We start from the raw sequence: 57671 nt of genomic DNA, 5'->3' as shown, positions 1-57671 counted from the left end.
CCCGCGCGTCCCGTACCGTCGCTCCCCGTGCGTCTGGTCATCGCCCGCTGCTCGGTCGACTACATCGGGCGGCTCACCGCCCACCTGCCCATGGCGTCCCGGCTGCTGCTGGTCAAGGCCGACGGATCGGTGTCGGTGCACGCCGACGACCGCGCCTACAAGCCGCTGAACTGGATGAGCCCGCCGTGCTCGCTGCGCGAGGAGCTCGCCGACGGCGCCGGCACCTGGACGGTCACGAACAAGGCCGGGGAGCAGCTGGTCATCACCATCGAGTCGGTCGAGCACGACTCCTCCCACGAGCTGGGTGTCGACCCCGGGCTGCAGAAGGACGGCGTCGAGGCCGAGCTGCAGCGGCTGCTCGCCCTGCACGTCGAGACCTTCGGCGACGGGTGGACGCTGGTCCGCCGCGAGTTCCCGACGGCGATCGGCCCGGTCGACCTGCTGTGCCGCGACGCGAGCGGGACGACGGTCGCGGTCGAGATCAAGCGCCGTGGGGAGATCGACGGCGTCGAGCAGCTGACCCGGTACCTGGAGCTGCTCAACCGCGACCCGCTGCTCGCGCCGGTCCGCGGGGTGTTCGCCGCGCAGGAGATCAAGCCGCAGGCGAAGGTGCTCGCCCAGGACCGCGGCATCGACTGCGTGACCGTCGACTACGCCGTCCTCAAGGGGACCGACGACCCGTCCCAGCGGCTGTTCTAGGAGGAGGACCCCGCTGCCCCCCACCGCTCGTGCGCTCGCGGCGGGCCCTGCAGCGGCGCCGGCGAGCGGCCGGAAGAGGTTACTCACCGGTAACCCCGGCGCGCGGGCGGCCGGGGAGGGTGGGAGACTCCCGTCGATCAACGATCGGGAGGAGTTGGCAGCGTGGCCAGAGAACTGACCGAGGTCGGCGTCGTCGGCCTGGGGACCATGGGCGCCGGCATCAGCGAGGTGCTCGCCCGGGCGGGCCTGTCGGTGACGGCGGTGGACGTCGACGCCGACGCGGTCGAGCGCGGCCGCGGGCACATCGAGCAGTCCACCGAGCGCGCGGTGAGCCGCGGGAAGCTCGAGACCGCCGAGCGCGACGAGATCCTGGGCCGCATCCGGTTCAGCACCTCGCTGGAGGACCTCGCGCAGGCCGAGCTGGTCATCGAGGCCGTTCCCGAGCGGATGGAGCTCAAGACCGAGATCTTCGGCAAGCTCGACGCCATCTGCCCGCCCGACACGATCCTGGCGACCAACACCTCCAGCCTCTCGGTCACCGAGCTGTCGGTGGCCACCGGCCGGCCCAGCCGCGTCATCGGGATGCACTTCTTCAACCCGGCCCCGGTCATGAAGCTCGTGGAGGTCGTGCGGACCGTCGTCACGGAGCCCTCGGTGGTGGAGGACGTCGAGGCGCTGGCCGCCCGCCTGGACAAGGTCGACGTCACCATCGGCGACCGCGCCGGCTTCATCGCCAACGCGCTGCTGTTCGGCTACCTCAACCACGCGGTCTCGATGTTCGAGAACCGCTACGCCTCGCGCGAGGACATCGACGCCGCCATGCGGCTGGGCTGCGGCCTGCCGATGGGCCCGCTCGCGCTGATGGACCTCATCGGCATCGACACCGCCTACGAGATCCTCGACACGATGTACAAGCAGTCGCGCAACCGGCTGCACGCCCCCAGCCCGATCATCAAGCAGATGATGACCGCCGGGCTGCTGGGCCGGAAGTCCGGCCGCGGCTTCTACACCTACGCCCAGCGGGACTCCGCCGAGGTCGTCGCCGACGCGCTCACCCCCACGCCGGGTGGAGCCGCCGAGGGTGCCCGTCCGGTGCAGCTGGTCGGCGTCATCGGCTCGGGGACGATGGCCACCGGCATCATCGAGGTCGTCGCCAAGGGCGGCTACGACGTGCTGTTCCACGCCCGCTCGGCGGAGAAGGTCGACGCCGTCGTGAAGGCGCTGACCAAGTCGCTGGACAAGCAGGTGCAGCGCGGCCGCCTCGACGAGGCCGGTCGTGACGAGGCCCTCGGCCGGGTGCGGGGGACCACCGTCCTCGACGACATGGCCGACCGCGACCTGGTCATCGAGGCGGTCGTCGAGTCGCTGCCGGTCAAGGAGGCGCTGTTCGCCAACCTCGGCGAGATCGCCAAGCCCGGTGCCGTGCTCGCGACGACGACATCCAGCCTCCCGGTCATCGAGTGCGCCAAGGCCAGCGGCCGCCCGGCCGACGTCGTCGGCATGCACTTCTTCAACCCGGCCCAGGTCATGAAGCTGGTCGAGGTCGTCTCCACGATCTCCACGGCGCCCGACGTGGCGGCCACCGTGCACGCGGTCTCGGCGAAGCTGAAGAAGCACGCCGTGTCCTGCACCGACCGCGCGGGCTTCATCGTCAACGCGCTGCTGTTCCCCTACCTCAACGACGCGGTGAAGATGCTCGAGGCGCACTACGCGACCGCCGACGACATCGACGCCGCCATGAAGGTCGGCTGCGGCTACCCGATGGGCCCGTTCGAGCTGCTGGACGTCGTCGGTCTCGACGTCTCGCTGGCCATCGAGCGGGAGCTCTACACCGAGTTCCGCGAGCCCGGGTTCGCCCCGGCCCCGCTGCTCGAGCACCTGGTCACCGCGGGCTACCTCGGCCGCAAGACCGGGCGCGGCTTCCGCGACTACGCCAGCCGCTGACGCCGTGCCCCGACGGCGCGCACGGGCCGGGTCCCGTTCCTCGCGGACGGACCCGGCCCGGCGTGCCGAACGGGTGGAGGAGGCGAGCGACGGCGACTGGGTCGTCCGCTCCCTCACCGGGGCGGCGAGCACCAAGGGCTACCGCTGCCCGGGGTGCGACCAGGAGATCCGCCCGGCCACGCCGCACCTCGTGACCTGGCCTGCCTATCCGCGGGACTCCGACCTCGACCCGTGGGACACCGAGTCCGCCGCGGACGTCCGCCGGCACTGGCACACCGCGTGCTGGCGGGCCCGCGACCGCCGCCGCTAGGCCAACTCCGCGAAGACGACGACGTTGTCGCGGTAGCTGCGGGCGGCGCGGTCGAACTCGCCGCCGCAGGTGACCAGTCGCAGCTGCGCGTCCGGGGTGGGCCCGTAGACCGCGTCGGTGGGGAAGGCGTCCTTGGGGTGGCGCTCGACGCGGGTCACCGTGAACCGGGCCGCCGTCCCGTCCGCCCGGTCGACGAGCACCTCGTCGCCGGGCGCCAGGTCGCGGAGGCGCCAGAACACCGCCGGGCCGTCGGTGGAGTCGACGTGCCCGGCGAGCACCGCGGGCCCGACGTCCCCAGGTGCCGGCCCGCCCCGGTACCACCCGGCCACGTCGTAGTCGGCGGGGGTCTCCAGGGCTCCGGCGCCGTCGACGCCGAGCTGCTCCAGCGCGCTGTCCACCCCGATGCCGGGCACGCGGACGCGCACCGGCTCGGCGACCGCCCGCGGCGTGGCCGCCTGGAGGACGACGGGCGGGCCGGTGACGGGCGCGGCGGCGGCCGGCGTGCGGTCGGTCGTGGGGGCGGCGCCGGGAGCGAGGAGGGCCACGGCGCCCGCCACGACGGCGACCACGGCCAGGACCAGGCGCGCGACGACGAGCCCGCGCAGCCGCCGTCCCCGGTGCGACGGCGGCCGGCGGTGCCGGGCGGAGTCCGCCACCGCGCCGTCAGGAGCCGGTGGAGTGCCGGCCGGTGGCGACGCGCCGGCCGGTGCGGGCGGAGCGCGCGACCCAGCCCAGGGCGACCGTGAGGACGGCGGCCAGGGTCACGAGACCCGCGGTGGCCGCGACCGGCAGGCCGGTGCTCCCGGCGGCGCCCCCGGCACCGGCCTCCACGCCCCCGGCCGGGACGGCGGCGGCGCCCGCGGCGTCGAGCGCCGGCCGGACGGTCAGGCCGCCGCCGGGGGAGTCCAGCACGAGCACGCTGTAGACCGAGCCGCCGGCGACGTCGACCGGCAGGGACACCGGCTGCCCACCGGCCGGGGTCACCTGCAGGGTCGTGGCGCCGGCGGGCACCTGGACGTAGTCGCTGGTGTCGGAGAACGCCAGCCCGTCGGCCACCGAGGTGCCGTCGGCCAGCGCCACACCCAGCTGCTCGGCCGAGGCGGCCGCCGCGACGACGCGCACGCGGGCCGAGCCGGTCGACGGCGGGGTCAGGTCGTCGTCGAGGACCTCCAGGCCCAGGTCGGCGAACGCGCCGACGCCGGCCACGGTCCGCGCCTGGCCGGCTCCGACCTCGACGGTGGTGGAGAGCACCGGCGGGCTGTCCGGATCGGCGCCCGCCTGGCGCATGCTGATGGCGTAGGAGCCGGGCGGCACCTGCTGGTAGTCCGAGACGGTGCCGTAGCCGACGCCCGGGAAGGTCTGGCCGCTGTCCGGCGAGGCGACCGAGTCCACGTAGACGTCGACCGGCGGGGTGTCGGGCGAGAGGTGCGCGAGGCGCAGCAGTCCCTCGTCGGCGGCCGAGGCGCCGCTCAGCGGCAGCGCGGTGCACAGCGCCGCGAGCAGCGCGACGACGACGGCACGGGTGATCCGCACGGTGTGTTCCCCCTGGTGGTGGTCCGGGCCCCCGCGGCCGCAGCGGTGCGCCCGCTGCCCGTCCCTACGTCTACCCGCCCGGGAGTCGTCCCGCACCCCGGCGGTCAGGGGGACACCTCGCCCACGACGGCGTCGGGCCCGGGCAGGTAGGCGAAGGCGACGAGGACGCCCTCGCCGGTCACCTCGACGACGTCCGGGGCGAAGGGCGCCAGCTGCGCGTCGAGCCAGGCCACCAGGCGCTGGGTGGTCGCCCCGTCGGCCGGTATCGGCCGGCCGCCCAGGGAGTCCACGACGACCCGGCGGGCGGGGGCCGCCCCCGGCTCCTCGCCCGGCAGCAACGGGAACGACCACAGGCCGACGCCCTCGCGCGCGGTCAGCGCCGCGACGAGCGACAGCAGGCGGGCGTCGACGTCGGCGCTCTCCAGCACCGCCCGGGAGTCGCCCTCCACGGCGGTCGTCGGGTTGGCCAGGACCGCGGCGGCCAGGGCCTCCCGCCGCTCGCGCTCCTCGTCGGTCGGCTCGACCGGGGCGGGGTCGACGAGCAGCAGCGGTCCGGCTTCGCCGGGACGGTCGAAACGGGCCAGCACCCGGCCGGTCCCGGGCGGCGCGCCGGTGAGGACGAGCGCCGGGGCACCCGCGTCCCCGTCGGCGCCGGACTCGGGCAGGACGGCGGGGTCCACGCCTGCCTCGGTCAGCGCCGTCCGGAGCTCCGGCTCGGCCGTGACCGTGCCGCCGGCCGGCAGCTGGGTCCGGACCCAGTCGACGAGCGCGTCGGGGGCGAGGCGAGCGGCGGAGGACGCGGCCGGAGCGGGTGAGGTCGGGCCGCCGTCGTCCTCCCGGCCCGGTCCCACCACGAGCACGACGGCGACGGCGACCGCGAGGACGGCGGCGCCCGCCGCCAGCCACCGGCCCGGGTGCCGGCCGGAGCCGGGCTCGGGAGCGGCGTGCCGGGGACCGCCGCGGCGCGGTCGCCTCCGCCTCACCGGTGCCGCCGCAGCGGAGGGGTCGTGCACGGTTCCTCCGTAGCGCGGCCGGTCGGGTCGCGATGGGGCGAGCCGACCGGGGGGCGGTCGGCGGTGGGTCAGCGGCGAGCGGCGGGTGCGGTGGCCTCGTCCTCGGCGTCCTGGGGACGGCCCTCGGTCCGCTTCTGCGCGCCGTCGGCCGTCTTCTGCGCGTCGGCGGCGACGTCGGCGACCGAGACCGCCGGCTGCACCAGCGTCGGCGGGTCCGCCGGGCGCGAGCCGGGGGCGCCCTGCGGGCGGACGGCCGGCTGCGGGCCGCTGACCGGACGGATGACCTGGGTCTGCTGGGCCGGGGGAGCGCTCACCTGGTCACCGCCGACGGTCTGCATGGCGACCTGGGTGGTCGGGCCCTGCGGGGTCACCGCCGGCTGCGCGCCGGTCTGCGTGCGGTGCGCCCCGCCGCGCTGGACGGCGGGCTGGGTCGGCGGCGCCGGCGGACGGACGGGCTGGCGCGCGGCGACGGCCTCCCCGGCGCCGGGAGCCGGCTCGCGCTGTGGCTGCGTCGAACCCGTCGGCGGCTGGTTCTGGGCCTGCTGGTTCTGGGCGGGCTGGTTCTGGGCGGGCTGCCCGGGCGGACGGTCACCGAGGTCGGGGAGCGAGCCGAGCAGCCGGCGGGCCTCGAGCAGCCGACCGGTCAGCTCGTCACGGACGTTCCGGATGGCCTGCGCGGCGGCCTCCGCCTCGCTGACCAGCTGCGCGGCGTGCTTCTCCGCCGCAGCCACGCGCTGGCGAGCGGCCTCGGTCGAGGCGCGGTCGCGCTCCTCCTCGAGCCGCGCCGCCTCAGTGCGCCGCGCGCGCTGGGTGAGCTCGAAGTCCTCCTCGACCTTGGCGCGGCGGGCCTGCGACTCGGCGTCGAGCCGGGCGACCTTCTCCTGCGCCTTGGCGACGAGCTCGTCGGCGCGGATCTGCGCCTTGCTGGCGATCTGCTCGGCGTTCTGCCGTGCCTCGGCGAGCAGCCGCTCGACCTCGGCCTGCCCGGCCGCGTGCCGCTCGAGCATCGCCCGCTCCTCGGCCGCGGTCTGCTCGCGCAGGGCCTGGGCCTCCTGCTGGGCGGCCTGCCGGATCTCCGCGGCCTCCTCCTCGGCCAGCCGGAGCATGTGCGAGATCCGCTCGCTCATGTTCTCGAACGTCGTCGGACCGGCGCTGGCGGCCTTGCGGCGCAGCTGGTCGATCTCCGCGTGCATGGCCTGCAACTGGCCGGCGAGGTCGGTCGATCGGGCCATCGCGGCGTCGCGGTCGGCGAGGGCGACGCGGATGTCGGCCTCGAGCCGTTCGATCGTCTCCGCGACCTGGTGTCGGTCGAAGCCCCGCAGGACCACGTCGAACGAGTGCTGGGCCTCGCGCATCAGGTCGCGGCGGGGATCGGTCATGCGGTCATCCTCGCAGAGTCTCGGGGCTCGTCGGCGTGTCGGTCCGGGCCCGGCCCGGGAGCCGTGCCTCGACGATAGAACGCGGACCTGGCAGGGGAGGTGCCCCGCGGAGGGGCACCTCCCCGCGCAGGTGTCAGACGCCGCGGAAGCGGTTGATCGCCTCGATGTGCTTCTCGCGCTTCTCGGTGTCCTTGACGCCGAGACCCTCCTCGGGGGCGAGGGTGAGGACGCCGACCTTGCCCTGGTGGGCGTTGCGGTGGACGTCGAGGGCGGCCTGGCCGACCTCCTCCATCGGGTAAACCTTCGACAGCGTCGGGTGGATGAGGCCCTTGTCGATGAGCCGGTTGGCCTCCCACGCCTCCTTGTAGTTCGCGAAGTGGGAGCTGAGGATCTTCTTCAGGTTCATCCACAGGTACCGGTTGTCGTACTCGTGCAGGTAACCGGTGGTGGAGGCGCAGGTGATGATCGTGCCGCCCTTCTTGGCCACGTAGACACTGGCGCCGAAGGTCTCCCGGCCGGGGTGCTCGAAGACGATGTCGACGTCCTCACCACCGGTGAGCTCGCGGATCTTCTTGCCGAACCGCTGCCACTCCTTGGGGTCCTGGGTCTGCTCGTCCTTCCAGAACCTGTACTGCTCGGCGGAGCGGTCGATGACCAGCTCGGCGCCCATCTTGCGGACGATCTCGGCCTTCTCCGGGCTGCTGACCACGCAGACGGGGATGGCGCCGCCGTTGAGGGCCATCTGCGTGGCGTAGGAGCCCAGCCCGCCGGAGGCGCCCCAGATGAGGACGGTGTCGCCCTGCTTCATGTTGGCGCCGTTCTTGCTGACCAGCTGCCGGTAGGCGGTGGAGTTGACCAGCCCCGGGCTGGCGGCCTCCTCCCAGGACAGGTGCGCCGGCTTGGGCATCAGCTGGTTGCTCTTCACCAGCGCCAGCTCGGCCAGGCCGCCGAAGTTGGTCTCGAAGCCCCAGATCCGCTGCTGCGGGTCCATCATCGTGTCGTCGTGGCCCGCCGGGTCCTCGAGCTCGACCGAGAGGCAGTGGGCGACGACCTCGTCGCCGGCCTTCCACTTGTTCACCCCGGGGCCGACCTTCAGGACGACGCCGGCGAGGTCGGAGCCCACCACGTGGTAGGGCAGGTCGTGCCGCTTGGTCAGCTCGGAGACCCGGCCGTAGCGCTCGAGGAACCCGAAGGTGGAGACGGGCTCGAAGATCGAGGTCCACACGGTGTTGTAGTTCACCGAGGAGGCCATGACCGCGACGATCGCCTCGCCCGGGCCGAGCTCGGGGGTCGCGACCTCCTGCACGTGCAGCGACTTGCGCGGGTCCTTGTCCCGCGTGGCCATGCCCTCGAACATGTTCTGCTCGTCCTTGCGGACGACGACGGCGCGGTAGGACTCCGGTACCGGCAGCCCCCCGATGTCGCTCAGCTGGTCGGCGAGGATGGCGTCCCTGATCTGGTCCACGGTGTCTCCCGGGTCTTCGTCGGCTCGGAGGAGCGGGTGCGGTGGGGGCAGATGTTACTGACGAGTAGTGAGCGGGGCGAGGCGGGAACGGGCGACGTACGCCACTTCCCGGGAGGACCCGTTCCCTAGGCTGCGGTCGTGGACACGGCCGTGGTGAGCCCGGACCAGGTGGCGCAGTTCGCCCGCGACGGGGTGGTCTGCGTCCGCGGCGTGTTCGACCCCGCGGAGGTGGCCCGGGCGGAGGCGGCGATCGAGGCGGGCCTGCGCCGGCCGAGCGGACTGGCGCTGGTGGCCAGCGGGGACGACGACCCCGGCCGGTTCGTCGAGGACTTCTGCCGCTGGGGCGACGTCCCGGAGATCGCGGAGCTGGCGCGACACTCGCGGGTCCCCGGGATCGCCGCCGCGCTGCTGCGCAGCCCCGAGGTGCGGCTCTACCACGACCACGTGCTGGTCAAGGAGGGCGGAACGGCCCAGCGCACGCCCTGGCACCAGGACCAGCCCTACTACAACGTGGACGGCCGCGGCGTCAGCGCGTGGATCCCCGTCGACCCCGTCCCGGCCGCCGGCAGCCTCGAGCTCGTGGCAGGCACCCACGCCGGGCCCTGGCTGATGCCACGGACCTTCCTGACCGGCGAGGCGCGCTGGTTCCCCGAGGGGTCGCTGGCCGAGCTGCCCGACGTGGACGCCGACCGTGCGGCCTTCGACGTCCGCGCCTTCGAGCTGGAGCCCGGCGACGCGGTCTTCTTCGACTTCCTGACGGTGCACGGCGCTCCCGGTTTCCCGTTCCCCGGTCGCCGCCGGGTGCTGTCGCTGCGCTATCTCTCCGCCGACGCGCGGCACGCACCGCGACCGTGGCGGACGTCGCCGCCCTTCGAGGGGCTGGCCGACGAGCTGCCCGCCGGCGCGGAGCTGGACCACCCGCTGTTCCCGGTGGTCTGGCCTCGCTGACCCCTCGGGCGCGCGCTCAGTGCGCCGGGCTCGCGGCCGGCTGGACGAGCTCGACGAGCACGCCGCCGGCGTCCTTGGGGTGGACGAAGTTGACCCGGCTGTCCGACGTGCCGCGCTTGGGGGCGTCGTAGAGCAGGCGCAGCCCGCGCTCGCGCAGGGTCTGGCTCACCGCCTCGACGTCGTCCACGCGGAACGCCAGCTGCTGGAGCCCGGGGCCGGAGCGCCCGATGAACTTGGCGATCGTCGACTCGGGGGTCAGCGGCGCGAGCAGCTGGATGCGGGTGTCGCCGTCGCCGACGGCGAGCATGGCCTCCCGGACGCCCTGCTCCTCGTTGACCTCCTCGTGCACCGAGTGCACGTTGAAGTTCTTCGCGTAGAAGGCGAGGGCCTCGTCCAGGTCGGGGACGGCGATGCCCACGTGGTCGATCGTGGTGAACAGCTCCGCGGGCAGGCCGGTCTGGGTCTCGGTCACGGCGGCATCCTGCCGTAGGACGTCCCAGACGTCAGGTCGGGGGAGCGCGGCCGCCCGTACGGGTGTGGCGCAGGCGACAGTGGCCGTCCGCCCGGTCCCCTCGTTGCACCGGGCGTCCTATCCTTCGTCGCAGCCCACCCGGTTCTCGGCGGCACCCGCCGCTCCGCCGGCCCGCACTGACCCGGTCGCCAGCGTCGGCGCCCGGCGCACCTGGAGGCCCCGCATGAGCTCGTCCACCCAGCCCCGTTCGGTCATCGTCAGCGGCGCGCGCACCCCCATGGGCCGGCTGCTCGGCGGCCTCAAGGACTTCTCCGCCGCCGACCTCGGTGGCGTCGCCATCAAGGCCGCGCTGGAGCGGGCCGGCATCTCCGGCGACCAGGTGGAGTACGTGATCATGGGCCAGGTCATCCAGGCCGGTGCCGGCCAGAACCCGGCCCGCCCCGCCGCGGTCAAGGGCGGCATCCCGATGTCGGTGCCCTCGCTGACGATCAACAAGGTCTGCCTCTCGGGCCTGAGCGCCATCGCGATGGCCGACCAGCTCATCCGCGCCGGCGAGTACGACGTCGTCGTCGCCGGTGGCATGGAGTCGATGACCCAGGCCCCGCACCTGCTGGCCAACGGCCGGACGGGCACGAAGTTCGGTGACACCAAGCTGATCGACTCGATGGCCCACGACGGTCTGTCGGACACCTTCGACCAGGTGGCCATGGGCGAGCTGACCGAGAAGGCCAACTCCCGGTACGACCTGACCCGCGAGGAGCAGGACGAGTTCGCCGCGGCCAGCCACCAGAAGGCCGCTCGGTCGCACAAGGACGGCGTCTTCGCCGAGTCGATCACCCCGGTGCTCATCCCGCAGCGCAAGGGCGACCCGATCGAGTTCACCGAGGACGAGGGCATCCGTCCCGACACCACCGCGGCGAGCCTGGCCAAGCTGAAGCCCGCCTTCGCCAAGGACGGCACGATCACCGCCGGCACCGCGTCGCAGATCTCCGACGGCGCCTGCGCGGTCGTGGTCATGAGCGCGGCGAAGGCGGCCGAGCTGGGCATCGAGCCCATCGCCGAGATCGGTGCACACGGCGTCGTCGCCGGGCCGGACGCCACGCTGCAGTCGCAGCCGTCGCGGGCGATCCAGAAGGCCTGCGCGCGCGAGGGCATCGACCCCAAGGACCTCGATGTCGTCGAGCTCAACGAGGCCTTCGCCGCCGTCGCGATCGTCTCCACCCGCGAACTCGGCATCGACCCCGAGAAGGTGAACCCCAACGGTGGCGCGATCGCCCTGGGCCACCCGGTCGGCATGAGCGGCGCCCGCGTCGTGCTCGACGTCGCGCTGGAGCTGCGCCGCCGCGGTGGCACGGTCGGCGCCGCCGCGCTGTGCGGCGGCGGTGGCCAGGGCGACGCTCTCATCCTGCACGCGCCCGCGAAGGCGTGACGGAGTCTCTCGAGGGGACCGCAGTACAGACGCCCGGCCCCGCCACCCCGTCGGGGAGGCGGGGCCGGCGCGCTGTCGACGTCCCCGCGCTGGTCGAGGGTGCCCGTGCGGGTGACCCCCGGTCGGTGGCCCGGCTGATCTCCCTCGTGGAGGACGCGAGCCCGGCGCTGCGCGAGGTCGCCGCGGCGCTCGCGCCGCACACCGGCTCCGCCCGGGTGGTCGGGCTGACCGGGTCCCCGGGTGTCGGCAAGTCGACGACGACGACCGCGCTGGTCAAGGCGCTGCGGGCGCGCGACCTGCGGGTCGGGGTGCTCGCGGTCGACCCGTCGTCGCCGTTCTCCGGCGGTGCGCTGCTGGGCGACCGGGTGCGGATGCAGGACCACGCGGGCGACCGCGGCGTCTACATCCGCTCGATGGCCTCCCGCGGGCACCTGGGCGGGCTGTCGTGGGCGACCCCGCAGGCGCTGCGGGTGCTCGACGCCGCCGGGTGCGACGTCGTGCTGATCGAGACGGTCGGCGTCGGGCAGTCGGAGCTGGAGATCGCCTCGCTGGCCGACACCACGCTGGTGCTGGTCGCGCCCGGCATGGGGGACGGCATCCAGGCGGCCAAGGCCGGGATCCTCGAGATCGCCGACCTGTTCGTCGTCAACAAGGCCGACCGGGACGGCGCCGCGCAGACCGCCCGCGACCTGCGGGCGATGCAGTCCCTCGGCGGGCGGCACGACCAGCCGGGATGGTGGAAGCCGCCGATCTGCCGCACCGTCGCCAGCCGGGACGACGACAACGGCATCGACGAGGTGGTCGAGCAGCTCGACCGGCACGCCGAGTGGCTGGAGTCCTCCGGTGAGGGCCGACGCCGGCGCACCGAGCGGGCGGCCCGCGAGATCGAGGCGATCGCCGTGGCCGGGCTGCGCGAGCGGATGGGTGACGTCCGCGGCTCCGCGGCGCTGGACACGCTCGCGGCCGGCGTCGTGGCGGGCCGGACCGATCCCTTCCGCGCGGCCGACGAGTTGCTCGCGCAGCTCCACCCGACTCGGCGAGGATGACCGGATGAGTGACAAGCCGGACGCCGTCGTCGTCGGATCGGGACCCAACGGGCTGGCGGCCGCCCTGCGGCTGTCGGCCGCGGGCCTGCGGGTCCGGCTGGTCGAGGCGGCCGAGCGCCCGGGCGGCGGCATGCGCACCGAGGAGCTCATCACCTCCGGCGTCCGCCACGACGTCTGCTCGACGGTGCACCCGATGGCGGCGGTCTCGCCGTTCTTCCGCGAGTTCGACCTGCCCAGCCGCGGCGTCACGCTCGTGCACCCGGAGATCTGCTACGCCCATCCGCTCGACGGCGGACGGGCGGCGGTCTCCCGCCGGTCGCTGGACGAGACGGCGGCGGGGCTGGGCGCCGACGGCGACGCCTACCGCCGGCTGTTCGAGCCGCTGGTGGAGCACAAGGAGGACGTCGTCGACTTCTTCCTCACCAGCATGCTGCGCCGGCTGCCGCTGCACAGCCCGGTGCAGGTGGCGCGGTTCGGGCTGACCGGCCTGCCCAACGTGCGGTGGCTGGCCCGGCGGAACTTCGACACCGAGGAGGGGCAGGCGCTCCTGGCCGGGGCGGCCGCGCACGGGATGCTCGACCTGTCCCGCCCGCTGACCTCCGCGCTGGGCATGCTGCTCGGGATGCTCGCCCACCACGGCGGCTGGCCGCTGATCCAGGGTGGCTCGCAGGAGCTGGCCGACGCGATGGTCCGGGCCTTCGAGCAGCAGGGCGGCGAGCTCGTCACCGGGCACGAGGTGACCGACCTGCGCGAGTTCGAGGGCGTCCCCGCGGTGCTGCTGGACACCACCCCGCGGGCCTTCGTGCGGATGGCGGGGGACCGCGTCCACGACGGCTACCGGCGCTGGGTGTCGCGCTACAAGCACGGGCCGGGCGTCTTCAAGATCGACTGGATCCTCTCCGAGCCGGTGCCGTGGACCAACCCCGAGGTACGCCGGGCCGGGACCATCCACGTCGCCGGAAACCTCGCCGAGACCATCGCCGGCGAGGACGGTCCCGCCCACGGCCGGCCCGCGGAGAAGCCCTACGTCCTCGCCGTCCAGCCGACGGTCGTCGACCGCACCCGCGCGCCCGGCGGCGAGCACGTGTTCTGGGCCTACGTGCACGTGCCGCACGGCTCCGACGTCGACATGACCGAGGCCATCGAGGCGCAGATCGAGCGCTTCGCCCCCGGGTTCCGCGACACCATCGTGGCCCGCGCGACCAAGCACGCCGGCCAGATGGAGCAGTGGAACCCCAACCACGTGGGCGGGGACATCTCCAACGGCGAGGCGTCGCTGCGGCAGATGCTCGCCCGGCCGGTGCCGCGGTGGAACACCTACAAGACCCCGATCGAGGGCACCTACCTCGCCTCGGCGGCGACCCCGCCGGGGCCCGCGGTGCACGGGATGTGCGGCGACATCGCGGCCAAGCTGGCGCTGCGCGAGGTCTTCGGGCTGCGGCAGGCACCCGCGCTGCGCCCCGCCCCGGCCGCGTAGCGCGCGTCCGCCGCGGGGCACCCGCGGACCCGGCCGGAGCGGGAGTGGGATCATCGAGGTCATGCAGCCCACTCGCCCCGGACGCCCCGACCCGCGCGCGCAGGCCCAGCAGGCACAGCTGGCCGCCGCGATGTCCGGCGCCGTCGACCTCGCCGCCGTCAAGGCCCGGTCGGAGGCCGCCGCCCGCGCCCAGTCCGCGCCGCCGCCCAGCGCCGCCGCGCCGGCCGGTGCCCCGGGAGCCGCGGTCGTCGACGTCACCGAGGCGACGTTCCAGAGCGAGGTCCTCGACCGGTCCTTCCAGGTCCCGGTCGTGCTCGACCTGTGGGCCGAGTGGTGCGGCCCGTGCAAGCAGCTGTCCCCGGTGCTGGAGCGGCTGGCCGCCGAGGGCGGCGGCGCGTGGGTGCTGGCCAAGGTGGACGTCGACGCCAACCCGGCGCTGGCCCAGGGGCTGCGCGTGCAGGGCATCCCCGCGGTCAAGGCCGTGTGGCAGGGGCAGCTCGTCGCCGAGTTCACCGGCGCGATCCCCGAGGACCAGGCCCGCCAGTTCGTCACGGAGCTGGTGCGGGCGACCACCGGCGGCGCCGTGCCCGGCGAGGGCCCGGCCGAGCAGGAGCCCGAGGACCCGCGCCTGGACGCGGCCGAGGCGGCCCTCGAGCAGGGCGACCTGGCCGGTGCCGAGGCCGCCTACCAGGCGATCCTCGACGTCGAGCCCGACCACCCGGTCGCCGGTCTCGCGCTGCGACAGGTCCAGCTCTTCCAGCGCGCCGAGGCCGCCGGACCGGACGCGCTCGCGCTGGCCGACGCCGCCCCCGACGACGTCGCCGCGCAGACCCGGGCCGCGGACTTCCTCCTCGGCACCGGCGACGTCGAGGGCGCCTTCGCCCGCCTGGTCGACACCGTCCGGCGCACCGCCGGGGACGACCGCGACGCCGCCCGCCAGCACCTCGTGGAGCTGTTCGCCGTCGTCGGCGACGACGACCCCCGCGTGGCGACCGCCCGCCGTCAGCTGATGATCGCCCTCTACTAGAAGGACCCCCCCACCGCTCGCACGCTCGCGGCGGGCCCCTGCGAGGGGGCCTGCCGCTGGGCGCGCGCCACACCCGTCCTACTGGACGGTGCAGGCGGAGGCGCCCTCGAGGAAGCCGGCGCGGAACAGGTCGACCAGCTCGAAGCCGGAGATCTCCAGGCCGGGGAGGACGCTCTCGTCCCGGGCGCGGGTCAGCAGGAACTGCACGCTCTCGTCGACGTCGCCCGGCGAGATGCGGATGACGTCGGCGAGCAGACCGTCGGCGACGGCGGCGGCGAACCAGCCGGTCAGGCAGATCGCCGAGCGCCGGGCCTCGTCGTCGTCGGCGGAGAGCCCCAGCTGGTCGCGAGCCGCCAGCGCGTAGGGCACCGAGACGGCGGTCAGCACGGCGAAGTCGCCGATCTCGTCGTAGAGCGGGCGGGCCAGGTCGGTGTCGTCGTAGCCGACCAGGCCGTCGTCCGGGCAGGCGACCAGGTCGAGGTCCGGGTCGTCGGCGCAGGAGGGCGGATCGCCGTCGAAGGGCTCCAGCGACGGCGGCTCGAACTCGCCCCCGAGCACCTCGTCGAACGCCCGCGTCCAGAACTGCGGCAGCGAGTCGGCCACCAGCGTCTCGACCTCGGCGTAGGGCGCGTCCCCGCCGGTGGCGAGGTCCTCGTCGCGGGTGAACTCGGCCTGGGTGAAGGGGCGGTCGGGGCCGAACTCGTCCCGGCACGCCTCCGCGCCGGCGTCGAAGCCCTCCTGGAACGCCGAGACCCGGTCGAAGAAGGACCCGTGCGCCTGCTGCTCGAACTCCCCGGTACCCACCGGGTCGCGTAGCTGCAGGTACCCGCCGAGCACCTGGTCGAGCTCGGTCTCGCGGATGCGCGTGTACTCGCCCTCGCCGGCGGCCACCCACGCCGTCCAGGCGCCGGCCAGGCAGTCGGCCTGGGTCTCGGTGAGGATCGACGTCCTCGGATGGCCCACCCGCGCCTGCACCGCGTGGCCGAACTCGTGCGCCATGACCAGCGCGGGGAGGAACCGGCCGGAGTCGCCGGCGAGCTCGGCCAGGAAGGCACGGTCCCAGCTGATCGAGTCCGAGTTCGCCGCGCCGTCGGCCTGGCAGTAGAAGGCGTTGGACTCCAGCTCGCGGGGATCGGTGCCGCAGCCGACGCCCTGCGGGTAGACGCCGGGGTCGACGTCGTCGGGGTCGACGCTGAAGAAGCCGCCGGACAGCGGCTCGAAGGCGACGCCGAAGACGTCGGGGAGCTGCTCGTCCCAGAAGGACTGCAGGTCGGCGAGGGCGTTGGCGGCGAGCTGGTCGACCGGCCCGCCGTCGGTGCCCACGACCTCCACCTGCCCGGCCTCAACGTCGGCCCGCGATGGTTCGGCCACGCTGGGCAGGCCGCCGACGGACACCACGCACCCGGTCAGCAGCAGCGGCGGCAGCAGCGCGGCGACCGGTGCCCAGCGGCGATGGCGTCCCACGGGTGCGGGGGTGCCCCTCACCGGGGCGGGGCAACCCCGGTCAGCCGGCGATACCGCACTCGGGCGCCGCCGCCCCCTGGATGAAGCCGGCCCGGAAGGCCCCGACGAGCTCGAAGCCGGTGGCGGTGGTGTTGGGCAGCACGCTGTCGGTCTGCCCGTAGGTGAGCAGGAACAGGATCGCCTCGTCGACGTCGCCCGGGCTGAGCTGGACGCCCTCCCCATCGGGGTTGAAGTCCCCGTTGAAGAAGGCGGCCGTGTAGCTGCCGGTCAGGCAGACGCTGGACACCGTGGACTCGTCGTCGTCGGTGGACAGCCCCAGGTGCGCCCGCGCCGCCTCGGCGTACGGCAGGGAGATCGCCGTCGCGACGGCGAAGTCGCCGATCTCGCCGTACGCCGGCTCCAGCAGCTCCGCCTCGTCGACGTAGACGGTGTTGTCGTCGGCGCAGAAGCCCACGTCGCGGTCCTCGGCGCCCATGTCGCCGCAGCCCGGGGCGGTCCCGTCGAACAGCTCCACGGCGGGCTGGTCGAACCCGTCGAGCCAGTCGCCCTCGAAGAACACCGGCAGGGACTGGTCGATGATGTCGAAGATGACGTCGTAGTCGGCGTTGCCCTCGGTGTCGAGGTCCTGCTGGGAGAACTCGTCGACCGTGAAGACACGGTCTGGCCCGTAGTTGTCACGGCAGGAACCGACGCCGTCGGTGTAGCCCTCGTAGAAGCCCGACACCCGGTCGAACCCGGAACCGTGCGCACCCTCCACGTCGGTGTCGGTCTGGCCCACCGGGTCGCGCAGCTCGAGGAACCCGAGGACGACGTCGTCGAGGTCCTGCAGCCGCACGGTCGTGTGTGCGGCGTTGCCGTCGGCCACCCACCGGGTGAAGGCGCCGGCGAAGCAGTCGGCCTGCGTCTCGTCGCGGATGGTGACCTCGCTGAAGCCGAAGCGGCCCTGCATGGCGTGCCCGAACTCGTGCGCCATCACCGCCGGGCCGATGTACGGGCCGAACTGCTCGCTGAGCTCCCGCAGCAGCGCCGAGTCGTAGACGATCACGTCGCAGTCCTGCTGGTAGAACGCGTTGCCCTCCACCTCGGCCGGGTCGATCGGGATCTCGTCGCAGCCGACGCCGGTGTCGCTCGGGTAGAGGTCCTCGTCGATGTCCTCGGTGTCGACCGACCAGAACCCGCCCGCGAGCTGGGTGAAGTCGTCCTCGTAGAACTCTGGGAAGGCGTCGGACCAGAAGGTGGTCAGGTCGGCCAGGGCGTTGCGGGCGAGCCGGTCGACGTCGCTGTCGTTCGCGCCGGTGACCGGGAACTGGTCCGCCGAGACGTTGCTGACCGGGGGCGTCGAGGCCCCCTGGACGGTGGTGGTGCAGCCGGTGAGCAGCGCGCCGCCCAGGACTGCCGCGGTGACCGCGCGGCGCGAGAGGTGCCTCATGGTGCGGGGGTTCCTCGTCTGCTGGTGGCGCCGCCCGTGCGGCCGTCCGGAGCCGGCTCATGATGCCCCGACGTCGCCGGGCCGGGGAACCGGGTGGTGCGCGCCTCCATCCGGTCGGGGGAGGAGGCGCGCACCGACGTCACCCCTCGTGCAGGAGCCAGACCGTCCCGAGCGGCGGCGCGGAGAGGGTCACCGAGTAGGGCTGACCGTGCCACGGCTGCTCCTCGGCCACGACCGACCCGGAGTTGCCCACGCCCGAGCCGCCGTACCCCTCTGCGTCGGTGTTGAGGACCTCGCGCCAGGTGCCGCCGCGCGGCAGGCCGATCCGGTAGCCGTGGTGCGGCTCGCCGGCGAAGTTGGTGACGACGGCGAGGGCCTGGCCGGAGTCCGGTCCGGACGGGCCGTCCGTCCCTTCGGCGCCGTCCTGGGGCCGCGGCCGGCCGAAGCGCAGGAAGCTGAGCACGTTGCCCGACGCGTCGTTGGCGTCGATCCACCGGAAACCGGCCGGGTCGACGTCCAGCGACCACAGCGCCTCGAGCTCGCGGTAGCGGGCGTTGAGGTCGGTGACCAGCTGCAGGATCCCGCGGTGCGCCGGGTCGTCGAGGTGCCACCAGTCCAGCGACCGGCTCTCGGCCCACTCGGAGTCCTGCGCGAACTCCGAGCCCATGAACAGCAGCTGCTTGCCCGGGTGCGACCACATGAAGGCCAGGTAGGCGCGCAGGTTGGCCAGCTGCTGCCACCGGTCACCGGGCATCTTCCGCAGCAGCGAGCCCTTGCCGTAGACGACCTCGTCGTGGCTGATCGGCAGGACGTAGTTCTCGGAGTAGGCGTAGACCATCGAGAACGTCATCTGGCCGTGGTGGTAGCTGCGGTGCACCGGCTGCTTGCTCATGTACTCGAGCGAGTCGTGCATCCAGCCCATGTTCCACTTGAACCCGAAGCCCAGGCCGCCGAGGTAGGTGGGCCGGGTGACGCCCGGCCAGGCGGTCGACTCCTCGGCGATGGTGACGACGCCGGGCACCTCGCGGTAGACGGTCGCGTTCATCTCCTGCAGGAACGCCACCGCCTCCAGGTTCTCCCGCCCGCCGTGCACGTTCGGCGTCCACTGGCCCTCGGCGCGCGAGTAGTCCAGGTAGAGCATCGAGGCGACCGCGTCGACGCGGATCCCGTCGATGTGGAACTCCTTGCACCAGAAGAGCGCGTTGGCGACCAGGAAGTTGCGCACCTCGGTACGGCCGAAGTCGAAGACGTAGGTGCCCCAGTCCGGCTGCTCGCCGCGGCGCGGGTCGGGGTGCTCGTACAGGGGGGTGCCGTCGAAGCGGGCCAGCGCCCAGGCGTCCTTGGGGAAGTGCGCCGGGACCCAGTCGACGATGACGCCGATGCCGGCCTGGTGCGCCCGGTCGACCAGGTAGCGGAAGTCGTCGGGGCTGCCGAAGCGGGACGTCGGCGCGTAGTAGCTGGTGACCTGGTAGCCCCACGAGCCGCCGAAGGGGTGCTCGGCGACGGGCATGCACTCGATGTGCGTGAAGCCGGCGGCGGCGACGTAGTCCACCAGTTCGTCGGCCAGCTCGCGGTAGGACAGCCCCTGCCGCCAGGAGCCCAGGTGCACCTCGTAGACGCTCATCGGGCGCTCGTGCCAGTTGCCGGCCGCGCGGTCGGTCAGCCACGCCTCGTCGCCCCACTCGTGGGTGGACTCGGTGACGATCGAGGCGTTCAGCGGCGGCACCTCGGTGGCGAACGCCAGCGGGTCGGACTTCTCCCGCCACTCGCCGTCGGCCCCGAGCACGTGGTAGCGGTAGCGGGTGCCGGCCTGCACGCCGGGGATGTAGATCTCCCAGACGCCGGAGGAGCCGAGCGCGCGCATCGGGTAGGCGCGGGCCTCCCAGTAGTCGAAGTCGCCGGTGACCTTGACCCCGCGCGCGTTGGGCGCCCAGACGGCGAACGAGACGCCCTCGACCGGGCCGCGGGGCGTCTCGTAGCGGCGGACGTGCGCGCCGAGCACCTCCCACAGCCGCTCGTGCCGGCCCTCGCGGATGAGGTACTGGTCGAGCTCGCCCACCGTGGGCAGCCAGCGGTAGGGGTCGTCGACGACGAAGGCCTGCCCGGCGTCCGCACCGTCGGCGCGGTAGGAGACCTCGATCCGGTAGTCGCCGGGCTGCTGGGGCAGCAGCGCCTCGTAGATGCCGCCGCCGTGCAGCTGCCGCGCCTCGTACCGGCTGCCGTCCTCGTCCAGGACGGCGACGGAGACGGCGTCGGGACGCAGCGTGCGGACCACCCAGCCGGCCGCGGTCCGGTGCGTGCCGAGGACGGCGTGCGGGTCGTGCGACCAGCCCTCCACCACGGCCCGCAGGTCGTCGCCGCCGACCTCGCGCGCGGCGGTGTCCTCCGGCGCCGGTGCCGGGACGCCGCCGGCGGGTTCCGCGGAGGGCTCGGGGGCACTGTCCGTGGACGTCTCCGCGGGGGTACCGCCGGGAGCCTCTGCCGGGCTCTCGGTCGGGGCCTGCGGCTCGTCCGGCGCGGCCGGGTCGGGGTCCGGCGGCTCGGGCTGGCCGGCCGGCTCCCCGGACGGGGACCCCGGCTCGGCGATGGGGGCCGGCGCCACGACGGGGGTGGCGGTGCCGCCCTGCTCGGCGATGATCTCGGCCTGCGGCTCGTGCAGGTCCGTCGTTCCCGTCGCCGTCGTCTTCTTCCGCGGTGCGCGCTTGGCCGGGGCCTTCTTCGCGGGAGCCGCGTCGGCGTCCGGCGCGGCCGCGGTCTTCTTCGCGGCCTTGCGGGTGGTCTTCTTCGCCGGGGCGCCGTCGGTGGCGGCGGCCGCCTTCTTCACCGGTGCCTTCTTCGCCGCCGCGCGCTTGCGGACCGGCGCAGCGTTGATCACCGGCTCGGCCTCGGCTGCTCGCGCCTGCTCGGCCATCGCGTCGACCGCCTGCTCCAGCTGCTCGCGAGTCGCCGGGTGCTCCGGTGTCTCGGGGGTCGGGGGTCCGTCGGGGGAGCTCATCGCGTCGTCGTCCTCTTCGTCAGCGTCGGTTCTGGCTTCGGGGGCCGGGCCCTGATCAGCCCGCGGCCGCGAGCCGCGCCAGCGACTGCAGCGGGATCATGAGCCAGTGCGGGCGGTTGCGCGCCTCGTACAGGCACTCGTAGACGGCTTTGTCCGCCTCGAACGCGCGCAGGACGGGCGAGCCGCCGCAGGGGTCCAGCCCGCTCGCGGCGGAGTAGCCGGCGCAGAACGCGGTGCGGTTGCGCTCGGCCCACTCCTGCGCCCGGTAGGCGCGCTGGGTGTCCTCGGGCTGCTCCACGAGCATGTGCCGGGCGGCGTAGTCGAAGCTGCGGAGCATGCCGGCGACGTCGCGCATCGGGCTGTCCAGCTGGCGCCGGGCGGCCAGCGGCCGGGCCGGCTCGCCCTCGAAGTCGAGGATGATCCAGCCGGTGGCGGTGCGCAGCACCTGACCCAGGTGCAGGTCGCCGTGCACCCGCTGGCGGCGCACCGGCTCGGGAGCCTCGGCCAGCGCGGCGTACAGCCGGCGCAGCCCGTCGGCGTGCTCCTCCAGCTGCGCCACCACGGCCAGCGCCGCCTCGAGGCGACCGGTCATCTCCTCGGCCGCGGCGGCGTACCAGGCACGGTCGGCGTCCTCGGTCGGCAGGACCCGCGCGAGGTCGGTGTGCACCGACGCCGTCGCCGCGCCCAGCCGCTCGCTGTCGGCGGCGAAGTCGCCACCGACCTCGTCGGCGTGCAGGTCGCCCTCGGCGTACAGGTCGCGCACGCTCGCGGTGGCCAGCCGCCAGCCGTCGCTGGCGTTGGGCACGAACGTCTGCAGCATCGCCACGGTCGCCGGCTCGCGCGACGGATCAGGGTCGTTGATCTCCACGTGCCCGAGCAGCGGCGCGATGTGCTCGTTGCGGGCCTCGCTGAGCGCCGCGTGGATCTCCACGTCCGGGTTCAGTCCCGGCTCCAGCCGGCGGAACAGCTTGAGGATCGCCTCCTGGCCGTAGACCAGGGAGGTGTTGCTCTGCTCGGTGGAGACGATGTCGCCGGGCACGCCCTCGGGGATGGGGGCGACCCCGGCCGGGTGGAAGTGCATCGGCCCGACCGTGTCGGCCGCCACCAGGTGCACCAGCCACGGCGGGGTGGCGTCGCGGTCGCGCAGCGCGTCGTAGGCGTAGTTCTCCCGGTCGCCGCTGGAGACCGCGCCGACGAAGGCCGAGGAGAGCTCCTCGACCACGTGGTCACGCCACGACAGCGGCACCAGGTAGGTGTCGCTGCCACCGTCGGCGTAGCTGACCCGCACCCGGTGCACCGACAGCGCCGGGTCCGACCGGTCGAGGAAGAAGCCCTCCTCCGCGACCCCGGACCACTCCCGGCCCTTGCCGCCGAACCACCGCTGGTGCGGCATCCACTCGCGCAGGATGTCGGTGAGCGCGCTCATCGGTCCCCTCCCGGTGTCTGCTCGTCGTCGGTCTGGCCGACCACCCCGGCGGCGAGCAGCGAGTCCGCGACCGCGCTGCTCGGCTCCAGCTCCCCGGCCTCGGAGGGCTCGGTGTGCGGGACGCTCGGCTTGGACAGCTCGAACCAGTAGAAGCCGTGGCCCGGCAGCGTGAGCATGTACGGCAGGACGCCGATCTGCGGGAACTCGACCCGGCCGGTGAGCTCGATCGGCGTGTAGCCCTCGAACCGGCGCAGGTCCAGCTCCACCGGCTGCGGGAAGCGGGAGAGGTTGTTGACGCAGAGCACGATGTCGTCGCCGAACTCGCGGACGAACGACAGCACCGTCGGGTTGCGGGAGCCGATCTCGGCGTAGCTGCCCAGGCCGAACGTGGGGTGCTGGCCGCGGACGCGGAGCATCTCCCGGATCCAGTGCAGCAGCGAGTTCGTGTTGCGCAGTTGCGACTCGACGTTGGTGACCTGGTAGCCGTACACCGGGTCCTGGTTCAGCGGCAGGTACATCCGCTGCGGGTCGGCGGTGGAGAACCCGCCGTTGCGGTCCGGGGTCCACTGCATCGGGGTGCGGACGCCGTCGCGGTCACCCAGCCAGATGTTGTCGCCCATCCCGATCTCGTCCCCGTAGTAGAGGACCGGGGACCCGGGCAGGCTCAGCAGCAGCGCGTTGAACAGCTCGAGGGTGTCGATGTCGTTGTCCAGCAACGGCGCCAGTCGGCGGCGGATGCCGATGTTGGCCTTCATGCGGGGGTCCTTGGCGTACTCCGCCCACATGTAGTCGCGTTCCTCGTCGGTGACCATCTCGAGGGTCAGCTCGTCGTGGTTGCGCAGGAAGATGCCCCACTGGCAGTTGTCCGGGATGTCCGGCGTCTGGGCCATGATCTCCGAGATCGGGAAGCGCTGCTCCCGCCGGACGCCCATGAACAACCGCGGCATGACCGGGAAGTGGAAGGCCATCTGGCACTCGTCGCCGTCCTCGCCGAAGTACTCGACGACGTCGGCCGGCCACTGGTTGGCCTCGCAGAGCAGCACCCGGTCCGGGTAGTCGCGGTCGACCACCTTGCGCACCTGCTTGAGCAGCTCGTGGGTGCGCGGGAGGTTCTCGCAGTTGGTCCCCTCCTCCTCGAACAGGTAGGGGACGGCGTCCAGGCGGAACCCGTCGATGCCGAGGTCCAGCCAGAAGCGCAGCGCCTCGAGGACCGCCTCGACGACCTTCGGGTTCTCGAAGTTCAGGTCGGGCTGGTGGGAGAAGAAGCGGTGCCAGAAGTACTGCTTGCGGACCGGGTCGAACGTCCAGTTCGAGCTCTCGGTGTCGACGAAGATGATCCGGGCGTCGGCGTAGCCGGTGTCGTCGTCGGCCCACACGTAGAAGTCGCCGTACGGGCCCTCGGGGTCGCTGCGGCTGGCCTGGAACCAGGGGTGCTGGTCCGAGGTGTGGTTCATGACGAAGTCGATGATCAGCCGGATGCCGCGGGAGTGGGCCTCCTCGAGCAGCTCGCGGAAGTCCTCGATGTCGCCGAACTCGGGCAGCACCGCGGTGTAGTCGCTGACGTCGTACCCGCCGTCGCGCAGGGGAGAGGCGAAGAAGGGCGGCAGCCACAGGCAGTCGACGCCGAGCCACTGCAGGTAGTCCAACTTGTCGATCATGCCGCGCAGGTCGCCGACGCCGTCGGCGTTGCTGTCGGCGAAGCCGCGCACGAGGACCTCGTAGAAGACCGCGCGCTTGTACCACTCGGGGTCGGTGCCGGGCGGCGGCAGTGCGGAGCGGCGGGGGCTGTCGGGAACGGGAACCGTCATCGGGAGGAGTGCCCCTCGGGAGTGCTGAGCGGGTGGAGTGGGCGGCCCCCTCGCAGGGGCCCGCCCCGAGCGTGCGAGGGGTGGGGGGCGAGGGGGTCCTTCATCAGGGGACCGCCGGCGGCCAGGTGACCGGCCGGGGGAACGACAGCGAGAAGACGTGGGCCGGCTCGCGGTACGGGTCGAGCTCGACGTAGTTGAACTGGCCCCAGTCGTAGGTGGCGCCCGACAGCTCGTCGTGCACGGTGAACCGCTCGTGCCAGTCCAGCCCGAGGACGCTCAGGTCCAGCGCCGTCGTCCCGATCTGCCGGTTGTGGCTCTCCAGGGCGACCACCACGAGGACGGCGTCCTGCGAGCCGGGGTCGGTCTTGGAGAAACAGATCAGGTTCGGGTTGTCGACCGGGTGGAAGCGCAGCGTGCGCAGCTGGTGCAGCGCCGGGTGCGCGCGGCGGATCTCGTTGAGCCGCTTCAGGTACGGGGCGAGGCTCCGGCCCGACGCCTCGGCGGCGGCCCAGTCGCGCGGCCGCAGCTGGTACTTCTCGCTGTCGAGGTACTCCTCGCTGCCCGGCTTCACGGCCACGTGCTCGAAGAGCTCGTACCCCGAGTAGACGCCCCACGTCGGGCTCATCATCGAGGCCAGGACTGCGCGGATCTTGAACATCGGCGGGCCGCCGAACTGCAGCGACGCGTGCAGGATGTCCGGAGTGTTCACGAAGAAGTTGGGCCGCATGTAGTGCGCGCTCTCGGCGAGCTCGCGGCCGTAGTCCTCGATCTCGCGGCGCTCGGTGCGCCAGGTGAAGTACGTGTAGCTCTGCGTGTACCCGATGCGGGCCAGCTGGTGCATCATCGCCGGCCGGGTGAAGGCCTCGGCGAGGAACAGCACGTCGGGGTGGCTCTGCTTGACGTCCCAGATCAGCCAGTGCCAGAAGTTCAGCGGCTTGGTGTGCGGGTTGTCGACGCGGAAGATCTTCACCCCGGCGTCGATCCAGACCTGGATCACCCGGCGGCACTCGGCGTAGATGCCGGCCGGGTCGTTGTCGAAGTTGATCGGGTAGATGTCCTGGTACTTCTTCGGCGGGTTCTCCGCGTAGGCGATCGTGCCGTCGGGCTTGGTGGTGAACCACTCCGGGTGGCTCTGCACCCACGGGTGGTCCGGCGCCGCCTGCAGGGCGAAGTCCAGCGCCACCTCCATGCCGAGCGAGCGGGTGCGCTCGACGAAGGCGCGGAAGTCGTCCATGGTGCCCAGCCGCGGGTGGACGGCGTCGTGGCCGCCCTCGGCCGAGCCGATCGCCCACGGGGAGCCGACGTCGTCGGGGTCGGGGGTGAGCGTGTTGTTGCGGCCCTTGCGGTTCACCTCGCCGATCGGGTGGATGGGCGGGAGGTACACGACGTCGAAGCCCATGTCGGCCACCGCCGGGAGCCGGTCGGCCGCCGTCGTGAACGTGCCGTGCGTCGCGACGCCGCCGACGACCGGCCCGGTCGACCGGGGGAAGAACTCGTACCAGGACCCGTAGAGCGCGCGGGGCCGGTCGACCCACACCTCGTGGTCGGCCGACGGCGTCACCAGCTCGCGCACCGGGTGGTCGTGCAGGTAGTCCTGGACGGCGGGGGCCAGCGCCGGGGCCACCCGCTCGGGCAGGCCGCGACCGGTGTCGCGCAGGGCGGTGACGGCGTCGGTCAGGCGGGAGCGCCACTCGTCGTCGGCGTCGCTGGCGACCCGCTCGATCAGCCGGGCGCCCTCCTCGAGGTCGTTGGCGAGCTCCTCGGGGCCCTGTCCGGCCTCGATCTTCACCTCGACCGCGTGGTGCCACGTGGCCAGCGGATCGCTCCACGCCTCGACCCGGAACGTCCAGCGGCCCTCCCGGTCCGGCACGACCGTGGCGAGCCAGCGGTCGGGCTCCTCGCTGTAGGGCGCCATGCGGGTGAAGGCGCCGCGGGTGCCGTCGGGAGCGACCCAGACGACGTCCGCGGCGACGGCGTCGTGGCCCTCGCGGAACACGGTGGCGGTGATCGGCAGGTGCTCGCCGACCACGGCGCGGGCCGAGAAGGTCCCGCAGGACACGACGGGGGCGACATCGGTGATGCCGAGACGGAGGTCAGCGCGGCCAGTCATCGCGATCACGCTAGCGAGATCACCCTGGTCGGGCATGTCGGAGCGGGGACGGTCACACCCGCGGGTGCCTCCGGTGGCCCGGGTGCGGACCCCGTCGCGGGGGCGACGGCGGGGCGCTGCCGTCGCTAGTGTCGGCCTCGTGCGTGCTCTCCGACGGTTCACTGTCAGGGCGTCGCTCCCCGAGGAGCTGATGCCGCTCGCCCAACTCGTGATGAACCTCCGGTGGTCGTGGCACCCGGAGACGCGGGACCTCTTCGAGGCGCTCGACCCCGACCTGTGGCGGACCTGCGGGGGTGACCCCGTAAAGGTCCTCGGCGAGGTCTCGGCCGACCGGCTGGCCACCCTCGCCAAGGACCGGCGGTTCGTGCGCCGGATGCAGGACGTCGTGGAGGACCTCGACGACTACCTCTCCGCGCCGCACTGGTACCAGTCGCTGGGGGAGACCGCGCCGGCCTCCATCGCCTACTTCAGCGCCGAGTTCGGCATCACCGAGGTGCTGCCCCAGTACTCCGGCGGCCTCGGCATCCTCGCCGGCGACCACCTCAAGGCGGCCTCCGACCTCGGCGTCCCGCTGATCGGTGTGGGGCTGCTGTACCGCGCCGGCTACTTCGAGCAGGGCCTGTCGGCCGACGGCTGGCAGCTCGAGCACTACCCGGCGCTGGACCCGAACGGCCTGCCGGTCAAGCTGCTGCGCCAGTCCGACGGGACGGCGGTCGTCATCTCCGTGCCGCTGCCCGAGGGCCGCACGCTGTACGCCCACGTGTGGCGCGCCCAGGTGGGCCGGGTGTCGCTGCTGCTGCTCGACAGCGACATCGAGGAGAACGCCCCGGCCGAGCGCGGCGTCACCGACCGGCTCTACGGCGGGGACGAGGACCACCGGCTGCGCCAGGAGATGCTCCTGGGCATCGGCGGCGTGCGGGCGCTGCGGGCCTACTGCCAGCTCACCGGCACCCCGGCGCCGGAGGTCTTCCACGCCAACGAGGGCCACGCCGGCTTCCAGGGCGTCGAGCGGATCCGCGAGCTCACCGAGTCGCACGGGCTCTCGTTCCCCGAGGCGCTGCAGGCGGTGCGCGCCGGCACGGTGTTCACCACGCACACGCCGGTGCCGGCCGGCATCGACCGGTTCCCGCGGGCGCTGATCGAGCGGTACTTCGCCGGCTTCGGGGTGCCGCTGGAGCACCTGATCCCGCTGGGTGCCGAGGACGACCCGACGAAGTTCAACATGGCGCACATGGGCCTGCGGCTGGGCCAGCGCGCCAACGGCGTGAGCCAGCTGCACGGCCACGTCAGCCGCGGGATGTTCCGCGACCTGTGGCCCGGCTTCGACGAGGACGACGTCCCGATCTCGTCGATCACCAACGGCGTGCACGCGCCCACCTGGACCGCCCGGGAGCTGGTGGACCTCGGCACCCAGAGCTCGCGCACCGGTGACCCCTTCTCCGCCGAGCAGCCGGTCGCCTTCGACGGTGTGGACCGGATCAGCGCCGGCGAGCTGTGGAGCGTCCGGCGGATGCTGCGCGTCCGGCTGGTCGAGGAGGTGCGCCGCCGGCTGCGGGAGACCGCGCTGTCGCGGGGCGCGGCCGAGGCCGAGGTGGGGTGGACCGACACGGCGTTCGACCCCGACGTCCTCACCATCGGCTTCGCCCGGCGGGTGCCCAGCTACAAGCGGCTGACCCTGATGCTGCGCGACCCCGAGCGGCTGCGGGCGCTGCTGCTGGACCCCGACCGGCCCGTCCAGCTGGTCATCGCCGGCAAGAGCCACCCCGCCGACGACGGCGGCAAGCAGCTCATCCAGCAGATGGTGAAGTTCGCCGACGACCCGGCCGTCCGCCACCGCATCGCCTTCCTCCCCGGCTACGACATCGGCATGGCCCGGTACCTCTACTGGGGCTGCGACGTCTGGCTGAACAACCCGCTGCGGCCGCTGGAGGCCTGCGGCACCTCGGGCATGAAGGCGGCGCTGAACGGCGGGCTGAACCTCTCCATCCGCGACGGCTGGTGGGACGAGTGGTTCGACGGCCAGAACGGCTGGGCGATCCCGACCGCCGACGGCGTCGTCGACCCCGACCGCCGCGACGACGTCGAGGCCCGGGCGATCTACGACCTGCTGGGCACCCAGGTCATCCCGCGCTTCTACGAGACCGACCGCGACGGCATCCCGAGCCGGTGGGTGGAGATGGTGCGGCACACGCTGCGCGAGACCGGGCCCCGGGTGCTGGCGACGCGGATGGTCCGTGACTACGTGCAGCGGCTCTACGTGCCGGCCGCCGGCTCGGCCCGGAGCATGGCCGAGGGCGGCTACGCCCCCGCGCGGGAGGAGTCGGCCTGGCGGGCCCGGCTGCAGGAGCGCTGGAGCAGCATCCGGGTCGCGCACGTGGAGGCGACCGGTGCCGGTGACACCCCGGAGATCGGCAGCACCCTCGCCCTGCGCGCGGAGGTGGAGCTGCCGGGGCTGGCGCCCGGCGACGTCGAGGTGCAGGCGGCCTACGGCCGGGTCGACGACGCCGACGGGCTGCACGACGTCACGACGGTGCCCATGACCCACGAGCAGACCGACGGCTCCCGGCACTGGTTCACCGCGACGCTCCCGCTGGAGCGGACGGGCGCCTTCGGCTACACGGTGCGCGTGCTGCCGCAGTCGGCGCACCTGGCCGACCCGGCGGAGCTCGGGCTCGTCGCCACGGCCTGAGGCGCGGTCCGTTCACCACCCGTCACGCCGGGCTCACGCTTCCCTGCAGGTCAGGGGGCACCCGGCGTGGCGGGGTGGACGGACCCGCCGAGTTCCGTTCGCGGTCACTAGGCTGGCGGGCATGCCCGACCGCTGTGAAGTCCTGCCCGGAGACTCCGTCGTCGCCCGTCGCGGCGGCGGTCTGCTGTGGGTGGACGCTCCCGGTTCCCCCGCCCTGGCGGCCGCCCTGCACGCCTGCCTCGGCGTCTCCGGCCCGGGCGCCGACCGGGTCCTCGCCGCGGTCGCCGGTCAGGTCGCCGCGCTGGGCGGCAGCTCGGCCTCCTTCGCCCTCGTCCTGGTCGACACCGCGGGCGGCTCGGGCACCGGCGTCGCGCTGTGGGCCGGCAAGGGCCAGCCCGCGGTGGACGGCGTCCCGGTCGCCGGCCTGCAGGTGGAGGGCGGCTGCACGCTGGCCGCCGGGTTCCAGCTGGGCGCCAACCTCTACGTCGGGCCCGGCCAGCCGGTGCCGACCATGCCCCCGGGCGTCGCCTACGACCTCGTCGAGGGCACCGTCCCCGGCAGCGGCGCGATGCTGCAGCTCGCCGCGGTGGCGCACCCCTCCGCCGCGGTGGTGCCCGAGGCCACGCAGGCCCCGTCGTCCTTCTCGGCCGGCTCGGACGCCGGCTTCGGTGCGCCCAGCGGTGGCTACGCCTCCGCCGGCGCCGTGCAGGGCCCCGGTACCGACGGCGGGGAGGCGACCGCGTTCTGGAAGCCGGACTCGCCCGCGGCGCCGATCCTCCGCTTCGACGACGGCCTGGTCGTCACGGTCGACGAGGACCTGGTCCTCGGCCGCCGTCCCGACAGCCACGAACTGGTGGCCGCCGGGAACGCCCGCCCCGTGCCGATCGCCGACACCCAGAACGTGCTCTCCTCGGCCCACGCCGCCGTCCAGCGCCAGGGCCGCGAGGTCTCGCTGGTCGACCTCGGCTCGCTGAACGGCACCCACGTCGCCGGCCCCGAGGCCACCGAGTGGACCCAGCTCGAGCCCGGCGTCGCGCATCCGCTCTCCGACGGCGACCGCCTGCTGCTGGGCTGGACCGTCATCACCTTCGAGCAGCCGCAGGACTGACCTCCCGCACCGCCTTGCCCCGTGGCCCGGAACCGCATCGGTTCCGGGCCACGGGCGTTCAGAGCTGCGGCCGCCGTCAGGGCTTGCGGAGCACCCGCAGCAGCCAGACCGTGCGGGACGGGAGCTCGATCGGGCCCGGGGCGACGACCGTCGGCCGGGGCGGGGCGCCGGTCGGGTACTCGGTGGAGACGACGAACTCGTAGCCGTCGCTCCACGGCGCTCCCGGCAGCGTCACCTCGACCGCGTCCGGGCCGGCGTTCAGCCACACCAGGTAGGACTCGTCGTGCACCGGGTGGCCGAACTCGTCGCGATGCCGGATGCCGCGCCCGTCGAGGTACATGCCGATGGTCTGCAGGTCGGTGTCGAACCACTCGGCGGTGGTGAGCTGGCCGCCACCGGGAGCGAACCAGGCGAGGTCGCGGGTGCCGCCCGTGCCGGGGATCTCGTGCCCGTCGAAGAAGGCGACCTGGCGCAGCACGGGGGAGTCGCGCCGGATGCGGACCAGGCGGGCCACGAACGCCATCAGGTCGCCGTCCACGTCGTCCCAGTCGATCCAGGAGATGTCGTTGTCCTGGCAGTAGGCGTTGTTGTTGCCGCCCTGCGTCCGGCCGAGCTCGTCGCCGGCGGTCAGCATCGGCACGCCGGTCGACAGCAGCAGCGTCGCCAGCATGTTGCGCACCTGCCGGGCGCGGAGCTCGATGACCGCCGGGTCGTCGGTGGGCCCCTCGACGCCGCAGTTCCAGTTCCGGTTGTGGCTCTCGCCGTCCCGGTTGTCCTCCCCGTTGGCCTCGTTGCGCTTGTGCTCGTAGGTGACCAGGTCCCGCATCGGGAAGCCGTCGTGCGCGGTGACGAAGTTGACGCTGGCGAACGGGCGCCGGCCGTCGGACCGGTAGAGGTCCGAGGAGCCGGTGAGCCGGTAGGCGAGGTCGCGGACGCCGACGTGCGCGCCGGACCAGACATCGCGCACCGTGTCGCGGTAGAGCCCGTTCCACTCGGTCCACAGCGGCGGGAAGTTGCCGACCTGGTAGCCGCCCTCGCCGACGTCCCACGGCTCGGCGATGAGCTTCACCTGGCTGACCACCGGGTCCTGGTGGATCACGTCGAAGAACGCCGACAGCCGGTCGACGTCGTGGAACGACCGGGCCAGCGCCGCGGCGAGGTCGAACCGGAACCCGTCGACGTGCATCTCGGTCACCCAGTACCGCAGCGAGTCCATGAGCAGGGCCAGCACCTGCGGACGCCGGACGTCGAGGGTGTTCCCGCAGCCGGTGTAGTCGGTGTAGCGGGCGGGGTTGGCGCCGTCCAGCCGGTAGTAGCCGCGGTTGTCGATGCCCTTGAACGACAGCGTCGGCCCGGCGTGGTCGCCCTCGGCGGTGTGGTTGTAGACGACGTCGAGGACCACCTCGATGCCGGCCGCGTGCAGCGCCTTGACCATCGCCTTGAACTCGGTGACCTGCCGGCCGCCGGAGCCCGACGCGCTGTAGGCCGCGTGCGGGGCGAAGTAGCCCAGGGTGTTGTAGCCCCAGTAGTTGGTCAGGCCGCGCCGGAGCAGGTGCGGCTCGCTGACGAAGTGGTGCACCGGCAGCAGCTCCATCGCGGTGACGCCGAGCGACTGCAGGTGCTCGACGAAGGCGGGGTGGGCCAGGCCCGCGTAGGTGCCGCGCAGCGCCGGGGGGACGTCGGGATGGCGCATCGTGGCCCCGCGCACGTGCACCTCGTAGATCACGGTGTCCGTCCACGGGATGCGCGGCGCGGTGTCGCCGTCCCACGGGAACGGGTCGTGGACCACGACCCCGCGCGGTACGTACGGCGCCGAGTCGCTGGTCTCGGGAGTGCCCGAGTCGACCGCGTCGCCCGGGTGGCCGAACAGCGAGGGGTGCAGCGTCAGGTCGCCGTCGACGGCGCGGGTGTAGGGGTCCACCAGCAGCTTCGCCGGGTTGTAGCGCAGCCCCGAGCCGGGGTCGTAGCCGCCGTGCACCCGGTAGCCGTAGCGCTGGCCGGGGCCGATGCCGCTCACCCGGCCGTGCCAGACCTGGTGGGTGTTCTCCTGCAGCCGGTGGCGGTGCTCGGTGCCGTCGTGGTCGAACAGGCACAGGTCGACCGCCTGCGCCCCGGCCGACCAGAGGGCGAAGTTGGTGCCGGTGCCGTCCCAGTGCGCACCCAGCGGTGCGGGGGAGCCCGGCCAGACCTCGAGGTCGTTCGCGGCGCGCATCTCCCGATCCTGCCAACCCCGACCGCCGGGCGGGTTGGTTGGATGAGGTCGTGTCGAGCGCCGCGTTGTCCGAGCCCGTCGTCGAGCTCCGCGGGGTGGACGTCGTCCGCGGTCAGAACTCCCTGCTGAGCGGCGTCGACTGGACCGTCCGGGCCGAGGAGCGCTGGGTCCTGCTCGGTCCCAACGGCGCGGGGAAGACGACGCTGCTGCAGCTGGTGTCGGCGCACATGCACCCCACCCGCGGCGAGGTGCGGCTGCTGGGGGAGACCCTCGGCGCGGTCGACGTCTTCGAGCTGCGGCCCCGGATCGGGCTCACCAGCGCCGCGCTCGCCCAGCGGATCGGCCCGGCCGAGCGCACCGGCGACGTCGTCGTCTCCGCCGGGTACGCCGTCGTCGGCCGCTGGCGGGAGCGGTACGACATCGCCGACCTGACCCGCGCCGCGATGCTCATGCGGCAGTGGGGCGTCGAGGGCTTCGCCCACCGCCCGTTCGGCACGCTCAGCGAGGGCGAGCGCAAGCGGGTGCAGATCGCCCGCGCGCTGATGCCGGACCCGGAGCTGCTGCTGCTCGACGAGCCCGGCGCCGGGCTGGACCTCGCCGGCCGCGAGGACCTCGTCGCCCGCCTGTCCGACCTCGCCGGCTACCTCTACGCGCCGGCGCAGGTGCTGGTCACCCACCACGTCGAGGAGATCCCGCCCGGCTACACGCACGCGCTGCTGCTGCGCGAGGGCCGGGTGGTCGACGCCGGTCCGCTCGAGCGGGTCGTGACCGCCGAGGGGCTGTCGGAGACCTTCGGGCTGCCGCTGCGCCTGGACCGTGCCGACGGCCGCTTCTCCGCCCGTCGCGCCCGCTGAGCGGCCCCGCCGTCCTGGGCATGGGTACCGATACCTGTGCCCGGAGCCCCGGCGACGCGGGTATGGGTACCCATGCCCCGGGGTTAGGGTCCCGGACATGTCAGCCGCGCACGAGTTCGTGACCCTGCAGGTCGAGGACGGGGTGGGCACGATCCGCCTCGACCGTCCCAAGATGAACGCGATCAACGACCAGCTGCACCGCGAGGTCCGCGCCGTCTCGATGGAGGCCGGTGCTCGCGAGGACGTGCGCGCGGTCGTGATCTACGGCGGCGAGCGGGTGTTCGCCGCCGGCGCCGACATCAAGGCGATGGCCCAGCTCGACGCCCGCGGCATGGCCGCCTGGGGCCGAGAGCTGCAGGAGTCCTTCATCGCCGTGCAGCGCATCCCCAGGCCGGTCATCGCCGCGATCACCGGCTACGCCCTCGGCGGCGGCTACGAGCTCGCGCTCTGCGCCGACTTCCGCGTGATGGGCGCCGGCGCCAAGGTCGGCCAGCCCGAGATCCAGCTCGGCGTCATCCCGGGTGCGGGCGGCACCCAGCGCCTGGCCCGCCTGGTCGGCCCGGCCAAGGCCAAGGACCTCGTGTTCACCGGCCGCCACGTCGGCGCGGAGGAGGCGCTGGAGATGGGGCTGGCCGACGCCGTCGTCCCCGACGACGAGGTGTACTCCACCGCCATGGCCATGGCGCGGCGGTTCGCCCAGGGCCCGACGGCCGCCCTGGCCGCGGCCAAGCAGGCGATCGAGGACGGCCTGGACATGACGCTGTCGCAGGGCCTGGCCCTGGAGACCCGGCTGTTCTCCGGTCTCTTCGGCACCGAGGACCAGCAGCACGGGATGCAGTCGTTCATCGAGAACGGCCCGGGGAAGGCCACCTTCACCGGTCGCTGACTCGCCCGTTCGCGGACTGTTCGCCCGCCGGTCGCCGTTCGGGCCGCCCTGACGCCGTTCCGTCTGTCACCATCCCGGAGGCCCCCCGAGCTCTCGCCCCGGGGCGGAACGGACACCAGGAGGAACCTCGTGCGACGCAGCACCTCGACGACCGTGGCCCTGTTCACGGCCGCGCTCACCCTCGCCGCCTGCGGAGGCAGCGACGACGGCGGAGGTGGCGGTGGCGGCGGTGCCGGCGGCGACGCGGCCGAGGCGACCTCGCTGTCGGACTTCGGCTCGATGGACGACCTGATCGAGGCCGCGCAGGAGGAGGGCGAGCTCAACGTCATCGCCCTGCCGCCGGACTGGGCGAACTACGGCGAGATCATCTCCACCTTCGAGGAGAAGTACGACATCACGGTCAACAGCGCCTCGCCCGACGGCTCCAGCCAGGACGAGCTGAACGCCGTCGAGAGCCAGCGCGGCCAGGACCGGGCGCCCGACGTGCTGGACCTCGGCACCGCGTTCGCCCGCCAGGCCCAGGCGCAGGACCTGCTCGCGCCCTACCAGGTGCAGACCTGGGACGAGATCCCCGAGGGCCAGAAGGACCCGGAGGGCCACTGGTACAACGACTACGGCGGCTACATCTCGATCGGCTGCAACGCCACGATCGTGACCGAGTGCCCGCAGACCATGCAGGACCTGCTCGACCCGCAGTACCGCGGCCAGGTGGCGCTCAACGGCAACCCGACCCAGGCCGCGGCGGCCTTCGGCGGGGTCTGGGCGGCGGCGCTGGCCAACGGCGGTGACCTCGACGACATCGGCCCGGGCATCGACTTCTTCGTCCAGCTCAAGGACGCCGGGAACTTCAACCCGGTGGAGAGCACCCCGGCCACCATCGAGAGCGGCGAGACGCCGATCGTCCTCGACTGGGACTACCTGAACGCCGCCTACGACGAGGGGCTGGCCGAGGTCGGCACCGAGTGGGAGGTCGTGGTCCCCAGCGACGGGCTCTTCGGCGGCTTCTACAGCCAGGCGATCAGCGCCTACGCGCCGCACCCGGCGGCCGCCCGCCTGTGGCAGGAGTTCCTCTACAGCGACGAGGGCCAGAACCTGTGGCTGGCCGGCGGTGCCCGCCCGGTGCGCCTGCCCGCGATGGAGGAGGCCGGCACCGCCGACGCCGAGGCACTCGCCGCACTGCCGCCGGTCGAGGCCGAGGTCGAGTTCCCGACCGAGGAGCAGGAGAGTGCTGCCAAGGAGGTCGTGACGGCCCGCTGGAACGAGGAGATGTCCGGCTGAGCACCACCCTCCCGGACGCCCCCGGCGCGCACCGCGCCACCCTCGCGGCCGTGCTCGGCACGGTCCCGTTCTTCGTCTACCTCGCGGTCTTCCTGCTGCTGCCCTTCGGCGTGCTCGCGGTGGAGGCCTTCCGGGTCACCGATCCGGTCACGTTCGACGAGGGGTGGTCGACCGACAACATCGGCCGGATCACCGAGGGCGCCTACGGACGGTCCTACATGGGCAGCCTGGAGCTGTCGGCGATCACGGCCGTCCTGAGCGCCGCCCTCGGCCTGGCCCTGTCGATCGCGATCCTGCGGTCCCGTCGCGGGCAGACGCTGCGCCGGCTGGTGCTCACCGCCTCCGGCGTCCTGGCCAACTTCGGCGGGATCCCGCTCGCCTTCGCCTTCCTCGCGACGATCGGCAACGCCGGGGTCGCGACCTCGCTGATCACCGACCTGCTGGGCTTCGACGACTTCTCGCTGACCTCGATGGCCGGCCTGGCGCTGGTCTACCTGTACTTCCTGATCCCGCTGATGGTCCTCACCATCACCCCCGCCCTGGAGGCCCTGCGGCCGCAGTGGCGGGAGGCGGCGGACAACCTCGGCGCGAGCGGCTGGCAGTACTGGCGGCACGTCGGCGGCCCGGTGCTCGCCCCGCCGGTGCTCGGCGCGACGATGCTCCTCTTCGCCTCCGCGTTCTCCGCCTACGCGACCGCGCGGGCGCTGGTCGGCAGCAGCGTCCCGCTGGTCACCCTGCAGATCGCCGACTCGCTGTCGAGCAACGTCGTCGTCGGCGCGGAGAACCTGGGCAAGGCCCTCGCTCTGGGCATGGTCGTCCTGATCGGGCTGGTGATGGTCTTCTACGCCTGGGTCCAGCGGCGCGCGCAGCGGTGGCTGGCATGACGGCGATGACCACCGGGGTGACCGGCGCCGGCAGCGTCGCCCCGGAGACGCCGGTCCGGCCCGGCCGCCGCGGCACCGGGTGGTGGCGCTGGGTCGTGTTCGCCGTCCTCGGCGCCTACTTCCTCATCCCGCTCGGCGCCTCGATCTGGTACTCGGTCGACGACCGCCGCGGGGGCGGGATCACCGTCGAGCCCTACACCCGGATCCCGGGCGCCGAGGGGTTCGCCGAGGCGTTCGGCCGTTCGCTGCTGCTGGCACTGCTGACCGTCCTGATCGTCCTCGCGCTGCTGCTGCCGGTCGTCGTCCTGGTGGAGCTGCGGCTGCCCCGGCTGCGGACGACGGTGGAGATCCTCACGCTGCTGCCCCTGGTGCTACCGCCGATCGCGCTCGTCGTCGGCGTCCGCAGCGTGCTCGCCTGGGCGCCGGACTACTTCCTCGGCACCCCGGTCGCCGAGTTCATGTTCGCCCTCCAGGAGCCCGAGCTGCCCTGGATCCTGGTGCTGGTCTACGTGGTGCTGGCGATGCCGTTCGTCTACCGCGCCCTGGACGCCGGCGTCCGCGGCGCCGGGCTGCGCACCCTCACCGAGGCTGCCCGCAACCTGGGGGCGTCCTGGCCCCGGGTCATGCTCTCGGTCGTCCTCCCGGTGCTCCGCACGTCGGTGCTCAACGCCGCCTTCCTGGCCGTCGCGCTGGTGCTGGGGGAGTTCACCGTCGCCAACATCCTGGGCTTCGAGACGTTCCCCACCTGGATCGTGAAGGCGGCCGCCGCCGAGCCGCAGCTGTCGGTGGCGGTGTCGGTGCTCTCGCTGCTGCTCACCTGGGGGCTGCTGCTGCTGATCTCCGCGCTGGACCGCCAGCGCAAGGGGGAGGACTCCGCATGACCGCCGTCCCGTCGACCACGTCGACCACCGCACCGCAGGACAACACCGCCGCGGCCGAGCTGCGCAGCCGCCCGGGCGTGGGCGTCCGGCTGGAGGGGCTCACCCGGCGGTACGGCTCCGTGCTCGCCCTCGACGGCCTCGATCTCGACGTCGCCGGCGGGGAGTTCCTCGCGCTGCTCGGGCCGTCGGGGTGCGGGAAGACGACGGCGCTGCGGGCGATCGCCGGCTTCGAGCGCCCCGACTCCGGCCGGGTGCTGCTCGACGGCGAGGACGTCACCGGCGTCCCGGCCAACAAGCGGGACATGGGCATGGTCTTCCAGGCCTACAGCCTCTTCCCGAACCTGACCGTGGCCGACAACGTGGCCTTCGGGCTGACCGTGCGCCGCCGGGGCGGCAAGGCCGAGCGTCGCGCCCGCGCCGCGGAGCTGCTGGAGCTCGTCGGGCTCGCCGACCGGGCCGGCCGCTACCCGCACCAGCTGTCCGGTGGCCAGCAGCAGCGGGTGGCCCTGGCACGGGCGCTCGCCGTCGAGCCCCGTGTCCTGCTGCTGGACGAGCCGCTGTCGGCGCTCGACGCCCAGGTCCGCGTGCAGCTGCGCGAGGAGATCCGCCGCCTGCAGCTGGAGCTGGGCATCACGACCGTCTTCGTCACCCACGACCAGGCCGAGGCGCTGTCGGTGGCCGACCGCGTCGGGGTCATGCGCGCCGGACGGCTCGAGCAGGTCGCCTCGCCCGACGAGCTCTACGAGCGACCGGCGACGGCGTTCGTCGCCCAGTTCGTCGGCACGATGAACCGCATCCCGGCGGTCCTCGGCGACGGCGACGTCGAGTTCCTCGGCGTCCGCCGCGAGGTCCTCGGCACCACCCCGCCGCCCGGTCCGGCCGTGGCCCTGGTCCGCCCCGAGGGGCTCCTGGTCACCGCCGACGACCGCGGCCCGGGTCGGGTGGTCACCCGGACGTTCTCCGGCGCCGTCACCCGGATCGCGGTCGCGCTGCCGGACGGTCTCGAGGTGCTCGTCGACGTCCCCAGCGTCGAGAGCCAGGACCTCACGCCGGGGACGGCGGTGACGGTGACCCCGGCCGAGCGACCGGCGCTGGTCGCCGCCGCCGAGCCGGAGCGGGAGGCGTGAGCGCGCCGGACGTCGTCGACCACTCCGACCCGGCGGGGCGCGCCTGGGTGGACCGCGCGGTCGCCTCCGTCGAGGCCGACGCGCACCGCAGCGCCGACACCCACCTGCTCACCTACCCGCTGCCGCCCGAGTGGGGCATCGACCTGTACCTCAAGGACGAGTCGACGCACCCGACCGGCAGCCTCAAGCACCGGCTCGCCCGCTCGCTGTTCCTGTACGGGCTCTGCTCCGGCCAGATCACCGAAGGCACTCCCGTGGTCGAGGCCTCCAGCGGGTCCACCGCGGTGAGCGAGGCCTACTTCGCGCGGATGCTCGGGCTGCCCTTCATCGCGGTCATGCCCGCCTCGACCAGCGCCGAGAAGGTCGCGCTCATCGAGTTCCACGGCGGCCGCTGCCACTTCGTCCAGGACCCGCCCGCCATGTACGAGGAGGCCCGGCGGCTGGCCGCCGAGTGCGGCGGGCACTACCTCGACCAGTTCACCTACGCCGAGCGGGCCACCGACTGGCGCGGCAACAACAACATCGCCGAGTCGGTCTTCGAGCAGATGGCGCTGGAGCGCCACCCGGTCCCGGAGTGGGTCGTCGTCGGCGCGGGCACCGGCGGGACGAGCGCCACCATCGGCCGGTACATCCGCTACCGGCGGTTCCCCACCCGGCTGGCCGTCGTCGACCCGGAGAACTCGGCGTTCCTCCCCGGCTACGCCGCCGGGGACCCGGCGTGCACGACCGGGACGCCGTCCCGGATCGAGGGCATCGGCCGGCCGCGGGTGGAGCCCTCCTTCGTCCCGACGATCGTCGACCGCATGATCGGCGTCCCGGACGCGGCGTCGCTGGCCGCGATGCGCCACCTGGCCGAGGCCACCGGCCGCCGGGCCGGCGGCTCGACCGGCACCAACCTGTGGGGCGCGTTCTCGCTCGTGGCCGGGATGCTGCGGGACGGCGTGCGGGGCAGCGTCGTCACCCTGCTGTGCGACGGCGGCGAGCGCTACGCCCACACGTACTACTCCGACGAGTGGGTCGCCGCGGCCGGGCTGGACCTGGCGCCGCACGCCCGCACGCTGCGCCGCTTCACCGAGACGGGGGAGTGGGCGCCCGTCGGGTGACCGGGCTCACCGGCCTCCGACATCCCCGGCATCTTTACCTGGAAGTAACCTCCATGATCGGAGCCAGGCGGGCCGTCGGGCTCGCGTCCCCCTGACCGTCTCGGAGGTAGGTCTGGCGATGAACATCGTCGTTCTGGTCAAGCAGGTCCCGGACTCGGGAACCCAGCGTTCCCTGGACCCGTCGGACAACACCGTCGCCCGTGCCGGCGCGGACAACGTCGTGAACGAGATCGACGAGTACGCCATCGAGGAGGCGCTCACCGTCAAGGAGGCGCAGGGCGGCGAGGTCACCGTGCTGACCGTCGGCCCGGCCAGCGCCACCGACGCGATCCGCAAGGCGCTGTCCATGGGCGCCGACAAGGCCGTCCACGTCGTCGACGACGCCATCCACGGCTCGTGCGCCATCCAGACCTCGGCCATCCTCGCCGCGGCGCTGCAGCAGATGGAGTACGACCTCGTCCTCACCGGCGCCACCTCCACCGACGGCCAGGTGGCGGTCATGCCGGCCCTGCTCGCCGAGCGCCTCGGGATCCCGCAGGTGTCGGGCGCCCAGAAGCTCACCGTCGAGGGCTCGACGGTCAAGGTGAACCGGCAGACCGACGGCGGCTACTGGGCCCTCGAGGCCCCGCTCCCGGCGATCGTCTCCACCTGGGACACGATCAACGAGCCGCGCTACCCCTCCTTCAAGGGGATCATGGCCGCCAAGAAGAAGCCGGTGGAGACCAAGTCCCTGGCCGACCTGGGCATCGACCCCTCGACCGTGGGCCTGGCCAGCGCCACCAGCTCGGTGCTGGACTTCGCCGGCCGCCCGCCGAAGGGCGAGGGCGTCAAGGTCAACGACGAGGGCGACGGCGCGCAGAAGTTCGTCGAGTACCTCGCCAGCCAGAAGATCGTCTGAGCCCGGACACAGGTAGAGGAGACAAACAGTCATGGCAGAGGTCCTGGTCCTGGCCGAGGTCAACGCCACCGGTGACGGTGTGCGCAAGACGACGCTGGAGGCGCTGACCGCCGCCCGCGCCCTCGGCGACGTGTCCGCGGTCGCCATCGGTGCCCCCGGTGTCGCGGCCGTGCTGCGCGACAAGCTGGCCGAGTACGGCGCGGCGACGATCTACGTCGCCGAGAGCCCCGAGGTCGACGAGTTCCTCGTCGCCCCCAAGGCCGAGGTGCTCGCGCAGCTGGTGGGCGAGAAGTCGCCGGCCGCCGTGGTCATCCCGTCCTCCCCGGAGGGCAAGGAGATCGCCGCCCGCGTCGCCCTCAAGACCGGCAGCGGCTTCCTGACCGACGTCACCGAGATCGCCGCCGACGGCACCGCGACCCAGCTGGCGTTCGCCGGCCAGGTCATCGTGCACTCGAAGGTGAACGTCGGGACGCCGATCTACACGCTGCGCGGCAACTCGGTCGCTCCCGAGCCGGCCCCGGCCGCGGGCGCCGAGCAGCAGGTGAGCGTCTCGATCTCCGACGCCGCCAAGGCCACCCGCGTGGTCGACCGCGTCGTCGAGCAGAAGTCCTCGCGGCCGGAGCTCACCGAGGCGGCGATCGTCGTCTCCGGTGGTCGCGGCGTCGCCTCGGCGGAGAACTTCTCCATCATCGAGGGGCTGGCCGACTCCCTCGGCGCGGCCGTCGGCGCCTCCCGCGCCGCGGTCGACTCCGGCTTCTACCCGCACAGCTTCCAGGTCGGGCAGACCGGCAAGACGGTCTCCCCGCAGCTGTACGTCGCGGTCGGCATCTCCGGCGCCATCCAGCACCGGGCCGGCATGCAGACCTCGAAGAACATCGTGGCCATCAACAAGGACCCCGAGGCCCCGATCTTCGAGCTGGCCGACTTCGGCGTGGTCGGCGACCTCAACGTCGTCGTCCCGCAGGCCACCGAGCTGATCACCGCGCGGAAGTAACCCCAGCAGGTCCTGATCGGGCGCCGGTCTCCTCCCGAGGAGGCCGGCGCCCGATCGCGTCCGGAGACGGTGAGCGGGAGAGGAGACGAGGTGGCCGACGACGGCATCTTCGGTCCGCGGCTGCGGCTGCGGACCGCCGGTCTGCTGCTGCTGGTCACCCTCGTCGCGTTCGAGTCGATGGCCGTGGGGACGGCGATGCCGACCGCGGTCACCGAGCTCGACGGCCTGGCCTGGTACGGCTGGCCGTTCTCCGCCTACCTCGTCGCCTCGGTGGTCGGGATGGTCGTCGGCGGCGACGTGGGCGACCGCCGCGGCCCGCGGACGGCGCTGCTGGCCGGGGTGTCGGTCTTCGCGCTGGGCCTGCTCGCCGCGGGCGTCGCCGGGTCCATGGCCGCGCTGGTCGCCGGTCGCGCCGTGCAGGGCCTGGGCGGCGGGCTGGTCGCCGTCTCCCTCTACGTCGTCGCCGGCCAGGCCTACCCGGCGTCGCTGCGACCGGCGCTGTTCGGGGCGTTCTCCACCGCGTGGGTGGTGCCCTCCCTCGTCGGGCCGGTGGTCTCCGGCCTGGTGACCGAGCACGCCAGCTGGCGGATGGTCTTCCTCGGCCTGCTCCCGCTCGTGGTGCTGGGCCTGCTCCTGATGCTGCCCGCGGTGCGGCAGCTGCCCGTGCCGGACGGCACGGCGGCGCGGGCGCCCGGCCAGAAGTGGTGGGCCGGGCTGGCCGGGCTCGGCATCGCCGCCCTCCAGTACGCGGGGCAGCGGCTCGACGGGCCCGCCGTCCTCCTGGCGGTCGCCGGGCTGGCCGCGCTGGTCCTGGGGTTGCGCCCGCTCCTCCCGCCGGGCACCGCCCGCGCCCGCCGGGGCCTGCCCACGGTCGTCGCCTCGCGCGGTCTCCTGGCCGGGGCGTTCTTCGGCGTCGACGCGCTCCTGCCGCTGAGCCTCACCCACCTGCACGGCTACTCGCCGGTCGCCGCCGGCATCCCGCTGACCGCCGGCTCGCTGGGCTGGGCGCTGGCGTCGTTCTCGCAGGGCCGCCGTCCCGGGCTCTCGCGGGCGCGGCTGCTGCGCGCCGGTTTCGTGCTCCTGACCCTCGGCGTCGCCGGCACGGCCCTGATCACCGTGCCGGGTCTCGGTGGGTGGCCGGCGTACGTCACCTGGGCCGTCGCCGGCCTCGGCATGGGGCTGGGCATGCCGAGCGTGGGCGTGCTGCTGTTCGAGCACTCGCCCGAGCACCGCCGGGGCGCGGACTCCGCGTCGCTGCAGATCGCCGACGTCACGACCGCGGCGCTGTGCGTCGGCGTGGTCGGCGTCCTCGTGGGAGCCGCGACCCAGGGCTCCCTGCCCCTCTCCGGTGCGGTGCTCGCCGCCGTGGGTCTGCTGACCGCCGTGGCCGCCACGGGTGCCCTCGTGGCCCCGCGTGCGGCCGGTCCGACGGCCGGACCGGCCCCTGGGTCGCCCACGACTACATTGGGGGCGGTGACCGGGGAGCCGTCCCGGGGGCCGGCATGACGGTCACGTGGCCGACGAGCGCCAGCGAGGAGGGCCAGTGACGTACCTGGACCACGCGGCGACGACGCCGGTGCTGCCCGAGGTCCTCGCGGCGATGACCGAGCAGCTGGGCCGGGTGGGCAACGCCTCCTCCCTGCACGCCAGCGGCCGGGCCGCCCGCCGCACCGCCGAGCAGGCCCGCGAGCGGCTCGCCGCGGCGCTGGGCGCCCGCCCGTCGGAGGTGCTGTTCACCGGGGGCGGCACCGAGAGCGACAACCTCGCGGTCAAGGGGATCTCCTGGGCCCGCCGGGAGGCCGACCCGCAGCGGCGCCGGATCGTCACCAGCCCGATCGAGCACCACGCCGTCCTCGACAGCGTCGAGTGGCTGGCCAAGCACGACGGCGCCGAGGTGACCTGGCTGCCCGTCGAGCCGACCGGCCGGGTGACCCCCGAGGCACTGCGCGCGGCCCTCGGCGACGGCTCCGACGTGGCTCTGGTCAGCGTCATGTGGGCCAACAACGAGATCGGCACCGTCAGCGACCTCGCCGCGCTGGCCGCCGTCGCGCACGAGGTCGGCGTCCCGCTGCACACCGACGCGGTGCAGGCCGTGGGCCAGGTGCCGGTGGACTTCGCCGCGAGCGGCGTGGACGCGCTCACCCTGACCGGCCACAAGTTGGGCGGCCCCATGGGCGCCGGCGCGCTGCTGCTGCGCCGCGACGCCGCGTGCATGCCGCTGCTGCACGGTGGCGGGCAGGAGCGCGACGTGCGGTCGGGCACCCTCGACGTCGCCGCGATCGTCGGGCTCGCGGTCGCCGCCGACGTCGCCGTCGCCGGCCGGGAGGACCGCGCCGCCCGCCTGGCCGGGTTGCGCGACCGGCTCGTGGCCGGGGTGGTGGCCCAGGTGCCGGACGCCCAGCTCAACGGCGCTCCGCTGGACGACGAGCTCGCCGGGGGCCCGGGCCGGCTGCCGGGCAACGCCCACCTGTCGTTCCCCGGCGCCGAGGGCGACGCGCTGCTGATGCTGCTCGACGCCCGCGAGGTCGAGTGCTCCACCGGCTCGGCGTGCAGCGCCGGGGTCGCCCGGCCCAGCCACGTGCTGCTCGGGGTGGGTGCCGACCCCGACCGGGCACGCAGCTCGCTGCGGTTCTCGCTCGGCTCCACCTCCACCGAGGCCGACGTCGACGCGGTGCTCGACGTGATCGCGCCGGTGGTCGAGCGGGCGCGCCGGGCGGGGATGAGCCGGGCGTGAGGCGACAGGGAGTGAGCATCGCAGCGAGGTCGGCGAGCGAGGAGCGGAGCGACCGCGGAGCCGAACCGGAGGCGGCGTGAGGGTCCTCGCCGCGATGAGCGGCGGGGTGGACTCCGCGGTCGCCGCAGCCCTCGCCGTCGAGGCCGGTCACGACGTGACCGGCGTGCACCTGGCGCTGTCCCCGGACCGGCAGACGCTGCGCAGCGGTGCCCGGGGCTGCTGCAGCGTCGAGGACGCCCACGACGCCCGCCGTGTCGCCGACGAGCTGGGCATCCCGTTCTACGTCTGGGACCTCGCCGAGCGGTTCGCCGCCGACGTCGTCGAGGACTTCGTGGCCGAGTACGCGGCCGGTCGCACGCCCAACCCGTGCCTGCGCTGCAACGAGAAGATCAAGTTCAGCGCCGTGCTCGACCGCGCCCGGGCACTGGGCTTCGACGCCGTCGTGACCGGTCACCACGCCCGGCTGGCCGACGGCGAGCTGCGCCGCTCGGTCGACGCCGGCAAGGACCAGTCCTACGTGCTGGCGGTGCTCACCGCCGAGCAGCTGGCCGGTGCCGTCTTCCCGCTCGGGTCGATGACCAAGGAGCGGGTGCGCGAGCTCGCCGCCGAGCGCGGGTTCGCCGTCGCCACCAAGGCCGACTCGCACGACATCTGCTTCATCCCCGACGGCGACACCCGCGGCTTCCTCGCGCGGAAGCTGGGGGAGCAGCCGGGGCCCCTGGTCGACGCGGCCACCGGAGCGACCGTGGGCGAGCACTCGGGGACCTACGGGTTCACCGTCGGCCAGCGCCGCGGGCTGGGAGTGAGCGTCGGTGACCAGCGCCCGCGGTACGTGCTGGGCATCGAACCGGCGACGCGCACGGTCACCATCGGCACGGCCGACCTGGCCGGCGTCCGCGAGGTCCGCACCGGCGCCCCGACCTGGACCGGCCCGGCGCCGTCGCTGCCGCTGCGCGCCGCAGTGCAGCTGCGGGCCCACGCCGCCGCGGTGCCGTGCTCGGTCGAGGCCTCCCCGGAGGGGCTGGTCATCGCGCTCGACCAGGTGCAGCGCGGCGTGGCCCCCGGGCAGTCGGCGGTGCTGTACGCCCCCGACGCGGAGCGGGGTGACCTGGTGCTCGGGCAGGGCGCCGTCTTGCGCGCCGGTTAACACCGGGCAACGTCTCCGACCCGCTCTGGGACACCTCCTCGACGGGAGCTACCTTCTCGGAGGCGTACCGGTCCGTCACGGACGGTCGCCTCCCGAGAAGCTCGTGGGCCGCACGCCCGCCGCACCACCTCTCCCCGGGTGGTCACCGTCCTGGAGGACCTCCCTTGCGCAGAACGCGCCTGTCCGTGGCCGCCGTCCTCGCGGCCGCCGGCACCACCACCGCCCTCGTCGGGCTCCCCGGGACGGCCTCGGCCGCCGCCGGCGACCAGGTGCAGATCATCGCGATGAACGACTTCCACGGGCGGATCAGCCCGCAGGAGGGCGGCGACGGCACGCTGATCACCTCGCCCGGTCCCGACGGCGTGTACGGCGACCCCGCACCGACCGACGACGTGTCCGAGGCCGTCGGCGGGGCGGCCCACATCGCCACGACGCTGGCCCAGCTGCGGTCGTCGTTCGGCAACGCCGGCGACTCGGTCTTCGTCGGCGCCGGGGACCTGGTCAGCGCCTCGCCGTTCAACTCCAGCGTCTTCCGCGACGAGCCCACCATCGAGGTACTCAACGCCCTCGGCCTGGACTACAGCGCGGTGGGCAACCACGAGTTCGACCGCGGCCAGGAGGAGCTCTACCGGATCTCCGCGGCCACCGACGGCGAGGGCTCGGACGACGTCACCGCCTGCGAGGGGATCACCCCCGGGGTGGACGGCTGCTTCGGCGACGCCGGGCACGAGTTCGAGGGGGCGGACTTCCCCTACCTCGCGGCCAACGTCGTGGACACCGCGACCGGGGAGCCGATCCTCCCGCCGTACGAGGTCTTCACCGACACCCGCGGCAACCGGGTCGGCCTCATCGGCGTGGTCACCGACGACACCCCGAACATCGTCAGCCCGGGGGGCATCGCCGGCCTGACCTTCGGCGACGAGGCCACCGCGATCGACCAGTACGCCACCGTCCTGCAGGGCATGGGCGTGGAGGCGATCGTCGCGATGGTCCACGAGGGCGGCACGCAGACCGCCAACAGCGGCTACGACACCTGCCAGGGCGCCCTGGCGAACACCCCGATCGCGGCGATCAACGCCGCCGTCGCGCCCTCGGTCGACGTGCTCGTCAGCGCGCACACCCACGTCCCGTACGACTGCACGCTGGTCGACCCCGCGGGCGCGCCGCGGCTGGTGACCCAGGCCGGCTTCTACGGCAAGGCGCTGACCGACATCCGGCTCACGCTGACCGCCACCGGCGACGTGGACCGCGCCGCCAGCACGGCCACCAACGTGCCGGTCCGCCGGGCCGCGCCCGACCCCGCCGTCCAGGCGATCGTCGCGTACTGGGAGGCGCGCGCCGCCGAGGCCGGTGCCGAGGTGGTCGGTACGCAGACCGGCGACCTCGACCGCGCGTACCTGGCCGGCGCGCCCGTGCGGGACAGGGAGTCCTCGCTCGGCAACCTCGTGGCCGACGCCCAGCGCGCGGCCTGGCCGGGCGCCGATGTCGCCTTCATGAACCCGGGCGGACTGCGGGCCGACATCGACTGCGCCGCGGGCACCCCGGCCGGGAGCATCACCTACGCCGAGACCTTCGGGGTCCAGCCGTTCAGCAACACGGTCAACGAGGTGACGCTGACGGGGGCGGGCATCGAGCAGGTGCTGGAGCAGCAGTGGGCCACCCGCAGCGGCGCGGCGAGCTTCCTGCAGCTGTCGGTGTCCGGCCTCACCTACTCGTTCGACCCGAACCGACCGGCCGGGAACCGCGTCGACCCGGCCTCGATCCGCATCGGCGGCCAGCCTCTCGACCTCGCGGCGCAGTACTCCGTGGTGGCCAACTCCTTCCTCGTCGAGGGTGGCGACAGCTTCACCGCCTTCCGCAGCGGGCGCCCCGCCGGGGAGACCGCGACCACCGGGCCCAACGACGTCGACGTGTTCAACGCCTACATCGGTGCCGCGTCGCCGATCAGCCCGCCGGCACTCGACCGTGCGGTGTCGCTCGACCCGGCCCAGCCGTTCGACGACGACCGCAGCGGCGCCGGCCCGTGCGAGCTGACCACGACCCCGCCCATCCCGCCGACCACCCCGCCCGCGACGCCGCCGGTGGTCACCCCGCCGATCGCCGGGGGCGGCACGGTCCCCGGTGGGACGGCGCCCGTGGCGACCCGTCCGGCTGCCGGCGGCGGGCGCACCCCGGCCGACGGGGGACGACCGGTCGCCGCCGACGGCCGGACGACCGAGGACGACCTCGCCTACACCGGGGCCGACGTGGTGCCGCTCGCCGTCACCGGGGGGCTGCTCCTGCTGGTCGGGGCTGCGCTCTCCGTCGCGGGCTACCGTCGGCGCCGTGGCCTCGCCGACCGACCCAGCGTCTGACCCGACCGATCCCGGACCCGACCGGGGGCCGGCCCCGGCAGCGTGGGGGCCGGCCACCGGCGTGGGGTCGCTGCCCGGCACCGACCCGGTCGAGGCACTGCGGGTGGTGCTCGGCGAGCTGCCCGACCTCCCGCACCTGCCGGAGCTCCCCGGTCGCGGGGCGGGGGCCGACCTGCTCGGGCGCAGCGCCGCGCTGCTGGTCGACCTCGCCGTCGACCTGACGCCCGCCGGCTGGCGGCTGGTCCCGCGCGGCGGGGTCGACCAGCGCCGGGCACGGGAGTTCCTCGCCCGGGACCTCGACGCGCTGCACGACCTGGCCGCGGGCTACACCGGGACCCTCAAGGTGCAGGCGGCCGGGCCGTGGACCCTCGCCGCCGGCCTGGAGCGGATGCGCGGCGACCGGGCGGTCGTCGATCCCGGCGCCCGTCGGGACCTGGGCCAGTCGCTGGCCGAGGGCATCGCCGCGCACGTCGCCGAGGTCTCCGCGCGGGTGCCGGGCGCACGCGTGGTGGTGCAGCTGGACGAGCCGAGCGTGCCCGCCGTCCTGCAGGGCGGTCTGCCGACCGCGAGCGGCTTCGGCAAGCTGCCGGCGGTCGAGGCGAGCGCGGTGCAGCAGGAGCTGGCGGCGGTGGTCGAGGCGGTGCCGGGGCCGGTGGTCGTGCACTGCTGCGCCAACCGGGCACCGCTGGAGCTGTTCCGCGCATCGGGCGCGGCCGCGGTCTCCTTCGACCACGGCCTGGTGCAGGACCAGGACGCCGTCGGCACGGCCGTCGACGCCGGCCTGCACCTCGTGCTCGGCGTCGTGCCGGGCACCGACGCCACCCTGCCGGCGCCGAAGGCCACCGCCTCCCGGCTCCGGGCGTGGTGGAACGAGCTCGGCTTCGCCGCCGACGAGCTCGCCGGGGCGGTCACCCTGTCGCCGGCGTGCGGCCTGGCCGGCGCCTCGCCGGCGTACGCCCGGCAGGCGCTGACCCACGTCCGCGAGGCGGCGAGGTACCTGCTCCCCGAGTGACCACGACCGGGTGATCGCCGCGGGTGGACCGTCGTACCCGGCAGTTACCGTTCGACCGTGAGCACGGACGCCGACGCCCTCCAGGACGCCGCCCCGCAGGTCGCCGCCCCCGTCGAGCGGGAGGACCTCACGGAGGTCCCCGACGAGGTCCGCACGCGCCACCGCGACCTCTCGGAGGAGCTCGACCGGTACGCCTTCGCCTACTACGTGCAGGACGCGCCGCTGGTCAGCGACGGCCAGTACGACGAGCTGATGACCGAGCTCAAGCAGCTCGAGGCCGCGCACCCGGCGCTGGTCACCCCCAACTCGCCCAGCCAGAAGGTCAACGGCGGCTTCACCGCGACGTTCGCGCCGGTCCAGCACCTGGAGCGGATGCAGAGCCTGGACAACGTCTTCAGCAGCGACGAGCTGTCCGCGTGGGCGGCCCGCGTCGAGCGCGACGCCGGCAGCGGCGTCAGCTGGCTGTGCGAGCTCAAGATCGACGGCCTCGCGGTGGCGCTGCTCTACGAGCGTGGCCGGCTCGTCCGCGCCGCCACCCGCGGCGACGGGACGACGGGGGAGGACGTCACCGCCAACGTCCGGACCATGGCCGACGTCCCGCCGCAGCTCACCGGCTCCGACCTCCCCGAGCGACTCGAGGTCCGCGGCGAGATCTACTTCCCGGTCGCCGGGTTCGCCGAGGTCAACGCCGGCCTGGTCGAGGCCGGCAAGGCGCCCTTCGCCAACCCCCGCAACGCCGCCGCCGGCTCCCTGCGGCAGAAGGACCCGCGGGTCACCGCGTCGCGCCCGCTGCGGCTGATCGTGCACGGGCTCGGCGCCCACGAGGGCTGGCAGCCCGAGCGGCAGTCGCAGGCCTACGACCGGCTGCGCGAGCTCGGCCTGCCGGTGAGCGACCGGTACGAGGTGGTCGACGACCTCGAGGGCGTGTGGGCCTACATCGAGCGCTACCGCGAGCAGCGGCACTCGGTCGAGCACGAGATCGACGGCGTCGTGGTGAAGGTCGACCAGGTCTCCCTGCAGCGCCGGCTCGGCTCGACGTCGCGGGCGCCGCGGTGGGCGATCGCGTTCAAGTACCCGCCGGAGGAGGCCACGACCAAGCTCCTCGACATCCGCGTCAACGTCGGGCGGACCGGCCGGGTGACGCCCTTCGCCTACATGGAGCCGGTGAAGGTCGCCGGGTCGACCGTCCAGCTGGCGACGCTGCACAACGCCTCCGAGGTCGTGCGCAAGGGCGTGCTCATCGGCGACACCGTCGTCATCCGCAAGGCCGGGGACGTCATCCCCGAGGTGCTCGGCCCGGTCGTCGCGGCCCGGACCGGCGACGAGCGCGAGTTCGTCATGCCCACCCACTGCCCCGAGTGCGGCACCGAGCTGCGGCCGGAGAAGGAGGGCGACGCCGACATCCGCTGCCCCAACGCCCGGTCCTGCCCCGCGCAGCTGCGGGAGCGGGTCTTCCACGTCGCCGGCCGTGGCGCGTTCGACATCGAGAACCTCGGCTACGAGGCGTCGATCTCGCTCCTGCAGAGCGGGCTGCTGAGCGACGAGGGCGACCTGTTCGACCTCGACGCCGAGAAGCTGCAGCGGTCGGACTTCTACACGAAGAAGGACGGCACGCTGTCGGCCAACGGGCAGAAGCTGCTGGCCAACCTGCAGACCCGCAAGGACGTGCCGCTGTGGCGGGTGCTGGTGGCGCTGTCGATCCGGCACGTCGGGCCGACCGCCGCGCAGGCGCTGGCCCGGGACTTCCGCTCGCTGGACCGCATCGCCGAGGCGACCGAGGAGGAGCTGGCGGCCGCCGACGGCGTGGGGCCCACGATCGCGCGCGCGGTCCGGGACTGGTTCGACGTCGACTGGCACCGCGGGGTCGTGGAGAAGTGGCGGGCGGCCGGCGTCCGCATGGCCGACGAGGGGGAGGACGCCGGTCCCGGCCCGCTCACCGGGGTGACCGTCGTCGTCACCGGCTCGCTGCGCGACTTCAGCCGCGACCAGGCCATCGCCGCCATCCAGGAGCGCGGCGGCAAGGTCACCGGCTCGGTCAGCAAGAAGACCGGGTTCGTCGTGGTGGGCGCCGATCCGGGCAGCAAGTACGACAAGGCCGTGCAGGTCAAGGCGCCGATCCTGGACGACGACGGCTTCCGGGTCCTGCTGGACGACGGCCCCGACGCCGCCCGCGCGGTCGCCACCGTCGGCGACGGCGGCGACGCCGGACCGGCCGAGGAGCCGCCGCCCGCCTGACGGCGGCTCACCAGTCGAAGACCGACCAGCAGAGGTCGTTGCGCAGCCGCTGGTCGTCGAGCACCAGCTCGCGGATCGGCGCCGGGAGCCGGTCCTGCTGCCAGCGGCACTCGGCGCGCCCGGCGGCCTCGCTCGCCTCCGGCGCGGCGGCGGCGCGCACCGCCTTGATGGCGTAGGCGGCCGCCCCCAGCTCGTGCGCGGCGACGTGCGCGACCACCGCGGCCTGGCCGGCGGCGTAGGCGGCGTGCCGCGCCGCTCCGCGCAGGTCCCGTGCGGCGCCCATCGCATGGCCACCCAGCGCCCGCGCCTCCATCATCCGGAGCTCCCCGCGCACCCAGGCCCGCGCCGCCTCGATCGCCGCCCGCGGCCGGGGGTCCTCCGGTCGTGCGGATTCGAACAGGCCGAGCACGTGCTCGGCGCACTCCGCCGCCCACAGCGCGAGGAGGTGGTGGTCGGGGTCGGAGAGCGTCCCGCCGCGGCGGACGGTCACGAACCGCGGGTCCCGGACCGGCGGCAGGATCACGGCCGGGCGCCGGCTACGCCGGGGGGAGGTGGGCGACCGTCGCGGCGATGCCGGTCAGGTGCACCAGCCGGAGCAGCTCCGAGCGGCGGAACGCCGGCCCGCCGGACCGGCCGATGACGACCGCGGTGCGCGGCGAGCCGAACGGCGTGGCCATCATCTCGATCGCCATCTCCCGCCACCGCTCGGGCAGCCACCCGTCCTCGCTCGGCAGCAGCCGCGCCCCCTCCAGTGGCAGCCAGGGCAGCGTCATGCCGTCGAAGGAGGGTGCCGCGTCGGAGGCGGCGAGGACCTCGCAGGAACCGCCGTCGCCCTGCAGGACCGCCGCCCAGCCGCTGGTGAAGACGCGGGGCAGCTCCGCGGCCAGCAGCTTGATCGCCAGGCTCGGCTCGGGGGAGCGCTCGCCCGCGCGGGCCAGCGCCTCCAGCAGCTCCAGCTCCCGGTGGGTGTCCAGCGGGCCGGAGAACGGCCGCAGCGACTCCACCTCCACGCCCTCCACCGCCTGCGCGGCGGTGATCAGGCCGTCGGGCAGCCGGTCCGGCGGGAGGTCGATGACGATGTCGTCGACGGCGACCCCGTTGCCGCGCTCGAGCACGTCGACGGACACGATGTCGACCCCGGCGGCACCGAGCGCGGTGGCCACGGCGCCGAGGATGCCTGGCCGGTCGGGGACGACCAGCCGCAGGAGATAGGACACGGTTCCTCCGGGCGTCCCTCGGTTGCGGGTCGATCGTCGTCGATCGGCGAACCCCGTCAGCTTCCCCCATGACGCACCGCCCGGTCGAGCGGCCGGTGGAACGGCATCGGCCGCCGAACGCGCTGGCACGGCCCACGTACAGTGGCGGGGTTGGTTTCCCCGGTCCCGCACGCTCCCGCACCACCCGGTCCGGGCCGGCGGCGGGACGGCGCACGAGTGGAGTCCCGCCGCAGCATGAGCACCCCGCCAGCGAACGCAGCCCTGGGCAGGGAGGACATCGCGCACCTCGCGCGGTTGTCCCGCCTCGCCCTGACCGAGGACGAGCTCGACCGCTTCGCCGGGCAGCTGGGCGCCGTCCTCGACGCCGTCGCCCAGGTGGGCAAGGCCGACGTCGCCGACGTCGACCCCACGACGCACGCGGTGCCGCTGACCAACGTGCTGCGCGCCGACGTCGCCACCCCCAGCCTCCCGCGCGACGTCGTCCTCGCCGGCGCGCCCGCGGCCGAGGACGACCGGTTCCGCGTGCCCCGCATCCTGGGCGAGGAGTGAGCGTGGCGGAGCTGACCGAGCTCGACGCCGTCGAGCTGCGCGACCGCCTGGCCTCCGGCGAGCTCTCCTCCGTGGAGCTCACCCGGGCCTACCTCGACCGCATCGCCGCGGAGGACGGCGCCGTCGGCGCCTACCTGCACGTCGAGGGGCGCGCCGCGCTGCAGCGGGCGGGGGAGATCGACACGGCCCGCCTCGCCGGCGAGGAGCTCGGCCCGCTGGCCGGCCTGCCGGTGGCGCTCAAGGACGTCTTCGTCACCGAGGGCGTCCCGACGACCAGCGGCTCGAAGATCCTGGAGGGCTGGCGGCCGCCCTACGACGCGACCGTCGCCGGCCGGCTCAAGGACGCCGGCACGGTGCTGCTGGGCAAGACCAACATGGACGAGTTCGCCATGGGCAGCTCGACCGAGAACTCCGCCTACCGGGTCACCCGCAACCCCTGGGACCTGGCCCGCATCCCGGGCGGCTCCTCCGGCGGGTCGTCGGCGGCCGTCGCCGGTGGCCTGGCGCCGTGGGCGCTGGGCACCGACACCGGCGGCTCGATCCGCCAGCCCGCCGCGGTCACCGGCCTGGTCGGGCACAAGCCGACCTACGGCTCGGTCTCCCGGTACGGGCTCATCGCCTTCTCGAGCAGCCTGGACCAGGCCGGTCCGATGGCGCGCACGGTCCTCGACGCCGCCGTCCTGCACGAGGCGATCGGCGGGCACGACCCGCGCGACTCCACGAGCATCGACGCCCCGCTGCCGCCGCTGGCCGAGTGCGCGCGCCGCGGCGCCACCGGTGACCTGAAGGGCCTCCGGGTCGGCGTCGTCCGCGAGCTGGGCGGGGAGGGCCACACCGACGGCTACGAGGAGGGCGTGCTCGCCCGCGTCGCCGAGGCGGTGCAGCTCATGGAGGGCATGGGCGCCGAGGTCCGCGAGGTCTCCTGCCCGAGCTTCGACCTGGCGCTCCCGGCCTACTACCTGATCGCGCCCAGCGAGGCGTCGTCGAACCTGGCCCGCTTCGAGGGCATGCGGTTCGGCATCCGGGTGGCCGACGACGGGGCGCACGACCTCGACGAGGTCATGGCACTCACCCGCGAGCAGGGCTTCGGGCCGGAGGTGAAGCGCCGGATCATCCTCGGCACCTACGCCCTGTCGGCCGGCTACTACGACGCCTACTACGGGCAGGCCCAGAAGGTCCGCACGCTCATCACCCGGGACTTCACCAGCGCGTTCGAGGACGTCGACGTGCTGGTCAGCCCGGTCACCCCGACGGTCGCCTTCCCGCTGGGCACCCGCGTCGACGACCCGCTCGCCATGTACGCCGCCGACCTCTGCACGCTGCCGGCCAGCCTCGCCGGACTGCCGGCGATCTCGGTGCCCTGCGGGCTCTCCGAGGGGCTGCCGGTCGGGCTGCAGATCATGGCCCCGGCCCTGGCCGACGACCGCTGCTACTCGCTGGCCGCGGCGGTCGAGGCCGCGCTGGACAGCGCCCGCGGTTCGCGGTTCCTGGACCAGCTCACCACCGCGGGCGGCGCGGCGTGAACGGGCCCCTCAAGGCGGCGTGGGCACTGACCGCCTTCGTCGTCGTCGCGGGCGTCGTCCTGTGGATCACCACGGACCGGCCCGTCTTCGCCGTCTTCATCGTCCTCGGACTGCTGACCGGGGCCGGCGCCTGGATCACCGGCCGGTCCCTCCCCAAGGAGGACACGACACCGTGACCACCCACACCGGCGACCGGCTCGTCGAGTTCGCCGAGGTCCTGACCCGCTACGAGCCGGTCATCGGCCTGGAGACCCACGTCGAGCTGGGCACCGCCTCGAAGATGTTCTGCGGCTGCGCGACCACCTTCGGCGCCGAGCCCAACACCCAGACCTGCCCGGTCTGCCTGGGACTGCCCGGCTCGCTGCCCGTCGCCAACGCCGCGGCCGTCGAGCACACCATCCGCATCGGGCTGGCGCTGGGCTGCCGGATCGCGTCCTGGTCGCGCTTCGCGCGGAAGAACTACTTCTACCCGGACATCCCCAAGGGCTTCCAGACCAGCCAGTACGACGAGCCGCTGTGCACCGCGGGGCACCTCGACGTCGAGGTCGACGGCGAGACCTACCGGGTGGAGATCGAGCGGGTGCACCTGGAGGAGGACACCGGCAAGAACCTCCACGTCGGTGGCGCCACCGGGCGCATCCACGGCGCCGACCACTCGCTGGTCGACTTCAACCGGGCGGGCATCCCGCTGGTGGAGATCGTCACCCGGCCGATCCCCGGTGCGGGCGCCAAGGCCCCCGAGGTCGCCCGCGCCTACGTCACCGAGCTGCGCGAGATCGTGCAGGCGCTCGGTGCCTCCGACGTCCGCATGGAGCAGGGCAGCCTGCGCTGCGACGTGAACACCTCGCTGGCCCCGATCGGCAGCCTGGAGTGGGGCACCCGCACCGAGACCAAGAACGTCAACTCGCTGCGCTCGGTGGAGCGCTCGGTGCGCTACGAGATGCGCCGGCAGGCCGCCGTGCTCGACGCCGGCGGGCGGGTGCTGCAGGAGACCCGCCACTTCCACGAGGACACCGGCAGCACCTCGCCGGGGCGGAGCAAGGAGGAGGCCACCGACTACCGGTACTTCCCCGAGCCCGACCTCGTGCCGCTGGCCCCCGACGCCGCGTGGGTGGAGAAGCTCGCCGCGGACCTGCCGGAGCTCCCGGCCGCCCGCCGCGCCCGCCTCATGGAGGAGTGGGGGCTGTCGGCGACGGAGATGCAGTGGCTGGCGAACGCCGGCGCCCTCGGTCTCGTCTCCGACACCGTGGCCGCCGGCGCCACCCCGGGCGACGCCCGCAAGTGGTGGCTGGGCGACCTGGCCCGTCGCGCCAACGAGACCGGGGTGGAGCTCACCGACCTGGCGGTCACCCCCGCCCAGGTCGCGGAGCTGGCGGCCCTGGTCCGCGACGGCAAGATCAACGACAAGCTCGCCCGTCAGGTGCTGGACGGCGTCCTCGCCGGCGACGGCGGCCCGGACGAGGTCATGACCGCGCGCGGACTCGTGGTGATGGGGGAGTCCGACGAGCTGGTGGCGGCCGTCGAGGCGGCCATCGCCGGCGCGCCCGACGTCGTGGAGAAGGTCCGCGGCGGCAAGGTGCAGGCTCTCGGCGCGCTGGTGGGCTCGGTCATGAAGGCCACCCGCGGCAAGGCCGACGCGGCCACGGTGAAGCGCATGCTCGAGGAGCGCGTGATCGGCTAGCACGGCCGTGCCCGGTGGCGGGCCCCGGAGGGGTCCCCGCCGGGTGCGGCGGTCGTGGCTCAGCGCAGCCGGGGGACGGCACGTGGCCGCGGTGCGGTCCGGGAGGACCGCAGTGTCACAGCGGGCTCTCCTGCCCCGACGCGCCGGGCGGGAGGATGCGCAGCACCCGGTCGTCGTCCTCGCCGGGCTCGCCGGCGCCGTCGCGGTTCGACGTGGTGATCCAGAGCGCGCCGGTCTGCTGCTCGAGGACGACGGTCCGCAGCCGGCCGTACCGGTCGGGGATCAGCTCCTCGGGCACGTCGACGGGCGCGCCGCTGCCGTCGAGGGTCACCGAGTAGACCCGCTCGCCCTCGAGCGCGCCGAGGTGGATGGTCGGGCCGGCCACCGCGCAGCCGGCCAGCCCCCCGACGGCGTCGTCGATCTCCTGCACCGGAGCGGTCGAGCCGCGGACCTCGGTGGGGAAGCCCGCGTCGGCGCCGGCGACCACCTCGGTGAGCTCGTCGGGACGGTCGCTCGCGTCGTCGGTGGCGTAGATCGTCTCGTCGCCGGCCGCGCACAGGGCGGTCACGTTGCTGAAGCCGCGGCCGAAGACGACGTCGCCGTCGACCGGCTGGCCGAAGACGTCGATCCGCAGCACCTTGCCGGCCAGCGAGGCCGGGTCCTGGGCCAGGGCGGGGTTCCCGGTGTCGCCGGTGCCGACGTACAGCGAGCCGTCGACGCCGAAGAGCAGCGCGCCGCCGTTGTGCACCTCGCCGCGGGGGATGCCGACGAGCACCGGGTTGGGGGTGCCGCCGACGGGGAAGCGGACGACGCGGTTGTCGGTGGCGGTGGAGAGGTAGGCGTAGACCAGCCCGTCCTCGGCGAAGGTGGGGGAGAGCGCCAGGCCGTACAGGCCGCCGTCGCCGGCGGTGTCGATGCCGGGCACCACCATGAGCTCGCGCGCCGGTGACCGGTCGGGGAACACCTGGAGCAGGCGGCCGGTCTCCCGCTCCGCGACCAGGGCCGTCCCGTCGGGCAGCAGGACCAGGCCGGTGGGCACGTCCAGGCCGGTGGCGACGACGTTGCCGTCCTCCTGCCCCTCTCCGGAGCCGGAGCCGCCCCCGGAGGGCGGTCCGGCCGGGGGTGGCACCTGGCTGTCGCTCGGCGGCGCCACCTGCGGGGGCGGGCCCTCGGGGAGGGGACGCCAGTCGCCGCGGGGCTCGTAGCCACCGTCGCCGCCGCACCCGGCCACGACGCCGGTCAGCAGCAGTGCGCACGCCAGCCGGGTCGCGCGTCGTCGGTGCTCCCGCCTCACCCCTCCGACAGTACGTGCGCGTGGGAGCGCCGGGTGGTCGCCGGCCCGCAGGGATGTGGGAGCGGCAGGTGGGCGGGAGATCTGACGTCGTTCGCACGAGGACGTCATAGCTGCCGGCGGCGTCGCCGACGTGTGACCATCCACAGGTCGATCGGGTTTCCACAGATGCGTTTGCGCTGGTCAGGATGACGCCCCGCCGTTATCATCGAACATGTGTGCGAGAGCGTGAAGGCGGCCGTGACCGGGGCGAGCACTCCCGTCGAGGTCGCTCTCGGGGCTCTGTCCGCCGATCGTCGGCAGCGGTTGGTGGTCGGTCGTCCGCGGGGTTCGTGGGTCGTGGTGGCGATGCACGGCAGCGGTGCGGTGACGCCGGACTCGCTCGGCCGGGTGGCCCGTGCCCGGTCGTTGTCCGGGCCGGCCGGTGTGGTGGAGCCGGCTGTCGGTGATCCTCGGGTGCGGCTGCTCGAGGAGGGCGCCGAGCTGCTGGACGCGGTGGTGGACGTGGAGCGGCGGTCGGCGCAGCTGGCCGGAGCGCGGGTGCGGGCCCTGGCGTCGTTCGCCCGGTGCCGGCCGTCTGTGTGGGATCGGCAGCCCGGTGAGCGGGGCGCGGCCTCGGCCGCCTCGCGGGCGGCGCGGCCGGCGGTGCTGACCGAGGTCAGTGAGTGGGCTGCCGACGAGGTCGCGGTGCGGCTGCGGATCTCGGGGCGGGCGGCGTCGGAGTTGCTGGTCGAGTCGGTGGAGCTGGTCGAGCAGCTGCCGGGAACGCTGGCCGCCCTCGAGGCCGGGGACATCTCCTGGGCGCAGGCCCGGGCGCTGACCGAACTGCTGCGCCCGGTGACGGCGGGGAAAAAGGCGGCGGTGGAGGCCCGGGTGCTGCCGCGGGCGGGCCGGCAGACGGTGGCGCAGCTGCGGGAGTGCACACGACGGGCGATCGCCCGGATCGACGCCGACGCCGCGCTGCGCCGGCTGGAGACGGCCATCCGTGGGCGGAAGGTGACCCGCCAGGCCGGTGAGGACGGCATGGCGGTGCTCACCGC

General features: G+C 74.0%; 45 protein-coding genes and 1 pseudogene. 30 read left to right on the top strand and 16 right to left on the bottom strand.

The window, feature by feature from the left end; translation table 11 throughout:
- The first annotated feature begins 27 nt into the window (after positions 1-27).
- The 3 genes from nucS to DQ240_RS15935 all read left to right on the top strand — a co-directional run bounded on the left by nucS (position 28) and on the right by DQ240_RS15935 (position 2953).
- Positions 28-699 carry an endonuclease NucS gene (nucS, locus tag DQ240_RS15945; RefSeq protein WP_113840607.1) on the top strand — a complete coding sequence of 224 codons (672 nt, stop codon included), beginning with the start codon at positions 28-30 and terminating at the stop codon, positions 697-699.
- A 162-nt stretch (positions 700-861) separates the two neighbouring features.
- Complete coding sequence (locus DQ240_RS15940) at positions 862-2643, top strand: 3-hydroxyacyl-CoA dehydrogenase family protein (protein ID WP_113840606.1); 1782 nt, start codon at positions 862-864, stop codon at positions 2641-2643.
- Between the two features lie 73 nt (positions 2644-2716).
- Complete coding sequence (locus tag DQ240_RS15935) at positions 2717-2953, top strand: hypothetical protein (RefSeq protein WP_233498762.1); 237 nt, start codon at positions 2717-2719, stop codon at positions 2951-2953.
- Here the strand turns inward: DQ240_RS15935 and DQ240_RS15930 are convergent.
- The 5 genes from DQ240_RS15930 to ccrA all read right to left on the bottom strand — a co-directional run bounded on the left by DQ240_RS15930 (position 2950) and on the right by ccrA (position 8343).
- Positions 2950-3609 (bottom strand): class F sortase, encoded by a 660-nt coding sequence (locus DQ240_RS15930; protein WP_233498761.1) that lies wholly within the window; start codon positions 3607-3609, stop codon positions 2950-2952. The two genes, DQ240_RS15935 and DQ240_RS15930, sit on opposite strands and share 4 nt — an antisense overlap.
- 7 nt (positions 3610-3616) lie before the next feature.
- A complete protein-coding gene (locus DQ240_RS15925; RefSeq protein WP_233498760.1) occupies positions 3617-4486 on the bottom strand; it encodes a DUF4397 domain-containing protein in 870 nt (289 codons plus the stop codon).
- Between the two features lie 104 nt (positions 4487-4590).
- A complete protein-coding gene (locus DQ240_RS15920) occupies positions 4591-5499 on the bottom strand; it encodes a hypothetical protein (RefSeq protein WP_147262006.1) in 909 nt (302 codons plus the stop codon).
- 68 nt (positions 5500-5567) lie between these two features.
- Positions 5568-6878, bottom strand: coding sequence for a hypothetical protein (locus DQ240_RS15915; RefSeq protein WP_233498759.1), 1311 nt, complete (start codon positions 6876-6878; stop codon positions 5568-5570).
- A 133-nt stretch (positions 6879-7011) separates the two neighbouring features.
- The gene (gene ccrA, locus DQ240_RS15910) at positions 7012-8343 is read right to left on the bottom strand and encodes a crotonyl-CoA carboxylase/reductase (protein WP_113840603.1); all 1332 of its coding nucleotides are present in this window, start codon (positions 8341-8343) and stop codon (positions 7012-7014) included.
- Between the two features lie 138 nt (positions 8344-8481).
- On the opposite strand from ccrA, the gene DQ240_RS15905 reads away from it, so the two are divergent.
- Complete coding sequence (locus DQ240_RS15905; RefSeq protein WP_113840602.1) at positions 8482-9291, top strand: phytanoyl-CoA dioxygenase family protein; 810 nt, start codon at positions 8482-8484, stop codon at positions 9289-9291.
- A 16-nt stretch (positions 9292-9307) separates the two neighbouring features.
- Here DQ240_RS15905 and mce read toward each other — a convergent pair whose 3' ends face one another.
- The gene (gene mce, locus DQ240_RS15900) at positions 9308-9763 is read right to left on the bottom strand and encodes a methylmalonyl-CoA epimerase (protein ID WP_113840601.1); all 456 of its coding nucleotides are present in this window, start codon (positions 9761-9763) and stop codon (positions 9308-9310) included.
- Between the two features lie 223 nt (positions 9764-9986).
- Here mce and DQ240_RS15895 point away from each other — a divergent pair, with 223 nt between their 5' ends.
- From DQ240_RS15895 to DQ240_RS15880, 4 genes are all read left to right on the top strand, one after another.
- Positions 9987-11192 (top strand): acetyl-CoA C-acetyltransferase, encoded by a 1206-nt coding sequence (locus DQ240_RS15895; protein ID WP_113840600.1) that lies wholly within the window; start codon positions 9987-9989, stop codon positions 11190-11192.
- Positions 11189-12238: a methylmalonyl Co-A mutase-associated GTPase MeaB gene (gene meaB / locus DQ240_RS15890; RefSeq protein ID WP_113840599.1), complete on the top strand. Its 1050-nt coding sequence runs from the start codon at positions 11189-11191 to the stop codon at positions 12236-12238. The genes DQ240_RS15895 and meaB overlap by 4 nt, the downstream gene beginning before the upstream one ends.
- 4 nt (positions 12239-12242) lie before the next feature.
- Positions 12243-13715 carry an NAD(P)/FAD-dependent oxidoreductase gene (locus DQ240_RS15885; RefSeq protein WP_113840598.1) on the top strand — a complete coding sequence of 491 codons (1473 nt, stop codon included), beginning with the start codon at positions 12243-12245 and terminating at the stop codon, positions 13713-13715.
- Positions 13716-13776: 61 nt separating this feature from the next.
- Positions 13777-14742: a tetratricopeptide repeat protein gene (locus tag DQ240_RS15880; RefSeq protein ID WP_113840597.1), complete on the top strand. Its 966-nt coding sequence runs from the start codon at positions 13777-13779 to the stop codon at positions 14740-14742.
- A 78-nt stretch (positions 14743-14820) separates the two neighbouring features.
- Here the strand turns inward: DQ240_RS15880 and DQ240_RS15875 are convergent, their stop codons facing one another.
- The 6 genes from DQ240_RS15875 to DQ240_RS15850 form a co-directional block, all read right to left on the bottom strand.
- Positions 14821-16206, bottom strand: a complete 1386-nt coding sequence (locus DQ240_RS15875) for a hypothetical protein (RefSeq protein ID WP_113840596.1) — start codon at positions 16204-16206, stop codon at positions 14821-14823.
- Positions 16207-16246: 40 nt separating this feature from the next.
- Complete coding sequence (locus DQ240_RS15870) at positions 16247-17635, bottom strand: hypothetical protein (protein WP_113840595.1); 1389 nt, start codon at positions 17633-17635, stop codon at positions 16247-16249.
- A gap of 139 nt (positions 17636-17774) precedes the next feature.
- On the bottom strand, positions 17775-20630 hold the full coding sequence (glgB, locus tag DQ240_RS15865; RefSeq protein ID WP_113840594.1) for a 1,4-alpha-glucan branching protein GlgB: 2856 nt from the start codon (positions 20628-20630) through the stop codon (positions 17775-17777).
- Positions 20631-20685: 55 nt separating this feature from the next.
- Positions 20686-22056, bottom strand: a complete 1371-nt coding sequence (locus DQ240_RS15860; RefSeq protein ID WP_113840593.1) for a phosphotransferase — start codon at positions 22054-22056, stop codon at positions 20686-20688.
- Positions 22053-23864: a maltose alpha-D-glucosyltransferase gene (gene treS, locus DQ240_RS15855; protein WP_113840592.1), complete on the bottom strand. Its 1812-nt coding sequence runs from the start codon at positions 23862-23864 to the stop codon at positions 22053-22055. Before treS ends, DQ240_RS15860 begins: the two co-directional genes overlap by 4 nt.
- A 103-nt stretch (positions 23865-23967) precedes the next feature.
- Positions 23968-25974 (bottom strand): alpha-1,4-glucan--maltose-1-phosphate maltosyltransferase, encoded by a 2007-nt coding sequence (locus tag DQ240_RS15850; RefSeq protein ID WP_113840676.1) that lies wholly within the window; start codon positions 25972-25974, stop codon positions 23968-23970.
- Between the two features lie 82 nt (positions 25975-26056).
- Between DQ240_RS15850 and glgP the strand changes: the two genes are divergently transcribed.
- Both glgP and DQ240_RS15840 read left to right on the top strand, forming a co-directional pair.
- Complete coding sequence (glgP, locus tag DQ240_RS15845) at positions 26057-28663, top strand: alpha-glucan family phosphorylase (RefSeq protein ID WP_369832013.1); 2607 nt, start codon at positions 26057-26059, stop codon at positions 28661-28663.
- A gap of 121 nt (positions 28664-28784) precedes the next feature.
- Complete coding sequence (locus DQ240_RS15840) at positions 28785-29771, top strand: FHA domain-containing protein (protein WP_113840590.1); 987 nt, start codon at positions 28785-28787, stop codon at positions 29769-29771.
- Positions 29772-29847: 76 nt separating this feature from the next.
- Here DQ240_RS15840 and glgX read toward each other — a convergent pair whose 3' ends face one another.
- Positions 29848-31983 (bottom strand): glycogen debranching protein GlgX, encoded by a 2136-nt coding sequence (glgX, locus tag DQ240_RS15835; protein ID WP_113840589.1) that lies wholly within the window; start codon positions 31981-31983, stop codon positions 29848-29850.
- A gap of 50 nt (positions 31984-32033) precedes the next feature.
- Here glgX and DQ240_RS15830 point away from each other — a divergent pair, with 50 nt between their 5' ends.
- From DQ240_RS15830 to ligA, 15 genes and pseudogenes are all read left to right on the top strand, one after another.
- Positions 32034-32837: an ABC transporter ATP-binding protein gene (locus tag DQ240_RS15830; protein ID WP_113840588.1), complete on the top strand. Its 804-nt coding sequence runs from the start codon at positions 32034-32036 to the stop codon at positions 32835-32837.
- A gap of 97 nt (positions 32838-32934) precedes the next feature.
- Positions 32935-33723, top strand: coding sequence for an enoyl-CoA hydratase/isomerase family protein (locus DQ240_RS15825; protein WP_113840587.1), 789 nt, complete (start codon positions 32935-32937; stop codon positions 33721-33723).
- A gap of 129 nt (positions 33724-33852) precedes the next feature.
- On the top strand, positions 33853-35001 hold the full coding sequence (locus tag DQ240_RS15820; protein ID WP_113840586.1) for an ABC transporter substrate-binding protein: 1149 nt from the start codon (positions 33853-33855) through the stop codon (positions 34999-35001).
- A gap of 50 nt (positions 35002-35051) precedes the next feature.
- Entirely contained in the window at positions 35052-35885 is an 834-nt protein-coding gene (locus DQ240_RS15815) for an ABC transporter permease subunit (RefSeq protein WP_199589344.1), read from the top strand.
- Positions 35882-36766, top strand: coding sequence for an ABC transporter permease (locus tag DQ240_RS15810; RefSeq protein ID WP_233498756.1), 885 nt, complete (start codon positions 35882-35884; stop codon positions 36764-36766). Before DQ240_RS15815 ends, DQ240_RS15810 begins: the two co-directional genes overlap by 4 nt.
- Entirely contained in the window at positions 36763-37893 is a 1131-nt protein-coding gene (locus tag DQ240_RS15805) for an ABC transporter ATP-binding protein (RefSeq protein WP_113840585.1), read from the top strand. The genes DQ240_RS15810 and DQ240_RS15805 overlap by 4 nt, the downstream gene beginning before the upstream one ends.
- Positions 37890-38996 (top strand): PLP-dependent cysteine synthase family protein, encoded by a 1107-nt coding sequence (locus tag DQ240_RS15800; RefSeq protein WP_113840584.1) that lies wholly within the window; start codon positions 37890-37892, stop codon positions 38994-38996. Before DQ240_RS15805 ends, DQ240_RS15800 begins: the two co-directional genes overlap by 4 nt.
- Before the next feature lie 118 nt (positions 38997-39114).
- Positions 39115-39894: an electron transfer flavoprotein subunit beta/FixA family protein gene (locus DQ240_RS15795; RefSeq protein ID WP_113840583.1), complete on the top strand. Its 780-nt coding sequence runs from the start codon at positions 39115-39117 to the stop codon at positions 39892-39894.
- Between the two features lie 31 nt (positions 39895-39925).
- Positions 39926-40888 (top strand): electron transfer flavoprotein subunit alpha/FixB family protein, encoded by a 963-nt coding sequence (locus DQ240_RS15790; protein WP_113840582.1) that lies wholly within the window; start codon positions 39926-39928, stop codon positions 40886-40888.
- A 90-nt stretch (positions 40889-40978) separates the two neighbouring features.
- Entirely contained in the window at positions 40979-42394 is a 1416-nt protein-coding gene (locus tag DQ240_RS15785) for an MFS transporter (protein WP_233498755.1), read from the top strand.
- Positions 42395-42431: 37 nt separating this feature from the next.
- Positions 42432-43622, top strand: a complete 1191-nt coding sequence (locus tag DQ240_RS15780; RefSeq protein WP_113840581.1) for a cysteine desulfurase family protein — start codon at positions 42432-42434, stop codon at positions 43620-43622.
- A 70-nt stretch (positions 43623-43692) separates the two neighbouring features.
- Positions 43693-44769: pseudogene (mnmA, locus tag DQ240_RS15775) on the top strand (tRNA 2-thiouridine(34) synthase MnmA); the annotation flags it as partial.
- A 164-nt stretch (positions 44770-44933) separates the two neighbouring features.
- Positions 44934-47123 carry a bifunctional UDP-sugar hydrolase/5'-nucleotidase gene (locus DQ240_RS15770; protein ID WP_199589343.1) on the top strand — a complete coding sequence of 730 codons (2190 nt, stop codon included), beginning with the start codon at positions 44934-44936 and terminating at the stop codon, positions 47121-47123.
- Entirely contained in the window at positions 47095-48135 is a 1041-nt protein-coding gene (locus DQ240_RS15765) for a methionine synthase (protein WP_113840579.1), read from the top strand. Before DQ240_RS15770 ends, DQ240_RS15765 begins: the two co-directional genes overlap by 29 nt.
- A gap of 57 nt (positions 48136-48192) precedes the next feature.
- Positions 48193-50370 (top strand): NAD-dependent DNA ligase LigA, encoded by a 2178-nt coding sequence (gene ligA, locus DQ240_RS15760; RefSeq protein ID WP_113840578.1) that lies wholly within the window; start codon positions 48193-48195, stop codon positions 50368-50370.
- A 7-nt stretch (positions 50371-50377) separates the two neighbouring features.
- Here ligA and DQ240_RS15755 read toward each other — a convergent pair whose 3' ends face one another.
- On the bottom strand, positions 50378-50893 hold the full coding sequence (locus DQ240_RS15755) for a putative immunity protein (protein WP_113840577.1): 516 nt from the start codon (positions 50891-50893) through the stop codon (positions 50378-50380).
- Positions 50894-50906: 13 nt separating this feature from the next.
- On the bottom strand, positions 50907-51587 hold the full coding sequence (locus tag DQ240_RS15750) for an ACT domain-containing protein (RefSeq protein WP_113840576.1): 681 nt from the start codon (positions 51585-51587) through the stop codon (positions 50907-50909).
- A gap of 234 nt (positions 51588-51821) precedes the next feature.
- Between DQ240_RS15750 and gatC the strand changes: the two genes are divergently transcribed.
- Genes gatC through gatB form a run of 4 tightly spaced genes read left to right on the top strand, consistent with a single transcriptional unit; the run spans position 51822 to position 55340 of the window.
- On the top strand, positions 51822-52136 hold the full coding sequence (gatC, locus tag DQ240_RS15745) for an Asp-tRNA(Asn)/Glu-tRNA(Gln) amidotransferase subunit GatC (RefSeq protein WP_113840672.1): 315 nt from the start codon (positions 51822-51824) through the stop codon (positions 52134-52136).
- A gap of 2 nt (positions 52137-52138) precedes the next feature.
- A complete protein-coding gene (gatA, locus tag DQ240_RS15740; RefSeq protein WP_199589342.1) occupies positions 52139-53659 on the top strand; it encodes an Asp-tRNA(Asn)/Glu-tRNA(Gln) amidotransferase subunit GatA in 1521 nt (506 codons plus the stop codon).
- On the top strand, positions 53656-53835 hold the full coding sequence (locus DQ240_RS15735; protein ID WP_113840574.1) for a hypothetical protein: 180 nt from the start codon (positions 53656-53658) through the stop codon (positions 53833-53835). The genes gatA and DQ240_RS15735 overlap by 4 nt, the downstream gene beginning before the upstream one ends.
- Positions 53832-55340 (top strand): Asp-tRNA(Asn)/Glu-tRNA(Gln) amidotransferase subunit GatB, encoded by a 1509-nt coding sequence (gatB, locus tag DQ240_RS15730; RefSeq protein WP_113840573.1) that lies wholly within the window; start codon positions 53832-53834, stop codon positions 55338-55340. Before DQ240_RS15735 ends, gatB begins: the two co-directional genes overlap by 4 nt.
- 115 nt (positions 55341-55455) lie before the next feature.
- Here the strand turns inward: gatB and DQ240_RS15725 are convergent, their stop codons facing one another.
- Entirely contained in the window at positions 55456-56634 is a 1179-nt protein-coding gene (locus tag DQ240_RS15725; protein ID WP_233498754.1) for a sorbosone dehydrogenase family protein, read from the bottom strand.
- A gap of 213 nt (positions 56635-56847) precedes the next feature.
- On the opposite strand from DQ240_RS15725, the gene DQ240_RS15720 reads away from it, so the two are divergent.
- On the top strand, positions 56848-57671 hold an 824-nt coding region (locus tag DQ240_RS15720), incomplete at its 3' end, for a DUF222 domain-containing protein (protein WP_113840571.1).

Source organism: Blastococcus sp. TF02A-26, assembly GCF_003319125.1.
In the GTDB taxonomy this organism is placed as follows: domain Bacteria; phylum Actinomycetota; class Actinomycetes; order Mycobacteriales; family Geodermatophilaceae; genus Trujillonella.
Note: the sequence above shows the minus strand (reverse complement) of the source record. Positions and strands in the feature narration are given on the sequence as shown.

Coding starts and splice junctions, on each gene's coding strand:
- DQ240_RS15805 (WP_113840585.1), top strand. CDS start 36,763: ATGACCGCCGTCCCGTCGACCACGTCGACCACCGCACCGCAGGACAAC.
- DQ240_RS15790 (WP_113840582.1), top strand. CDS start 39,926: ATGGCAGAGGTCCTGGTCCTGGCCGAGGTCAACGCCACCGGTGACGGT.
- DQ240_RS15810 (WP_233498756.1), top strand. CDS start 35,882: ATGACGGCGATGACCACCGGGGTGACCGGCGCCGGCAGCGTCGCCCCG.
- DQ240_RS15870 (WP_113840595.1), bottom strand. CDS start 17,635: ATGAGGCACCTCTCGCGCCGCGCGGTCACCGCGGCAGTCCTGGGCGGC.
- DQ240_RS15840 (WP_113840590.1), top strand. CDS start 28,785: ATGCCCGACCGCTGTGAAGTCCTGCCCGGAGACTCCGTCGTCGCCCGT.
- glgB (WP_113840594.1), bottom strand. CDS start 20,630: ATGAGCTCCCCCGACGGACCCCCGACCCCCGAGACACCGGAGCACCCG.
- glgX (WP_113840589.1), bottom strand. CDS start 31,983: ATGCGCGCCGCGAACGACCTCGAGGTCTGGCCGGGCTCCCCCGCACCG.
- treS (WP_113840592.1), bottom strand. CDS start 23,864: ATGACGGTTCCCGTTCCCGACAGCCCCCGCCGCTCCGCACTGCCGCCG.
- DQ240_RS15885 (WP_113840598.1), top strand. CDS start 12,243: ATGAGTGACAAGCCGGACGCCGTCGTCGTCGGATCGGGACCCAACGGG.
- DQ240_RS15915 (WP_233498759.1), bottom strand. CDS start 6,878: ATGACCGATCCCCGCCGCGACCTGATGCGCGAGGCCCAGCACTCGTTC.
- DQ240_RS15860 (WP_113840593.1), bottom strand. CDS start 22,056: ATGAGCGCGCTCACCGACATCCTGCGCGAGTGGATGCCGCACCAGCGG.
- DQ240_RS15825 (WP_113840587.1), top strand. CDS start 32,935: ATGTCAGCCGCGCACGAGTTCGTGACCCTGCAGGTCGAGGACGGGGTG.
- DQ240_RS15880 (WP_113840597.1), top strand. CDS start 13,777: ATGCAGCCCACTCGCCCCGGACGCCCCGACCCGCGCGCGCAGGCCCAG.
- gatC (WP_113840672.1), top strand. CDS start 51,822: ATGAGCACCCCGCCAGCGAACGCAGCCCTGGGCAGGGAGGACATCGCG.
- DQ240_RS15895 (WP_113840600.1), top strand. CDS start 9,987: ATGAGCTCGTCCACCCAGCCCCGTTCGGTCATCGTCAGCGGCGCGCGC.
- DQ240_RS15850 (WP_113840676.1), bottom strand. CDS start 25,974: ATGACTGGCCGCGCTGACCTCCGTCTCGGCATCACCGATGTCGCCCCC.
- DQ240_RS15795 (WP_113840583.1), top strand. CDS start 39,115: ATGAACATCGTCGTTCTGGTCAAGCAGGTCCCGGACTCGGGAACCCAG.